At 55.4% G+C, this 57,671-nt stretch carries 42 protein-coding genes, 1 tRNA gene, 3 rRNA genes and 6 pseudogenes (2 of these 52 cut by a window edge); 30 read left to right on the top strand and 22 right to left on the bottom strand.

All coding sequences use genetic code 11. From position 1 onward, the window contains the following. Positions 1-917, bottom strand: partial view of a DUF3068 domain-containing protein gene (locus CIP100161_RS10940; RefSeq protein WP_155874321.1) — the 5' portion only. Its footprint begins 178 nt before the window's first position; the window shows 917 of its 1,095 coding nt (coding positions 1-917); its start codon is at positions 915-917; the stop codon falls past the left edge of the window. 12 nt (positions 918-929) lie between these two features. On the opposite strand from CIP100161_RS10940, the pseudogene CIP100161_RS10935 reads away from it, so the two are divergent. The 4 genes and pseudogenes from CIP100161_RS10935 (at position 930) to CIP100161_RS10920 (ending at position 4,187) form a co-directional block, all read left to right on the top strand. Further along, positions 930-1,989, top strand: a pseudogene (locus tag CIP100161_RS10935) (acyltransferase family protein). A 450-nt stretch (positions 1,990-2,439) separates the two neighbouring features. Next, positions 2,440-3,099: a hypothetical protein gene (locus tag CIP100161_RS10930; protein ID WP_155874320.1), complete on the top strand. Its 660-nt coding sequence runs from the start codon at positions 2,440-2,442 to the stop codon at positions 3,097-3,099. Beyond that, positions 3,096-3,293 carry a hypothetical protein gene (locus tag CIP100161_RS10925; protein WP_155874319.1) on the top strand — a complete coding sequence of 66 codons (198 nt, stop codon included), beginning with the start codon at positions 3,096-3,098 and terminating at the stop codon, positions 3,291-3,293. The genes CIP100161_RS10930 and CIP100161_RS10925 overlap by 4 nt, the downstream gene beginning before the upstream one ends. 249 nt (positions 3,294-3,542) lie before the next feature. Continuing rightward, entirely contained in the window at positions 3,543-4,187 is a 645-nt protein-coding gene (locus tag CIP100161_RS10920; RefSeq protein ID WP_155874318.1) for a COG1361 family protein, read from the top strand. On the opposite strand, the gene CIP100161_RS10915 is transcribed toward CIP100161_RS10920, so the two are convergent. Both CIP100161_RS10915 and CIP100161_RS10910 read right to left on the bottom strand, forming a co-directional pair. Next, on the bottom strand, positions 4,153-7,218 hold the full coding sequence (locus CIP100161_RS10915; protein ID WP_155874317.1) for a DUF3367 domain-containing protein: 3,066 nt from the start codon (positions 7,216-7,218) through the stop codon (positions 4,153-4,155). The two genes, CIP100161_RS10920 and CIP100161_RS10915, sit on opposite strands and share 35 nt — an antisense overlap. Beyond that, the gene (locus CIP100161_RS10910; RefSeq protein ID WP_155874316.1) at positions 7,219-7,407 is read right to left on the bottom strand and encodes a DUF2613 domain-containing protein; all 189 of its coding nucleotides are present in this window, start codon (positions 7,405-7,407) and stop codon (positions 7,219-7,221) included. A gap of 34 nt (positions 7,408-7,441) precedes the next feature. Between CIP100161_RS10910 and CIP100161_RS10905 the strand changes: the two genes are divergently transcribed. Genes CIP100161_RS10905 through CIP100161_RS10890 form a run of 4 tightly spaced genes read left to right on the top strand, consistent with a single transcriptional unit; the run spans position 7,442 to position 12,578 of the window. Then, entirely contained in the window at positions 7,442-8,596 is a 1,155-nt protein-coding gene (locus CIP100161_RS10905; protein ID WP_155874315.1) for a glycoside hydrolase family 3 N-terminal domain-containing protein, read from the top strand. Positions 8,597-8,601: 5 nt separating this feature from the next. Further along, positions 8,602-10,284, top strand: coding sequence for a VanW family protein (locus tag CIP100161_RS10900; RefSeq protein WP_155874314.1), 1,683 nt, complete (start codon positions 8,602-8,604; stop codon positions 10,282-10,284). Between the two features lie 22 nt (positions 10,285-10,306). Then, a complete protein-coding gene (locus tag CIP100161_RS10895; protein WP_155874313.1) occupies positions 10,307-11,098 on the top strand; it encodes a YwiC-like family protein in 792 nt (263 codons plus the stop codon). Position 11,099: 1 nt separating this feature from the next. Then, on the top strand, positions 11,100-12,578 hold the full coding sequence (locus CIP100161_RS10890; RefSeq protein WP_155874312.1) for a DUF5129 domain-containing protein: 1,479 nt from the start codon (positions 11,100-11,102) through the stop codon (positions 12,576-12,578). A gap of 114 nt (positions 12,579-12,692) precedes the next feature. On the opposite strand, the pseudogene CIP100161_RS10885 reads toward CIP100161_RS10890, so the two are convergent. The 5 genes and pseudogenes from CIP100161_RS10885 to CIP100161_RS10865 all read right to left on the bottom strand — a co-directional run. Then, positions 12,693-13,002: pseudogene (locus tag CIP100161_RS10885) on the bottom strand (multidrug effflux MFS transporter); the annotation flags it as partial. A gap of 10 nt (positions 13,003-13,012) precedes the next feature. Beyond that, the gene (gene metE / locus CIP100161_RS10880) at positions 13,013-15,277 is read right to left on the bottom strand and encodes a 5-methyltetrahydropteroyltriglutamate--homocysteine S-methyltransferase (protein WP_155874311.1); all 2,265 of its coding nucleotides are present in this window, start codon (positions 15,275-15,277) and stop codon (positions 13,013-13,015) included. Between the two features lie 301 nt (positions 15,278-15,578). Then, on the bottom strand, positions 15,579-16,481 hold the full coding sequence (locus CIP100161_RS10875; RefSeq protein ID WP_232053153.1) for a PrsW family intramembrane metalloprotease: 903 nt from the start codon (positions 16,479-16,481) through the stop codon (positions 15,579-15,581). Beyond that, the gene (locus tag CIP100161_RS10870; protein ID WP_155874310.1) at positions 16,478-17,002 is read right to left on the bottom strand and encodes a hypothetical protein; all 525 of its coding nucleotides are present in this window, start codon (positions 17,000-17,002) and stop codon (positions 16,478-16,480) included. The genes CIP100161_RS10875 and CIP100161_RS10870 overlap by 4 nt, the downstream gene beginning before the upstream one ends. Positions 17,003-17,143: 141 nt before the next feature. Beyond that, positions 17,144-18,209: pseudogene (locus CIP100161_RS10865) on the bottom strand (MFS transporter). 93 nt (positions 18,210-18,302) lie between these two features. Here CIP100161_RS10865 and CIP100161_RS10860 point away from each other — a divergent pair. After that, positions 18,303-18,572, top strand: a complete 270-nt coding sequence (locus CIP100161_RS10860; protein WP_155874309.1) for a hypothetical protein — start codon at positions 18,303-18,305, stop codon at positions 18,570-18,572. A gap of 52 nt (positions 18,573-18,624) precedes the next feature. Here CIP100161_RS10860 and CIP100161_RS10855 read toward each other — a convergent pair whose 3' ends face one another. Together CIP100161_RS10855 and CIP100161_RS12615 are read right to left on the bottom strand one after the other, a co-directional pair. Then, on the bottom strand, positions 18,625-18,963 hold the full coding sequence (locus CIP100161_RS10855; RefSeq protein WP_155874308.1) for a hypothetical protein: 339 nt from the start codon (positions 18,961-18,963) through the stop codon (positions 18,625-18,627). Between the two features lie 440 nt (positions 18,964-19,403). Next, positions 19,404-19,709 (bottom strand): annotated as a pseudogene (locus tag CIP100161_RS12615) (ABC transporter permease subunit); the annotation flags it as partial. A gap of 126 nt (positions 19,710-19,835) precedes the next feature. On the opposite strand from CIP100161_RS12615, the gene CIP100161_RS11930 reads away from it, so the two are divergent. Further along, positions 19,836-19,976, top strand: a complete 141-nt coding sequence (locus CIP100161_RS11930) for a hypothetical protein (RefSeq protein ID WP_174775766.1) — start codon at positions 19,836-19,838, stop codon at positions 19,974-19,976. A 1,032-nt stretch (positions 19,977-21,008) separates the two neighbouring features. On the opposite strand, the gene CIP100161_RS10840 is transcribed toward CIP100161_RS11930, so the two are convergent. Continuing rightward, on the bottom strand, positions 21,009-21,413 hold the full coding sequence (locus tag CIP100161_RS10840; protein WP_155874307.1) for an ATP-binding cassette domain-containing protein: 405 nt from the start codon (positions 21,411-21,413) through the stop codon (positions 21,009-21,011). A 294-nt stretch (positions 21,414-21,707) separates the two neighbouring features. Between CIP100161_RS10840 and CIP100161_RS10835 the strand changes: the two genes are divergently transcribed. Then, positions 21,708-22,157, top strand: coding sequence for a helix-turn-helix domain-containing protein (locus tag CIP100161_RS10835; RefSeq protein ID WP_155874306.1), 450 nt, complete (start codon positions 21,708-21,710; stop codon positions 22,155-22,157). Continuing rightward, complete coding sequence (locus CIP100161_RS10830) at positions 22,154-22,708, top strand: PIN domain-containing protein (protein ID WP_155874305.1); 555 nt, start codon at positions 22,154-22,156, stop codon at positions 22,706-22,708. The genes CIP100161_RS10835 and CIP100161_RS10830 overlap by 4 nt, the downstream gene beginning before the upstream one ends. 342 nt (positions 22,709-23,050) lie before the next feature. On the opposite strand, the gene CIP100161_RS10825 is transcribed toward CIP100161_RS10830, so the two are convergent. Then, positions 23,051-23,121, bottom strand: a tRNA-Gly gene (locus CIP100161_RS10825). 59 nt (positions 23,122-23,180) lie between these two features. On the opposite strand from CIP100161_RS10825, the gene dcd reads away from it, so the two are divergent. The 4 genes from dcd to CIP100161_RS10805 are packed head-to-tail and all read left to right on the top strand — an operon-like array spanning position 23,181 to position 26,239. Beyond that, the gene (gene dcd / locus CIP100161_RS10820) at positions 23,181-23,744 is read left to right on the top strand and encodes a dCTP deaminase (RefSeq protein WP_004567256.1); all 564 of its coding nucleotides are present in this window, start codon (positions 23,181-23,183) and stop codon (positions 23,742-23,744) included. 4 nt (positions 23,745-23,748) lie between these two features. Beyond that, on the top strand, positions 23,749-24,954 hold the full coding sequence (locus tag CIP100161_RS10815; RefSeq protein ID WP_155874304.1) for a UDP-glucose dehydrogenase family protein: 1,206 nt from the start codon (positions 23,749-23,751) through the stop codon (positions 24,952-24,954). Between the two features lie 24 nt (positions 24,955-24,978). Beyond that, on the top strand, positions 24,979-25,599 hold the full coding sequence (locus CIP100161_RS10810) for a DUF998 domain-containing protein (RefSeq protein WP_155874303.1): 621 nt from the start codon (positions 24,979-24,981) through the stop codon (positions 25,597-25,599). Next, positions 25,562-26,239 carry an alpha/beta fold hydrolase gene (locus CIP100161_RS10805; protein ID WP_155874302.1) on the top strand — a complete coding sequence of 226 codons (678 nt, stop codon included), beginning with the start codon at positions 25,562-25,564 and terminating at the stop codon, positions 26,237-26,239. Before CIP100161_RS10810 ends, CIP100161_RS10805 begins: the two co-directional genes overlap by 38 nt. 121 nt (positions 26,240-26,360) lie before the next feature. On the opposite strand, the gene lysX is transcribed toward CIP100161_RS10805, so the two are convergent. The 3 genes from lysX to CIP100161_RS10790 are packed head-to-tail and all read right to left on the bottom strand — an operon-like array spanning position 26,361 to position 32,119. Next, the gene (gene lysX / locus CIP100161_RS10800) at positions 26,361-29,510 is read right to left on the bottom strand and encodes a bifunctional lysylphosphatidylglycerol synthetase/lysine--tRNA ligase LysX (RefSeq protein WP_155874301.1); all 3,150 of its coding nucleotides are present in this window, start codon (positions 29,508-29,510) and stop codon (positions 26,361-26,363) included. A gap of 25 nt (positions 29,511-29,535) precedes the next feature. Continuing rightward, the gene (locus tag CIP100161_RS10795; protein WP_155874300.1) at positions 29,536-30,825 is read right to left on the bottom strand and encodes a YibE/F family protein; all 1,290 of its coding nucleotides are present in this window, start codon (positions 30,823-30,825) and stop codon (positions 29,536-29,538) included. A 22-nt stretch (positions 30,826-30,847) separates the two neighbouring features. Next, the gene (locus tag CIP100161_RS10790) at positions 30,848-32,119 is read right to left on the bottom strand and encodes a pyridoxal phosphate-dependent aminotransferase (RefSeq protein WP_155874299.1); all 1,272 of its coding nucleotides are present in this window, start codon (positions 32,117-32,119) and stop codon (positions 30,848-30,850) included. Positions 32,120-32,350: 231 nt separating this feature from the next. On the opposite strand from CIP100161_RS10790, the gene CIP100161_RS10785 reads away from it, so the two are divergent. Continuing rightward, the gene (locus CIP100161_RS10785) at positions 32,351-33,442 is read left to right on the top strand and encodes a 2,3-butanediol dehydrogenase (protein WP_155874298.1); all 1,092 of its coding nucleotides are present in this window, start codon (positions 32,351-32,353) and stop codon (positions 33,440-33,442) included. A gap of 95 nt (positions 33,443-33,537) precedes the next feature. Here CIP100161_RS10785 and CIP100161_RS10780 read toward each other — a convergent pair whose 3' ends face one another. The 3 genes from CIP100161_RS10780 to CIP100161_RS10770 all read right to left on the bottom strand — a co-directional run bounded on the left by CIP100161_RS10780 (position 33,538) and on the right by CIP100161_RS10770 (position 37,291). Next, positions 33,538-34,188, bottom strand: a complete 651-nt coding sequence (locus tag CIP100161_RS10780; RefSeq protein WP_155874296.1) for a DUF1707 SHOCT-like domain-containing protein — start codon at positions 34,186-34,188, stop codon at positions 33,538-33,540. A gap of 90 nt (positions 34,189-34,278) precedes the next feature. Next, positions 34,279-36,729, bottom strand: coding sequence for a (Fe-S)-binding protein (locus CIP100161_RS10775; RefSeq protein ID WP_155874294.1), 2,451 nt, complete (start codon positions 36,727-36,729; stop codon positions 34,279-34,281). Positions 36,730-36,802: 73 nt separating this feature from the next. Continuing rightward, entirely contained in the window at positions 36,803-37,291 is a 489-nt protein-coding gene (locus tag CIP100161_RS10770) for a ferredoxin--NADP reductase domain-containing protein (RefSeq protein ID WP_155874292.1), read from the bottom strand. A gap of 201 nt (positions 37,292-37,492) precedes the next feature. On the opposite strand from CIP100161_RS10770, the pseudogene CIP100161_RS12455 reads away from it, so the two are divergent. After that, a pseudogene (locus CIP100161_RS12455) lies at positions 37,493-37,639 on the top strand (phosphorylase family protein); the annotation flags it as partial. A 123-nt stretch (positions 37,640-37,762) separates the two neighbouring features. On the opposite strand, the gene CIP100161_RS10760 reads toward CIP100161_RS12455, so the two are convergent. Beyond that, positions 37,763-41,470, bottom strand: a complete 3,708-nt coding sequence (locus CIP100161_RS10760; RefSeq protein ID WP_155874290.1) for a phosphoribosylformylglycinamidine synthase — start codon at positions 41,468-41,470, stop codon at positions 37,763-37,765. Positions 41,471-42,177: 707 nt separating this feature from the next. Between CIP100161_RS10760 and CIP100161_RS10755 the strand changes: the two genes are divergently transcribed. The 3 genes from CIP100161_RS10755 to rrf all read left to right on the top strand — a co-directional run bounded on the left by CIP100161_RS10755 (position 42,178) and on the right by rrf (position 47,390). After that, positions 42,178-43,700: ribosomal RNA gene (locus CIP100161_RS10755) — 16S ribosomal RNA — on the top strand. A 358-nt stretch (positions 43,701-44,058) separates the two neighbouring features. Further along, positions 44,059-47,133 (top strand): 23S ribosomal RNA (locus CIP100161_RS10750). Positions 47,134-47,273: 140 nt separating this feature from the next. Next, positions 47,274-47,390: ribosomal RNA gene (rrf, locus tag CIP100161_RS10745) — 5S ribosomal RNA — on the top strand. Together the 16S, 23S and 5S rRNA genes form the textbook arrangement of a ribosomal RNA operon. Before the next feature lie 716 nt (positions 47,391-48,106). On the opposite strand, the gene CIP100161_RS11920 is transcribed toward rrf, so the two are convergent. Further along, on the bottom strand, positions 48,107-48,259 hold the full coding sequence (locus tag CIP100161_RS11920; RefSeq protein WP_174775765.1) for a hypothetical protein: 153 nt from the start codon (positions 48,257-48,259) through the stop codon (positions 48,107-48,109). A gap of 582 nt (positions 48,260-48,841) precedes the next feature. Between CIP100161_RS11920 and CIP100161_RS10735 the strand changes: the two genes are divergently transcribed. Beyond that, positions 48,842-50,062 carry a serine/threonine protein kinase gene (locus tag CIP100161_RS10735; protein WP_155874288.1) on the top strand — a complete coding sequence of 407 codons (1,221 nt, stop codon included), beginning with the start codon at positions 48,842-48,844 and terminating at the stop codon, positions 50,060-50,062. Between the two features lie 4 nt (positions 50,063-50,066). On the opposite strand, the pseudogene CIP100161_RS10730 reads toward CIP100161_RS10735, so the two are convergent. Together CIP100161_RS10730 and CIP100161_RS12610 are read right to left on the bottom strand one after the other, a co-directional pair. Further along, a pseudogene (locus tag CIP100161_RS10730) lies at positions 50,067-50,441 on the bottom strand (ferredoxin/ferredoxin-NADP reductase); the annotation flags it as partial. A 3-nt stretch (positions 50,442-50,444) separates the two neighbouring features. Further along, positions 50,445-50,630, bottom strand: a complete 186-nt coding sequence (locus CIP100161_RS12610) for an NAD(P)-binding protein (protein WP_408609467.1) — start codon at positions 50,628-50,630, stop codon at positions 50,445-50,447. Between the two features lie 287 nt (positions 50,631-50,917). Between CIP100161_RS12610 and CIP100161_RS10725 the strand changes: the two genes are divergently transcribed. The 8 genes in view from CIP100161_RS10725 to CIP100161_RS10690 are tightly spaced (at most 53 nt apart) and all read left to right on the top strand, a layout consistent with a single transcriptional unit that may run on beyond the window. Then, positions 50,918-52,603 (top strand): nitrite/sulfite reductase, encoded by a 1,686-nt coding sequence (locus CIP100161_RS10725; RefSeq protein ID WP_155874286.1) that lies wholly within the window; start codon positions 50,918-50,920, stop codon positions 52,601-52,603. Further along, on the top strand, positions 52,600-52,845 hold the full coding sequence (locus CIP100161_RS10720) for a hypothetical protein (RefSeq protein WP_155874284.1): 246 nt from the start codon (positions 52,600-52,602) through the stop codon (positions 52,843-52,845). Before CIP100161_RS10725 ends, CIP100161_RS10720 begins: the two co-directional genes overlap by 4 nt. Continuing rightward, on the top strand, positions 52,845-53,606 hold the full coding sequence (locus tag CIP100161_RS10715; protein WP_155874282.1) for a phosphoadenylyl-sulfate reductase: 762 nt from the start codon (positions 52,845-52,847) through the stop codon (positions 53,604-53,606). The genes CIP100161_RS10720 and CIP100161_RS10715 overlap by 1 nt, the downstream gene beginning before the upstream one ends. 22 nt (positions 53,607-53,628) lie before the next feature. Further along, positions 53,629-54,525, top strand: a complete 897-nt coding sequence (gene cysD / locus CIP100161_RS10710; RefSeq protein WP_155874280.1) for a sulfate adenylyltransferase subunit CysD — start codon at positions 53,629-53,631, stop codon at positions 54,523-54,525. Further along, the gene (locus tag CIP100161_RS10705) at positions 54,525-55,724 is read left to right on the top strand and encodes a sulfate adenylyltransferase subunit 1 (protein ID WP_155874278.1); all 1,200 of its coding nucleotides are present in this window, start codon (positions 54,525-54,527) and stop codon (positions 55,722-55,724) included. Before cysD ends, CIP100161_RS10705 begins: the two co-directional genes overlap by 1 nt. 13 nt (positions 55,725-55,737) lie before the next feature. Then, positions 55,738-56,388 carry a sirohydrochlorin chelatase gene (locus CIP100161_RS10700; protein WP_155874276.1) on the top strand — a complete coding sequence of 217 codons (651 nt, stop codon included), beginning with the start codon at positions 55,738-55,740 and terminating at the stop codon, positions 56,386-56,388. Next, positions 56,367-57,260, top strand: coding sequence for a sulfite exporter TauE/SafE family protein (locus tag CIP100161_RS10695; protein WP_166443173.1), 894 nt, complete (start codon positions 56,367-56,369; stop codon positions 57,258-57,260). The genes CIP100161_RS10700 and CIP100161_RS10695 overlap by 22 nt, the downstream gene beginning before the upstream one ends. Positions 57,261-57,313: 53 nt before the next feature. Then, positions 57,314-57,671: the 5' portion of an inorganic phosphate transporter gene (locus CIP100161_RS10690; RefSeq protein ID WP_155874274.1), read on the top strand. 1,244 nt of this gene lie beyond the right edge of the window; only the first 358 of its 1,602 coding nucleotides appear in the window; the start codon lies at positions 57,314-57,316; its stop codon lies beyond the right edge, outside the window.

Genomic DNA, 57,671 nt, shown 5'->3' with positions numbered 1-57,671 from the left:
GTGCGCAAGATCGTACGTTCCTTGGCCAGCTCATCGTCATGACCGGAAGCTGCAATGCGATCCGCCTCGCGCTGCGAACCCGCATAGAACATAAAAACATCTTCTTCTTGGTTAACCACCACACCACTTTTTGGCTCCACCCACAGCGTGCGCGTCGTCGCATAATACGGTGTGAGCAGGGCCGAGCCTTGAGGATCAGTCACTTGCATTGAGGCCAACTGCTTTTGCTGATCAGGGCTAAGATCCGAGGCTTGGGCCTGTGTGGAATACTCATCGGAGATGTCATCCGGTTGCGTATAAGAACGCGTGGCGGCCTTGACCAAGTTGATCGCAGGGACGGTCTGTGTGAACACATACTCGCCATTGTCTTGCTGCACATAGTCCAATGGCCAAGTCTTTTGTGCGATCGGGTCAAAGAACTGATACGAACGCCGCTCCGTGTGGAAGGGGAAGAAGTATTGCAAACCATCGCGGGCGAAATCGCCGGTATCAAAGTTGAGGTTTAACGCCTCGGACTTCACCTTCATGTGGCTTGTGGAGTCGATAACAGGATAGGTGGAGTGCCTGATCAGGCGGAGGGAATCGTCGATAGTAATGATGGCGTCGTTGGTGTCTGTGCGCCGCAACGCCTCGTCGACACGCAAATCTACCTCATCGCGAACATCCGTCTTATTCGTTGTTACCTCACGACGCAGCTGGGTGGTCGTCTCCACATGCGGGCACGATAGTGGCGACGCCCCCGCGCACGCAGGATCCACCATCACTGTCGCCGCCGGCTGGGTAGTAATAGAACGCGCAATATCCACCGGAATCGGCTTGAGCAGTGCTATCACCAACGCCGGAACGACTGCTGCCGCGATAAACAACACGGCAGCAGTAACAAACGCAATGCCAGAGGGGCTGAGGCGAGGTTTCATCTTCACCCTTGTGTGCTCAACTTTCGACTAGGATCCGTGGGAGTGTCTCAATCGTACCTAACCTCGCGACCGCCACGGTTCCTGCCCCAGCTAGAGGGGCTACGCGCCGTGGCGGCACTCGGCGTGTTAGCTACCCATGCGGCATTTCAATCAGGCCTCGACCAACGCACACCGGCTGGCGCAATACTGGCCCGATTCGACTTCTTCGTCGCCGTATTCTTCGCCCTCTCCGCATTCCTCCTCGCTCGTGGCAACCATAAGCACTACTATCGACGCCGTGCCCAACGCATCCTGCCCGCCTACTGGGCATGCTGTGCCATCGTCTTTACCCTGCTCCCCAACGCATTCGGTACCCCTTGGTACACCATTCTGGCCACCTTCGCACTCACCCAGATCTACCTGCCCCACGCGCTTGCCGGCGGGCTGACTCACCTTTGGTCGCTCAGCGTCGAAGTAGCCTTCTACCTGCTCTTACCCCTGCTCATTCGCATACCACAACGCTATAAAATCCCCAGCTATCTTGGTCTTGCACTAGTAGGTTTTGGGTGGGCTGCCATCCCCTGGCCTACCGATGTGTGGGGAGGAATCAACTTCCAACTCTGGCCCATGTCCTACCTCCCGTGGTTTGTTGTCGGACTGTGCGCTGCGGAACTGGAACAACGCAGATGGATCATCCGTCACGGCTGGCTCTGGTGGCTTGCCGCGCTAGCAGTAGCGTGGCTGGCAGGGCTACAATGGTACGGCCCCCTCGGGTTGATCCACCCCACGCCGGCGGAATTTATCAGAAAAATCGCAGCTGGCACTGTGTTCGCAGCGCTGATTATCGCCCCCTGTATCTGGGGCGCGCCCCGATCTTTGCCCAATCGGCTACTTATCACGCCCCCCCATGCTGAACCTTGGCCGCTGGAGCTATTCCCTGTTTCTCTGGCACTTGCCAGTATTAACCGTGCTTTTTGAATTAACTAAACTTGAAATATTCTCCAGTAACACGGGTGTGGTCTTTGTGCTTTGTGCTGGAGCAAGCATTGCGGTGGCATGGGTGAGCTACGAACTTTTGGAAAACAAAGGCTAATTTATGTGATCTCGGTGAATATCACAGGGACCCAATTACTTATTTTGCGTGAAAAATCATAATTTTTGCTCTGAGAATAATAATTACGATTATGTTACGCCTTGAGTGCCTGCAAGGGCATTGATTGTCATTGATTTTTAGTGACGTTGCCTGTGGTGTTAAGAGGTTTTGTTGAAGTACTTTAAGTTCTTCATTGACAATTCTGTAAACTTTTTCAAAGTGCACACTGGTGTTCTGAGCTGCACAGTTTTGTGAATAACGGTAATGATTTCTCCCTATATGAAACCCGTTGGTGGTTGTGGAACTTTAAAAGAATTTTAGATTTCCACAACCGAAGTATGTTAGTGTTTAGCCTACACTTACCTTTACATCAGCTTTAGGGCTAGACGTCAACTCTACTTAAGGCACGATCATCGAGCGCCTCATCTTTGTTGAAAGGACCCCTTTTATATGAACGCGCACAAGTACTCACGCGTTGCTATCGTCCTCGGTTGTGTTATCGCTACTGCGACCGCTGGGTTTGCTGTTCCTGTGCAAGCCGTTGAGAAAAAGGATCTTGTGGTCGACGCTAATTCAAAGAAAAATTACCAAGTGAGCTATCCCCATTTAGTGAGACTTGCTAGGGGTGAAGGGCGACTAGTCGTCAATGGGGGAGGGCCAGTTCCTGAGGGATATTCCGCTAAAATCAGCACTGAAAGATATCCTGTTTCAACTCAAGATGATGGTAAAGGCGTCACGGTAAAGGTAAATCCGCAGACGGGCTATTTGGACATAAAAGTGTCTTCCTCTGCTGTTTTGGGTAGGCACGACTTTGATATTGATGTTTACAATGGTCCGTATGTCGTCTCTACGTTGGGACAAAAAATTACCGTTGAGGTAATGAGCGCAGATGGTTCTGGCAAAGAACTTGCTCATTCAAATCAGTCTCAAAACAAAGCGGAATCTAAAAAACACGAGTCTACTAGCCGTCCAAATGGTTCTGATTCTGAAAAAGGGTCACGGTCTGTAGTGTCTAAGGGGACCGAGGGTGTTAAAGATCAAGTTAAAACGGAAGATCATGCCAAAGTAGAGGCTCCTGCTCAGAAAGTTGAGCCTGAGAAAAAGACGTGACTGAGGTACCAGCATCTGCTGAGCAAGCCAACGTTTCTACTCCTGAAGTTACTAAAGTGACTAAGACAGAAAACAAGAAGAACCTTCCTTCTTGGCTTCTTCCAGTAGTCGGTGTTGTCGCTGGTCTTATCGCTCTTGTAGCTGGCTTCTTTGCCGGTGGCCCTCTCCGTGCGTTGTTGGGCTTGAGTCGCTAATTTCTGCCACCAAGGTTTCATGTTGAGACATCGCCCTGATTGCTAGCATTCTAATTCGGTGCGATGTGGTCACTCAGGCAGGGCTAAGGCCTTTTATCAACAACGGATCAGCGCTAATGAGTCGACTTAGATGACGCAAGCGTTTGATTTGTTTACTAAAACAATTGGGGAGTCCTTCAGTGGGGTGAAGGCTCTACTCTCTCATTTAAGAACAGCGTTCTTAATTCATTTATCGATAGGACCCTTTAGATGAACGTTCGAAAAAGTTCGCGCACGCTCCTAGCCATAAGTTGTGCCGTTGCTACTGCAGTAACTAGTTTTTCAGTACCAGCTCAAGCAGCTCCATCTCCATCGGTTGAGAAGACTAGTGCAGTAAGCCAAGGGTATAAACCAGTCTATGAGACGGATAAAATGGTCAAAGCTGGTAGCACAGTCACTGTGTTAAATACTGCGCAGCCGATTCCTCGAAGCAGCACCATATGGATAACCCCAGAGGGGCATCAAGTAGTCATTCATAATGACAACCAAGGTGTTATAGCGACCGTTGATCCTTTTACCGGAAATGTGACAGTAGAAGCCAAATCTAATGCAACCCCTGGGCAGCATCACTTTGATTTATCGCTCTACACTAGTGGTTTTCTAAAATCAGGGAGTAGTGCCAAACTTACGGTCACGGTAGTTAATTCTAAAGACGAAAAAGAGCCGATGCAGCAAGATCAATCGGCGGATCAGTCTTTGGGGCAGCAGCAGGAAGAAAATGCAGATCCAGGCAATACTGCGCAAAAGGGCCTGCCTTCCTGGGTATTACCGGTTGTTGGTGTAGTCGTTGGTCTCATTACAGTAGTTGCGGGTTTTCTTCTTAGTGGTCCGCTTCGTGCGATCTTGGGCCGTTAACAAATAACGCCCCAAGTGCTGCTGAGATGATAAAAGCAGCCCATTGTGTTGCGGTTGTGTAGTGATCGCTGGGCCATGGGGCGCGCGCCATCCACATAGCCGCAATAACACTGCATACGGCGATAATTTCAACAGAACGAATATAGTTAAGTCTGCATAAAAATGCAGTTGTTGCAGCTATGAGTAGTCCTAACCAGCCGCAGCTGGTAAGTACGGCCGCCGAACCTAAAGTTGGAATCAGTAGAAACGGTGGCAATGGTAAATTGGGTGAGTTTGTGTCAACCTTTTCTAATTGTTCCAGGTGCTTATTTTGCGTAAAGCAAGAAGATATGCACCACCCAATTGTGGCTATCGCAATAATAAATCCTACTAATAAACCTAAGCGATAAGGCTGTTCGCCAGCAAAGCTCAGTTGAATGTCATCGATGTTTATCTCCGATAACTGATCGGGGATGATAAAGCCTTGACTACCTGCGTTGATAGTAACTGGTTCCAATTCCAATCCACCGATGAAGGCTCGCATCCCATCATTGGCTGCTTGGGTTGTTGCCAAGATCCTTGACTTGCCACTATTTACCTGTTCCGCATGGGCTGCTTCGAGCCGTACCCAGTCGGCACGAGTAGTAATTTCATGGTCTCCCGCAGATAACTGTACTGTGTGCCCACACGGGTATTTAGCTGCATCGATAATGATGTCGCGTTCGCAGTGAGAAGAAGAAACCACAGCATTAATGCTGCGCCGAGTTGAAAACCGACGTTGAAGTAGACCAGTATCTATCATCACTTTTTGAAAAATAAAAGTATGCGCATTTATTCCTGCTGGGGGGACAGTAGGGATCCGAGTGATGGGGGCGTCGATAAGCTGCGCAGAAGCAATGCCTACTAAAGGAGCTACCTGAATACGTACACGATCCGTCGCTCCGCCTGGTACATGGATTGTCTCTGGAACTCCAGGACGAATGTAACGCTCAATATAAGCACCATTGCTGGAAATACGTACATTTTCGGCCCGGCCGGTGGTGCGTAAAACTAATATGGGGTTGGCAGATTCCGCCTGCAACTCAAGCCACGGATGGTGATCTCCTGGAGCTGCAAACCATGCGGTATCAGGGTCGTTGTCAACGGCTGCGGTGATGGATCTTGTGGGGTCTGCCCCACCAAAAGCGGTAGCGTCTGCGGCCGATGACGAGGCCACTACGTGCCCACCGCGTTCTACTATGCGCGTGGGGCGAGCAGTCGATGGGTAATCGCGCACGGGGTTACCTACGTCATTGCCCTCAGCTTCGGTAGCAAGCGGCGCCGAGATCGCACGACGGGCGGCACCATAATTACGGGCGGCCAACATCGGGGTGTCAGTGACGATCTCTGCGTCGGAGTCGCTGAGGATAAAATCACCGGGGCCAAGCAGGCTTAATGCCTCACCACCACCGGCAACACGGGTGAGTTTGTTTGTGAGATACCCGTGGGCCTGGCGGTCAAGGATGGCTACGTCGACACGCTCTTTCCCCGAACCAAACGTGTGCACCTCTAGGTCGGGAAACTCCGAACGCATCATGGTTAAGGTCGCGTCCCCACTGTGTGGTGCCACGAGATCGTGACGGATGACCACGATGCCTACGCCGATTCTTCGTAACTGATCACCGAGATGATCCACGGCACCTTTATCAACAGCACTCAACACACCATCAAGTCCGCGGATGGCCTCCGGCGGTACCAGCGGCACCGCGTCGCGCGCCACCCACGGCACCTGCAACAACGGCTGCAAGGGTTCATCGCGCGTCCATCCCCAAGTTTGGCGCGCAAAATTTGCCGCAGGCAGCACCAGCGTGCGGGTATGAGCACCTTCGCGATTAATTAGCTCCGCTGCCTGCTTCCAATACTGCGGCACTTCACGGTAGGCCCCTTGGGGGAGCAACTGCCCCGACCATGCAGGAGCCACCGAACCAAGTACTACCAACCCAGCAAGAACTGCAGCCGGAATACGTTTGAGCTGTAGGGAATGAAGCGTGTAGGCCAAGCCAATAACCAGTGGTAAACGCACGAGGGGATCGAACTTGTGGATGTTGCGCAGGGCCGCGCCGGGGCCGTCGAGAAGCCCTGTGCAAAGGTGCGCGCCGCCCATGATGAGCACGCCGGTGAAAAACAGGAGCGTCCACCATCGTGGCGCGCGAAGTAGCCCGATCATGCCGAGGCCGGCGACCGCCAGCGTGCACACGATGAGGACCGGATTGGCCACGAGCTCGTGGCCGGCGGTGCGTTCTATGTCGACGAAGGGAGTCCAACTGGTTGTACCACGCAGGATTTCAGGCATGCTCAGCCAATGTGTGGTGACCGCCGCGCTTTCGATGTAGTCGGTAAACGGCGGCGCATAGCGTCCCAGCACCAGCAGCGGGATGATCCACCACAGGCTTACTGCTATCGCCCCGCCAATCCATAGCAGCAGGTGTCGCCAGCGTCGGTGGCAAAGAAGGTAGAGGCCAGCGGGTACGCAGGCAGCTAGGGTGGCGGTGGCATTCACGGCTCCTAAAAATGCTACGGCGCTTATCGACGCCGCCACGTGGCAGCGCTTTAAGTTCTGACGCATAAGCGGCCAGAGTATCCACGGGACGAGGGCTACCACCCAGGCTTCCGAGGAAATCGTTGTAAGCGTGGTGAGGATACGAGGCGACAGTGTGTAGGCGCCGGCGGCAAGCATTATGACTACGGCGGAGGCCTGGGGGAGGAGACGACGTAACAGTATCAGGGTGCCGGAATATCCCACCCCAAGCACGATGGTCCACCACAGGCGCTGCGCTACCCAATCCGGTAGCGGATCCGTGATGAGGAAGAAAAGCCCGTGGGGAAATAAATACCCATAGGCTTGGTTTTGTACTTGGCCCAAGGGGAACGTGTCGCTCCAGGCGTGGAGTGCGCCGCCAAGAAACTGGCGGGGATTAGCCACAAGATCGTGTTTGGTGTCGGCTGCGATAAGTCCCCACGGTTGTAGGAAGCTGAAGAGGGCGGCCAGCATCCAGCCTAGGAGGTGTGGCATTTAGTTGCGGGACCCGTATTCTGGGTCGCCTAGAAGAGCATCGTCAGAGCTGACATGTGTTCCTTGTGGTGAGGAGTCCAACATGGACGCGCCGATTACGGCAACAACGCCGAGTGCGATCCCTAAAACAGCGCTGGCAACTGCCGGTCCAAGGGTGCGTCGGTTCAAGGAATCGGAATCAAAGGCCATGCGCACTACTCTAGCGTGGTTTACTAGATAGGTAATGGATAACCTACGCCGCGTTTTCACACCCGCCTCGCTGATTCTTGGCACCGTTGTTGCCGCCAGCATGCTGAGCTCTTGCTCGCAGGACTCCTCGCAACAGGCTGCGCCAAGCTCTACTACCTCAACTACTACTGCGTCGCAGTCTGAGCAGCCCTCGTCGGCAACGTCGTCAACGCCGCAGGCTGTTGCCTTAGACCCAGTGCAGCTGCGCAAGGATGCCGCCAGCTTGATGATGGTGGGCGTGGGCAATTTCGACGATGCCCTCTTTGCTATCCAACAAGGTGCCGGCGGAATTTTTATCGGTTCGGGAACGGACCCCCAGATCTTGACCACCCCAGGTCGCGATATTGCGGAGCTGCATCGAATAGCGGGGCGTCCGCTGTCTGTGGCCATCGACTTTGAAGGTGGCCGCGTGCTACGTCACCGCGGGATCCTGGGCGATTTCCCATCCCCGCAGGTGATGGCGCAAACCATGACCCCAGAGCAGGTGCGCGGAATGGCCTATGACATGGGTCGTTCCTTGTTCGCACATGGTATTAATGTGAACTTTGCGCCGGTGGTCGATATTGAAGCCGGTCTTGAAGTGGTTGGGGATCGCGCATTTAGCCCCGATCCGCTTATCGACGCCACCTACGCCACCGCATTCGCCCAAGGAATGTCTGATGCCGGGGTGCGTCCCGTACTCAAGCACTTCCCAGGGCATGGGCGTGCTAGCGGCGACTCGCACACCGCACAGGTACACACCCCACCATTGGCTGAGCTAGAAAAGCTCGATCTGATCCCGTATGGCAAGGTGCCAGTCGCTGGTGCAGGCGTGATGGTAGGACACATGATTGTTCCGGGGTTGGGTGCTCCAGAAACTCCGTCGACGATCAATCCAGCTGCGTACCAGTTGTTGCGTTCCGGCTCGTATCCTGGTGGTCAACCTTTTAGTGGCGTGATTTACACCGATGATTTGACCATGGGTGCGGTTACCTCATTAATGCCCACTGTGCAGGCGGTACCAGCAGCTCTAGCAGCGGGTGCTGATCAGGCACTGTGGGTAAGTACTGCGGGCTTGGTCGAAGCCATTGATGCCACTGTTACTGCGGTATCAGAGGGGCGTTATCCGGTTGAACAGTTTAAGGCTTCAGTTGCGCGAGTCGCAGGCTAGGGCCTGTGTGCACTAAATTGGGTCAGGTGAGTTCTAAGAAAGTAGCCAAGTTTAGTGCGGGTGTGATCCTAGGGCTGGGAGTTCTCGGCGGTATCGCATACGGCGCTGACTACGTGACGTCGCAAGGCGAAGTGCCTCGTGGCACAACTGTGGGTGGCATCGCGATTGGTGGAATGACCAGAGAAGATGCCATCTCCACCCTGCAAAAGCAACTGAAATTGACCGATCAGGTCACCGTCACTGCTGGCGAGCGCACAGCTACTTTCTCCCCAGAGGCTGCAGGACTGAGCGTGGATTGGAACGAGACAATCCGCGCTGCCGGTAAGCAATCCGCCAACCCCTTTACCCGTCTGAGCAGCTTCTTTACTACTCATGAGGTAGAGATTGTCTCCGAGCGCGATGATTCTAAGCTCATCCCTGAGCTAGAGCGCGTACAAAAAGAGCTCAGCCCAGCACCCGCCGATGCCGCTATTCGTCTTACCGACGGAAAAGTGGAAGTCATTCCAGCTGTTAACGGCCAAGAGCTGGATAAAAAAGAGCTAGATAAGGCTGTTGTCTCCTCGTGGCTACACCCTGAGGGAGTAAGCGTTGACCCGAAGGTGACTAAGCCACGTATCGGTGAGTCCGCTGTTGAAGAGGCACGCCCTGCGGCAGAAGCCGCGGTGAGCAGTCCCATCGTGGCGCATGGCCGCGACAAAATCGATGGTGTTATTGAGCCCACGCGCATGGGCGAGGTAGTCACCTTTGAACCCGATGGTAAGAAGTTCCGCGTCGCCGTGAACACCGATGCCGCACGTGCGATTCTCAATGAGACGCTCAATGTGACCGAGGTACAGCGGAGAAACGCCGACATCCAATTCTTAGGTTCGGCCAAGACCGTGATCCCGCACAAGGATGGTGTGCGAATCGAATGGGACAAGACGCTGGAGCACTTTGATAAGCGTGTGACCGGTAAAGACGGCCGCACCTTTGATGTGGCGTACACCGATGAGCCAGCAACCTTTACCACCGAGCAGGCAGAGTCTGCGACCTTTGACCAAGTAGTCGGCGAATTTACCACTGGAGGGTATTCTCAGGCATCCGGCATTAACATCGCACGCGTTGCCCAAATGGTCAACGGTGCCATCGTGGCCCCAGGCGATACGTTCTCCCTGAACGGTTACACGGGTCCGCGTGGAACCGCGCAGGGTTTTGTGGAGTCCGGCATTATTCTCAACGGACACTCGGACAAGGCCGTTGGCGGTGGCATTAGCCAGTTCGCTACCACTTTGTATAACGCCGCCTACTTCGCTGGTATGGAGGATGTTGCCCATACCGCGCACAGCTATTACATCTCGCGTTATCCTGCGGGACGTGAGGCAACCGTGTTTGAGGGTGCTATTGATCTGCAGTTTAAAAACACCTCACCGTATCCTGTTCGCATTGTCACCTCTGCCGGTGGCGGCTCGGTAACGGTGCAGCTCACTGGTGTGAAAACGGTGAATGTGGAGTCGATTAATGGTGGTCGTTGGAACTACACGCCACCGCGTCCGATCACGCTCTCTGGGCCGGATTGTGCCGCGTCTTCGGGTGCTCAGGGCTTTACCACCAGCGATACTCGTATTATTCGTTCGCTTTCTGGTTCGGAGATCTCTCGTGAGACAAAGACCACGGTGTATGACCCGTCACCTATCGTGACCTGTTCCTAAGGCGAGCGTAGGGTTAGGGGTCATGCCACATTCGACGTCGACACGCTTGGTCATCCCTAATCAACATGGCGCTTGGGCCATGCTTATTACCCCAGCGGCCCTTGGCTGCATTAAAGCATGGGGGCATATCTCGGTGGCCGTGCTGGTGCCGGTCGTTGTGGCTTGGTTCAGCGGTTACTGCGCGTTCTTTGCGTTCGGTATGTGGGTAAAGGCGCGTCGAAACGCTCATCGACGCGCCTATTACACCCGTTCCCTGCTGGTCTACGGTGGTATTTCTGTGGTGATGTGCGCGGTGGCGTTAAGCGTCGACCCCTCGCTAATCCGCTGGGCACTCTACTTCGCACCCTTGGTGGGTGTTGCTGTGTACGAGACGTATAACAAGCGCCCGCGTTCCGTTCTGTCGGGGGCGGCGACCACGGTGGCGTCGGCACTGCTTTACGCGGTGCTTATCGGCGGATTAAATATCGCCACTGGTTTTCTGATGCTGTATTTCACCGGCACCATCATGGTGGTCAAGTCGTTGATTCGGGAACGCTCCAACACAAGGTTTTGGTATGCATCCTTGTGGTATCACGTTCTGGCTATCGTCGCCATGGGGGTGGTGATATACGCCAATACAACCGGACATCTAGGCGGTGAAACCCTCGGTGGTGTTTTTATCTGGTTATCGCTTGTGACTTTGCTGGTTGCACTGGTACGCGCGTGGGCGTTGCCCTTTGTGCAGCGTCGTGGGCTGCGAGTGTGGAAGGCAAAAGATATTGGTGTGCTGGAAATGATGGTGCTTGTGCTCGCCTGCGCAGCTATCCTTGGCTAGCATGACCGATCAATCCGCGATTAAGCCGAGTGTTGGCACCATTGTGACTTCTACTGCGCTAGCAACATTGCTCGCTGGTGGTGTGGCAGCAGGTGCTGTGGCTATGACGATTCCTAACCCACAGCGTGAAAATTACATTGTGAGCAATCAAGAGCAGTATCTCCCTTCGCATAGTGTTGCTGTGGAGATCCATGATCGCGATGGTGTGCTCAACGCCGAGGACCAGCGGCGGTTGTTGAGCAATACCGACAACATTGAGGTCGCCCAGGTAGTTAAGCAGGTGCACTACATTGTGTTTCGTACCAATGATGAGAACGTGAATGACACAGTGGAAAATTATCTGCGCGATCAGCGTCCAGATTTGATCGGCAAGGATTATTTCACTGATGGGGTGCTCATTGTTGGCGTGGGCCTTGATCCTCGCCAGGCGTTTATTTTTGCTGGTAATGATGTTGCGGATGCTTTTGATCTGCGTGAAAGTGCGCATCTGGAGCAGTCTTTGGATGCGATCAAACCGGGTGTGAGAGACGGCAATATTCCTGCGGGCTTGAGCAATGGTTTGCGCACCGCGGTTGATGTTCATGCTCTCGAAGAGCAGCAGTACAATTCTGCCGTCGATGAGCGGATGACGGCGCTGGTAGGCGGTGGTCTTGGGGCTGCCAGCGGCGGGTTTGGTATCGCGGGCATTGTGGGTATTATGCGCCGGCGAAAGTCGCGGATTGTGGCGCAGGCTCGTGACAACATGGATGTGGTGTCGCGGGAGTACGGCGAGTTGGCGCAGCGTCTCGACGCCATCGATATTCGTGCGCATTCGCTGAGCTCCCCGCTTGTCGACGCCACCCTGCGCAACCAGTGGGCTGATGTGCGTGATCGTTTCCTGCGTATTCACGACAGCGTGGATACCTTGGGCAACTTGGCGACCGATTCGGACTATTACTCTAAGTCGCATGAGATCTCGACGGCACGGGAAACCGCCGAGCAGATCAGCTATGCCGAGAGCAACATCGATACCCTTTTCCGCCTAGAAAACGGGGATGCGGTGATCAGAGTCCGCGAAGCCGACGCGTTGTATAAGGACATGTTGGAAGCCCTTGGGGAAATTAAGATCTCGGCGTTAAGCCGCGAGGTGGAACGGCTGAAAGACGAACTGCTTGCGTTGAAAGCAACACCGGAGTCCCCGCAGTTCCTTGACCGCTACGCTACAATCCTGACGTCCTACCAGACGGTATTGGAGCAGGTGCGCAAGCAGCAGTTCTCTGATGTTAAGGAGTCCACAGCCACTACGTTGGCGGCACCAGCTATCTACGAGTCCGGCTACCGCCCAGGCTATGGCATGAACAACTTTGTGCCATTTTGGATCATGTCTACCTGGCACACCGACAACATTGCAGCCCAAGAGGCTGCAAGCGCAAGCTCCTCGAGCGCTAACACCTCGTTTAGCTCTGGGTTTAGTGGAGCAGGTGGATCGTCGAGCTTCTAAGCAGAGCGCAGCGCTAGTACCAAGCCCACGACGGTGATCACCACGGTGACCGACATCATAGTGGCGGCTGCGAGCGGTGGTGCGATTCCCCATGATGGTCACTCCTGTTGCCGCAAGGAGAGATGCGACGTTGCTCAAGACCATGAGGATGGAGAATACTTTGGCTAATTCCGGACCAACCCATGGCCGCGCGGGAAAGATAGAGCACCCATGCGTGGGGTGCGAGGGCGCTTAACAAGGTTGCTATCGCAAGCACGATCGTGCCGATGAAAAAAATAGCCGGCGCCGGCCACGGGCGTCGGTAATCGGCCAGCTGTGCGTCGAACTGGCTGATGCCGAACTCGTGGCGTAACGCGGGCAACCCCGGTAGGTACATGTTGATGCTGAGCGGTTCAGTGGCGTTGACCAGCGCCAACGTGCCCAGCTATTATCAACTAGACCAGTTGGGCGCGGGCCTTAATGGCAGCGGAAACCAATACCTGCAGGCTGGCTAGGGTTTCCGGCCACCCACGAGTTTTCAAACCACAGTCGGGGTTGACCCATAACAGGTGAGGATCTACGGAGGTTAGCGCGCTGGCCAGCAGTTCGTCGACTTCCTGCTGGGCGGGCACGCGTGGGGAATGGATATCCCACACACCTGGGCCGACACCCAACTCGTAGCCCTCCTCCTTCAGCGCTGCGAGCACCTGCATTCCGTTGCGGGCAGCTTCAATAGAGGTGACATCTGCGTCGAGGTCTGCAACCGTGTCGATGAGCTCGTTGAACTCCGAGTAACACATGTGGGTATGGATCTGTACCTCCGGCGCAACCCCAGAGGTGGCCAGACGGAATGCCCCAACCGCCCACTTGAGGTAGGCCGGCTGTTGCTCGACGCGCAAGGGGAGGAGCTCGCGGATGGCAGGCTCGTCTACTTGGATGATCTGTGCGCCTGCGGCGACGAGGTCGGCGATTTCTGCTCGCAGTGCGAGGGCCACTTGGTCGGCGGTGGTGCCCAGCGGTTGGTCGTCGCGGACGAAGGACCACGCGAGCATGGTGATAGGGCCAGTGAGCATGCCTTTGACGTGCTTGTCGGTTAATCCGGCGGCGGTGGTGTACCAGTCGACGGTCATCGGTGCTGGTCGGGACACATCACCGAAGATGATCGGTGGGCGCACACAGCGGGAACCATATGATTGCACCCAGCCGTTGTGGGTGGCGGCGTAGCCTGCGAGCTGCTCGGAGAAGTACTGGACCATGTCGTTGCGCTCTGGTTCGCCGTGGACGAGGACGTCGAGGCCGAGCTCTTCTTGCTTGGCGATCACCAGCTTGACCTCATCGACCATGGCGTCGTGGTACTGCTGGGCGGAGATATCTCCGCGGCGCAGCTGGGCGCGTGCTTGGCGAATCTGCGGGGTTTGCGGGAACGATCCGATGGTTGTGGTGGGAAGCGGCGGTAGGTTTAGTGTTTCTGCCTGCACTTTCTTGCGGAGGTCAGCTGCTTCGCGGTGGCGGTCGGCTTCGGTGACCTCACGCAGTGCTTGTTGCACGTGTGGGTTGTGGATCAGTGGCGAGGCGGCGCGGTCAGCGGCGGCAGCGCGGGAAGCCGCAAAGTCCGCGAGGTCGGCTTCGGTGGATTCGCCGCGCAGCGCACGGGCGAGCACACCAACCTCATGGATTTTTTCCCAGCCAAAGGCGAGCCAATCGGAGATGGCGAGGTCTTCGCCGGCGATGGTGTAGGGGACGTGCAGCAGGGAGCAGCTGGTGCTTACCGCAACGGGGCCGCGCTCGCTCAGCTTTTGGAGGGTGCCGAGCGCTTGGTCGAGGTTGGTACGCCACACGTTGCGGCCGTCGACAATGCCGGCAACGAGGGTTTCTTCGCCGGTCCATGCAGGTAGTGCCCCAGGAGAGGTAACGAGATCAACGCCGAATCCGGCAAGTCCAATGCCGCTGAGCGTTTCGACGCACACCGTAGCGTCCCCGAAGTACGTGGTGACGATTAGGGGGACGCCGTGGCTGACTAATTCTTGGTACACCGCGCGTACTCGGGGCAGTAGGCCAGGATCGACATTGGTGACGAGCGCCGGTTCATCGAACTGCACGCAGGCGATACCGCGCTGCTTGAGGGCGTCGAGAAGCACCGCGTATTGCTGCGCCACAGCCTCTAAGTGATCAAGCGCCTGGGAGCCATCCGAGGTACGCGACAACGCGAGGTAAGTAAAAGGGCCGACAAATACGGGCCGGCTTTGAGGGGTTGCGGCGAGGTCGTTAAGAAGATCGGTGGCGTTGAGCCTAAACGTGGTGTTCGCAGCTAGTTCCGGAACAATGTAGTGGTAGTTGGTATCAAACCACTTGGTCATTGCCGAGGCCGGCTGGGAAGCGGTACCACGGGCGGTAGCAAAAGCCGTGTCGCTGTGGCGCGGTAGCGGGCCCTCATGGTCGGGGATATCGCTAAAACGCTGAGGTAGCACACCCAACAGCGCTGAGGTGTCAAGCACCGCGTCATAAAAACTACGGCCTACCGTGGGCGCTTGGTCGAGGCCTTCGCTGAGGATCCGCTCTGTGATGTCCGCGTTGAGAGTGTAGGCGGTATCGGATAATTTTTGAGCATCATCAGCGCTGCCCGTTTTCCAATAAGCCTCAAGGGTCTTTTTCAATTCGCGGTTCGGGCCAATGCGTGGCACGCCGGTGACGGTGGAATGGAAGATCGGTGAATTCGTCATAGTGTGGAGCCTTTCGTACATCGAATGCGCGCCGGGATAGGGAGTTATGAGCGCGCATAAAACATCGCATTGCTGCGTGTTTTGCGGCTACCTCGCCTCGTCCGGGGCTCCAGGAGGGGGTGTGCCTTGGCCACAAATCAACACTAGACAGCTTGGTATGTCAATCCTGAAACGATGGGGTAGGCGGGATTGCAATAAGGGACTGACGTTAATGAAAATACTGCCCGAGCAGCGCTTTTGCTGTACTCGGGCAGTAGTGAAAAAAGATGTAGTTAAGTGTGAATAAAATTAGGATCCGGTTTTAGGCTTCTGTTACCTTCGGCGGCTGAGCATAGACAACCGTGCGCTTCTCGTGGCGCATTAACCACACGTAGAAAATCACGAACGCAGTAAGCGAGATCGCCAACTTAGCAGCAGTGGTCGCAACTGCAGGCAAGCCAAACGTCAATGGGGAATTCCACAGACCATGGGTCAAATAGGCGAGCGCACACAAACCGATCGCACGAACAATCGCACGGCCCCGACGAGGTGGAGCGCCGTTTGCGGAATGGAACGTCACGCCAAGAAGATATGCCAAACCAGCCGCTACAACACCGGTATATGTCCAGTGCGAAATAAGGCCAAACAGGCCACGCACCAGCGACAACGCCACGCCACCGGAAAGATCACTATTGACGTCCACATAGGCGGAGGTAATGGCATACCAAATATCCTCCGTCACTTGGAAACCCAAACCAGTAAAAGCGCCGATGAAAAACGCTTGGGTCGGGCGCACAATTCGCTCACGGAACAATAAGATCACGGCCAAAGCGAGAACACCTTTGATCCACTCTTCCACCAGCGGACCATAGACCGCATCGCCCCAAGCGCGGTACGTCTCCGGGTCGCTGACGCGAATGATCTCAAAGTCGAACTTATCGTTGGAATAAATCGCAATCAAGGGGCCGATGAGTCCACCGGCCACAACAGCCCAAGCCCACATGGTCTTCGTGCCGGCCATTCTGTGCAGCTTCGTGCGATCCAATGCCACAATCACGCAGAGAAACAGCAGGCCAAAACCCAAAGAAATGCCTGTCGACGCCGCCGCCGCCACGGGGATCTCCACAGCCGTGTGAAGAAGTCGCATAAGCAAGACCACTGCCGCCGTTACGCTCAACACCGCGAGCGTCCAAGCCAGTGCAGAGTTTTTCACCGTCGATATCATGACTCCACCTTTGCCGAAGAAAGAAGCTGGGCAGGATCAACGGAGACGTCGATACGCCCTCTCTCGGATGCAGAAACTACCGTAAGGATCACATCAGAAGCGCCCACAACCGCACACGGTGCCACTTCCCTCAGGTGCACAGTGCAGGCCTTACCTGACAATGAACCATCGCCTGAGGTAATGTCCTTACCGCTCCACGACGTTTCCCCCACAGTGCGGTTCAAAATAACACGGCCGCGCTCAATCGCAGCGTCTGGATTCTCCACGCCGGAAGACAATTTCAAATACACATGGTGATCATCGCGAACCAACTCAATGCTGGAATCGCTATTAGCAACAACGCGCTCGAAGCCCTCGGGGGCAGTCAACGTTACCGACGTAGTACCAGAGCTCAGCGTTACCTCGCCTTGATCCAACATCTCCGTATCGTGGCGATCGCCAAGCTGGCCTGCAACAGCAGGCACAATCCACATCACAGTAAGCAAGGCCACAACAGCTGCAGCCTTGCTTATGTCTTTCACTTTCACAGCGTCCCTTTGTTTGAGATAGCCCCTGCCACCCACGGGTGGCTAGTTAGGTTAACCGAAATACTTAACGTTTAGACAATAACGCATATCCGTTTCAATTCCACTGGGTGCAAGCTGTGGGAAAGCTGTTAAATTTTAGCGGCGCATGGCTACTATGATCGAGGCAAAAGACACCAGCAGCGCAGCCGACACCACGGCACCAGCAGCCAGCACGTTTCCACCCGAGGCATGCAGAATCCAGGTAAGTACAAAAGGCGTGAAACCGGCGATAAGAGCACCGTTGGTCTCCCGTGCCAGTGCAATACCGCTAAAACGCGCACGCGCTTGGAACAATCCGGCAAGGAAAGCGCCCTGGCTTCCGGAAGTCAACGAGACCACAGCACCGTAGCCAAAAGCAACAGTGAGTGCGGCGATAACCGCGTTGCCTGTTTGCAAACCCAGCAGGAAGGGCACTGCATAAAATGCACCGATTAATGAGCCGGTGGCAAGCACGCGGTCGGCACCGAAGCGGTCCGAGGCAAGCCCGCCCAGCGGGGTAGCCACAACACCGACCAAGGTGCCAGCAGAGACTGCGAGCAGCGCATCAAACTTGGCCATGCCCACAACATTGGAGGTCATAAAGGAGCTAGCAAACACGGCCATCGCATAGTTCAGTGCGTTGTGGCCGGTGATGGACAAAAATCCCAACGCCACCCAACAAGGCCTCATCGCCTACTGACGACGCCCCCATGAACGCCGCAGTAGCCAGCACAATGCCAGCTGGGGGCATTGCTAAAACCAACGAGGTGAAAAGTCCACGCTTAGCGGCAGGAGCGAACTCGGCAACTACTGTCATCGCACCGGCAAGTTCTGCGCCGGCACCCAAGCCCTGAATCAGGCGGAAGAATACGAGAAGTACCGGAGCCGCAACGCCAATAGTGGCCTCAGTGGGGAGCAAACCAATGCCGACAGTGGCAACGCCCATCATCAAAACACTCAAGATCATTGCAGGTCGGCGCCCAAAACGGTCACCAATGTGTCCGATGGCCACACCGCCTAGTGGGCGGGCGACAAATCCAACTGCAAACGTGGCAAAAGCAGCAAGTTGTCCACCAGCTGCGGATGACTCGAAAAAGAGCGGGGCAATCACGACGGCGGCAGCGGCACCATAGAGAGCGTAGTCGTACCACTCAATGATGGTTCCCAACAAGGCCGCCAACAGCGCACGACGGCCCTATGGGGTCAAAGTATCGTGGTAGTTTTACATACTTATAACTTATAAATATATGCAAAAGGCATTACATAAAATGTCATTATGCTTACTCGGGAACTACAACTTCTGGTCAAACAATCCATCGCTCGCACCCGAGACTCCAGCTGCACTTTTGGTACCGCACTACTCACCCAATCCGATCCCATCACCGTTGTCGCACGCATCCATGGACCCACCGCAAATGTGATCCCGCCAAGTGGACACGACCGCGAGGAAATCTATCAGAACGAGCGCTATGCGAATCGAGTGCCGAGGTGGGTTCGTCGGCAAGCAAAAGCTCTGGGGAACGTAACAACGACACGGCAACTCTAGCTCATCAAGCCTCGATGCCACAGGGGTACCGTCGAAAACAATGCTGCCGCGACTATGTGGAAGTAATCCCAACACGCACCGAATCACCGACGTTTTGCCAGCGATCAAGAATGCCGGCAACACCATCCAACCCAAAATCGGCAAGAAGGCTCAGCATCTGTGCATCCGATAGTGGTGCCCGCGAGCGCATGATCGATCGCACAGAATACCTAGGTGGTAGTGCCGCGCCGGGATCTTGATCCACGTAGGCGCAGCGTTTGCGCAGCTCACGAAGCCTGCGTGCTGGTAGCCGCAGTGGGTCGAGCCCGGCGGCAACATGCAGGGAGGCATGTGCCAGCAGGGTAGTGCTGCCTGCGGTAATGGTGGCGTTTGTGATGGTGAGGTTGATCATCGGCGGGCTCCAGTGTGCTGCTCTAGGAGCAATGCGGAGCAGGCCGCGGTGGCGGTTAGAAATACGACGGTGACAAAGCGGATGCCGATGTCTGCGATGATGGAGCGGGTGCTGGCGCGTAACGCGGGGCTTATCGACGTCACCAACGCCAGCGCTAGCCCGATCGCAGTGGCGATCAGCGCCGCTATGGCTGGGGGAATAACGAGTCCGATGTTGTCGTTGAGCATTCGTGCTAGTAGATCTCTGTCGAGGCGGTCGGTTCCTAAGGGGTGCAGTGAGGATGGCGGGTCGAAAGAACGCGTCATCGTTTCGTTGGGGTCTGGTGTTCCTAACATCGTGGCTACGGCGGGGCCAGCGATGGCCGCGATCAGGACAGATACCCATATCAGCCACAGCAGTGTGGTGCTAATGCTGCGTAGGGATGGTCGGCGAAGCGAGATCATGCGCCATGCCACGGCAGCTGAATAATGTCCGGCGAGATGCGCTGCGCGGACGTGGGGCAGCGCGGCGGCGTCGACAATCGCTGCGCGAACGAGGCGTTGCAGCCACGCGCCACCGACAAGTGCGATGGCAAGCGCTGGGACGATAAGAGAATCGGGGCGATCGAGTGGCGTACCCCCTGGCGGCACAAGAGAGACTGCTGGTGCCCAGTTGAGCACCCCTGCACATAGCACCAACAACACTGTGGTGACGGCGAAATCAGGGGTGGTCAATGTGGTTTGTGCGCCGGTAGAAAGTACGCGGTCGAATCCAACACCCTAATAAGGTTGACATGTCACCGTGAGCAATTTTTGTGCAATAACTTTTGTATGTGTAGCGTTTCCGCAGGTCGGAGATATAAGAAATGGCCTACGTGTACAAAAATTGCTCACGTGGCTCTCCGAGAACACGAACTCGAATCCGAGAACGCAAAAACCCAAGGACGCGAATTTCTTCCCAAAATACCGCCCTTGGGTTTTCGCGTTCTTGAGTTCGAAGATGTAGCAGTGGCCAGCCCCAAGAACACCGGTTAAAAATGAGCCGATGACGGGAATCGAATCTTCTCATAAATTCGTGACAGTCATGAGTGAAAAGCATAATAAGGGCAGCGAGATATTGAAACCAACAGAATAGTACTTAATCGTTTGTAAAGAAATTAATCCAAATCCTGTCACGATATATTTATTGCCGACAACTTTTCGGGGTAACGATCGAACGAATATCCCGTAGGATTGCCCATGGGGAACAAAAGAGTTTGCATAGATAGTATCGGAATTCCAGTGTAAAGGGTGAACGCCGGAGCAAATATTAGCCCTAAAAGAATAGCGATAAATAATTCTAAATATTTGTTACGTTGATGATAGTCAACAAATCGAAAGCATCGAATAATTCCTGCTTCAGCAATAGTCTGACTAATGAGAAGCAATATGGAAGCCGCTATAGGTGACTGGTATGAAACTAATGTACTCCATAAAATACTCAGAATCGAAAAAACTACTAGATAATTTCTTCTCAGTAGCCGCTTGGTAGGAAGTGGAAGTATGCGTAGCACGAATTTGGTACGTGGCCACGAAAGGTTAGCTTGGGCGGTTGCGTGTGAAACAAGCTCGCTGTCTCGGATGAAGAGGGGTGCGAACGCTGCAGTTTGTTTTCGTTCAGGTTCAATTAATTTCGACAGCCTCCATGGTTGAAATTCTATAAAGAACCGAATTACTATCGATATTAGAGTGGCAAGTGCAGCTATTTTTGTTGGAGCTAGTAGTGCTGTAAAACAACCGAAACATATGATTTGAATCAACGATTCAAAGGTAAGGACAAGACAGCATTTAAGGGATTCAGTTTTGTATAACTTGATCTCATGTGTTGTTGCTTGTAAAGGAATATACCTCTCAAGAGTAAATGGCGATAGAAGCACGGTAATTATTAATAACGGAAAATAAAGTCCATTTGCCATTCGGCCTTCTAAGGCGGGCATTAGATTGGAACTGTATTTAACTAAGGAGCTCCAATAATCGTCACAGCGATCCCCGTGTGAAAAGCTGTAGAGAAACGTGTAATGAGCTGAACTATCGCGTAAAATTAAGCCAAGAAATATTAAGATGACGTTCTGGCTCGTCGAATAGCATAAATTCAGCTGGTGATTGCAATTGGCCACATAAAAACGCTCGTTGCTTCTGCCCGTTGGACAGCCAAGAAGGGGGGGGATGGTCGTAGATCTCGTCGAGTTTCCAAGGGGCAAAAGCATTAAATGATTCTGGATTTTTTGGCATTCCCATCAAATGTAAATGCTCACGGATGGAGAGATCTGGAAGAAAAGTGGGTGAATCTATTAGTCGTATTCTGGTTGAGTTCTTTAGAGTCCCAGGAGGTTGCTTTCCTAAAGTCACGTAATCGCTGATTGGCTCAATTTCCCCAGCTAGGGTTTTAAAGCAAAGTAGGCTTTCCGGAACCGTTTGGCCCTGAAATTCCATACAGCGTTCCTTTGGAGAAAGTATGCTCTAAAAAACTAGTTTGGTCCTATATCCAAACCCGCCGTTGATTGTGAGGCGATCGTTATCATTCATGGATATCGCCCTTGGGTAGCTATCTAATCTGACTAGATTTTAACTGCATGGTGAGATGTAGAGCGTCGGGATGTCCGAGATACAGATATGGGTTGTTATATATAGAGGCTTGGCTCGCATGTGTTTGCCTGTGGAGGTTTTCGCTCAGTTTTGACCTAGCATCCCGTTTCGTTTATTTCGTTTATCTGTTATTGTGAAACCATGTCTAAGCGAACGTTCAACTCACCTGTCGAATCTGCATCTGCTGCAAGGGAAGCATTGCAGCGGCTTAATACTGTCTTGAGTAAAGTGCCCGAGAAGGAAAATATTGAGGTTGCTGTAGAAGGAAATGATGATGTGATTCTTTTGCCTCGTGATGTTGCGATTGTGCTCCGTGAGGTCTTAGCTAACTCATCGGCAGGTAGATCTGTTGGGGTTATCCCTATGCATGCCGAGCTCACTACCCAACAAGCCGCGGACTTACTTAATGTTTCCCGTCCGCATATCGTCAAGTTGATGGACGAGGGAGTTTTGCCTGGGCATAAGGTAGGCACACATCGCCGTATATATGCCGCCGATGTGCACCGCTATCAGCATGAACGGGACATTGAACGACGTCAGGCAGCTGATGATCTTGCCTTGATTACGGATGAGTTGGGTTTATACGAATGACCGGATTTACCGTGATCTACGATGCGAATGTACTTTATCCCAGCATTTTGCGTGATGTTCTTATTCGCCTCGCTGGGACTGGTATTTATCATGCTCGTTGGACGGAGGAGATCCTTGACGAGGTATTTCGTAATCTTCGGGCACATCGTCCGGATATTGACCCGAAAAAATTAGATCGGACGCGCTATTTAATGTGTAAGGCAGTGGATGACTGTCTTGTCACTGATTACGAAGGGCTCATTCCACAATTGTCGCTTCCAGACAAAGATGATCGTCATGTTTTAGCTGCAGCGATTAGGACGGGGGCTCAAGTGATTGTTACGGAAAACAAGAAGGATTTTCCTGCCGTTGTTTTAGATAAATACGGAATTGAGGCGCAAAGCTCCGACGAGTTTCTTTGCAACCAGATAGATTTATTTGGACCTAGCGTTCATCAAACAATCACGTATACGGCTGCTGCTTTCAGAATGCCTCCAAGAACAATTGATGATGTACTTGACGCATTAGCGAAATCAGGTGCGCCAGTTGCTGCTAGTCTACTTCGTCGTTAGAGGGGGCCTTCGTTGGTTCATGTTTGAATGACCGGCCTATGACTCGAAAACTTTACTGAATGTGAAGTCGCAAAGCACAGAGAAATCCGTCTGCGCTGGGCACCGTGAGCAATTTTTGTGCAATAACTTTTGTATGTGTAGCGTTTCCGCAGGTCGGAGATATAAGAAATGGCCTACGTGTACAAAAATTGCTCACGTGGCTCTCCGAGAACACGAACTCGAATCCGAGAACGCAAAAACCCAAGGACGCGAATTTCTTCCCAAAATGCCGCCCTTGGGTTTTCGCGTTCTTGAGTTCGAAGATGTAGCAGTGGCCAGCCCCAAGAACACCAGTTAAAAATGAGCCGATGACGGGAATCGAACCCGCGTATTCAGCTTGGGAAGCTGATGTTCTACCATTGAACTACATCGGCAGCGCTATTTTTCAGTAGCGTCACTATGATAGCACTTTCCATCGCGTACACTAAACGGCGTGTTGTATTCCGACAAAGACATTCGTGCCGCTATTGATGCTGGCGAGTTGGGCATTGAGCCTTTCGACGCCGACCTGATTCAGCCATCGTCGATTGACGTTCGTATGGATCGGCTTTTCCGCGTATTTAATAACTCTAAGTACACGCATATTGATCCGAAACAGCAGCAGGATGAGCTGACAAGTTTGGTTGAGGTTCCGGAAGGGGAGCCGTTTGTTCTTCACCCAGGTGAGTTTGTGCTGGGTTCTACGTTGGAGAAGTTCACTCTTCCTGCGCATATTGCTGGCCGTTTGGAAGGCAAGTCGTCGTTGGGCCGGTTGGGTTTGCTCACGCACTCCACTGCGGGCTTTATTGATCCAGGTTTTTCCGGTTACATCACGTTGGAACTTTCTAACGTTGCTAATTTGCCGATCACGTTGTGGCCAGGGATGAAGGTGGGGCAGTTGGCGTTGTTTAAGATGACGTCGCCGGCGCAGGCTCCTTATGGTTCGAATGCGCTGGGCTCGAAGTATCAGGGTCAGCGCGGGCCTACTCCGTCGAAGGCATATCTCAACTTCCGGTAGTCCCATGCGGATTGCGGTTTTCGGTGCGGGTTACCTAGGTATTACGCATGCTGTGTGTATGTCGCACCTTGGCCACGAGGTGGTGGCTGTTGATACTGACGCTGCGCGGGTGGAGGAGTTGTCCGCAGGCCGGTTGCCTATTTCTGAGCCTGGTCTGGCGGATCTTCTAGCGGCGAATTCGGTTGAGTGGACGGATGATCCGCAGCGTGCTCGCGATTGCGACCTCTATTTTGTGTGCGTGGGAACACCGAGCACCGATGGCCCCTCTGCCCAGGCGCGTCTGGATGTGAGCGCTGTTGTTGCGGCAGTAGGGACTATCGCTGCGCTTGCGCCGCACCCGGTGGTGGTGGGCAAGTCGACGGTGCCGGTGGGGACGTCGATACGCTTGTTGCAGCAGTTTCCGCACATCCGGTTGCTGTGGAATCCTGAGTTTTTGCGCGAAGGCCATGCGGTGGCGGATACGCTGCACCCTGATCGCATTGTGATCGGTGGCACGGATCCGCAGCCGCTTCTGCGTGCTTACGCGGGTATTAGCGCCCCCGTGATCACCACTGATCTGGCCACGGCGGAGTTAACAAAGTCTGCGGCTAATGCGTTTTTGGCTACCAAGCTGAGTTTCATTAATGCACTGTCGGAACTTGCCAGTGCCGCGGGTGCAGACATCGGCACAATCACCCATGCGATGGGACTTGATCCGCGCATCGGCTCTCAGTATTTGTCCGCAGGTTTGGGCTACGGTGGTGGCTGTTTGCCTAAGGATGTGCGTGGTTTGGCGGCTAGTGCCCGCGATTATCAGGCAACGCATCTTGCGGAGCTGTTGGGCATTATCGACGCCACCAATCTGCGGCAGCGCGAACGCACCGGTGAACTCGTGGCCAACCTGTGCCCGCCAGGCGCGCGGGTAGATGTATGGGGTGCCACGTTTAAAGAAGGCTCCGATGATGTGCGCGACTCCCCCGGGCTATCTGTGGCCGATGCGTTGAAAGCCGCGGGTTTTCGTGTGCGTTTGGTGGACCCCCTCGTGGGGCATTGGCCACCTGATCTGCAAGAACCTGACGCAATTGTGGTGGCAACGGCGTGGCCGGAGTTTAGCCGCGTGATCCCTGAAGCTCGCCCTGCGCCTAGATGTGGCGGTGTGGTGGTGGACGCGCGAGGTGTTGTAGACCGCTCGGCGTGGGTGGCTGCGGGGTGGACGTACAGGAATCTCTAACCTCGACGGTTTAAGGTACCACCTATGATGGTGAAGCTCGGACAATTCCTGCTGATGGTTGCGACGATTACGTATGCGTCGTTTGTGTGGGAGATCGCTTTGGGGTTCCCCTTGGACCCGCACCGGGCTTATTTGTCCGAATATGCTGCCGCGGATAGTCCACATCGGACCTTATTTGCGGCTACGGACCTGATCACGGCTGTGTTGGTGCTGGTGGCGTTGCTGTGCCTGTGGCGGTTGTGGCCGCGGTGGGAGGCGTCGTCACGCATTATTGCGGTTGCGTTGGCGGTGATGGGGCTAGCAACGTTTGGCGACGTTTTCTTCCCCATGCCTTGCGCCGAATCGCTGCCCACCTGCCCTGTTGACCACTTTGGTTCCTTCCATATCGTGACATCCACTGTGGTCGTCACCGCCCAAGTGCTGCTCGCCGTGGTGATGCTGCGCAGTCGCTCGTGGCTTGCCAAGGCTGGTGGCGCTGGGTTTTTACTGTCTACCGTGGTGCTGCTGGTGTGCACCGCTGCACATATTCCGGCTGGGTTCCCGCAGCGCGCCCAAGTGCTGTTCGCGTGCGTTGTAATTTTTGCTGCGTCGACTATTCTGCCCAAGTATGTGGATCATTCTGCCCGGTTGGGCATGCCCGCCTAGCGACTACGCGCGCATCGCCACCCCAACCGACCGCATTGTCGATGCCTGGGACTGCCCGCTGAGCGTTGGCGTAGATAAGCTCCGCGAATACCTAGGCGTTGCCGACGGCACCAGCGTCAACCTCTTCGGACACTCCTACGGCGGGCTCGTTGCCATCGAGTGGGCGGCGCGCTACCCCGAACAAGTACGCTCTATGGTGCTAGCTGACCCCTCGGAACCACACGAGATTTCGTCGTTTCCGCTGCCCAATGCCCTAGCCCATGCTGCCAGCTACCCAATTGGCGCACTTGCACCGTGGGCCCAGTGGGTACAACGTGCGGCGCGTAACGTTCCACAGCCGGATCATCTGCGGCGCCGTTTTGGGGGTGCGCGCACCATCCGTTTTCTTGCCGACGAATTCTTCGCGGTCGAACAGCATCAACGCGATGTGGCACGGTATTTGGCGGAACGCGGTCCGATCGCATTCCCGCCGACGATTCACCTTGTGGGGGCGGGCAAGGGGCTTAACCGTACCTTTTTGCGCCGCCAGCGCCGGCTCGGGCAGCGCTTGGGTGCTACCACCTACTACTTGTGGAATGCGGGGCACATGTTTCCGCAGCAGTCACCTGAGCTGGTGAGACCGTTTCTTACTAAAAAGTGAGCAATTTTTGTACACTTAGGCAATTTCTTATATCTCCGACCTGCGGAAACGCGACACATGCGAAAGTTATTGAACAAAAATTGCTCACTGGACTGCACTGGACTGGACTGCACCGTAGCGACTAGTTGGTGCTGTCTGGTTTAACAAAGGGGAACGCCAGCACCTCGCGGATGTTTTGACCGGTGAGGAACATGACGAGGCGGTCGATACCAATACCGAGGCCACCGGTAGGCGGCATACCAAATTCCAGTGCTTGCAGGAAGTTCTCGTCGAGCTCCATGGCTTCTGCGTCACCACCAGCGGCACGAAGCGACTGGTCGGTGAGGCGAGCGCGCTGCTCGATGGGGTCGGCAAGCTCGGTGTAGGCGGTTCCTAGCTCCATGCCACAGGCCACCAAGTCCCAGCGCTGCGCAATGCGCGGTTCGTCGGGGTCAGCCATGGTCAAAGGGGATGTCTCCACGGGGAAACCAGCGTAGAAGGTGGGGAACACCGTGGTGGGTTCTACTAGTTCGTCGTAAAGCTCGTTGACTAGGTCGCCGACGGTGGCCGCCTCGATGCCGTAACGCTGAGCGATGTGCGCGTAGTCTGCGAGTGATCCGGAAGGCGAAATTGTCTCACTCACCGCACGCGATACCGCCTCATACACAGGAACCACCGGCCACGAGCCCGAAAGGTCCAGAACCTCGCCAGAAGCAGTGGTTACCTGCGGGGAGCCGTGGACCGCGATCGCTGCCGAACGGATGATGTTCTCAGTCAGCTCCCGCATGGTGTCCCAGTTGCCGTATGCCTGGTAGGCCTCCAAGGAGGTGAACTCTGGGTTGTGGGTAGCATCCACGCCCTCGTTGCGGAAGTTTCTGCCCATCTCAAAGACCCGCTCAAAGCCACCTACGACCAAACGCTTGAGGTACAGCTCGGGGGCGATACGCAAGGTCAGAGCCTGATCATAAGCACGGATGTGAGTCCTAAAGGGGCGAGCATTGGCGCCGCCGTGGATCGTCTGCAAAATAGGGGTTTCTGCCTCAAGGTAGCCTTGCGACACCAGCACCGAGCGCACCGCAGTAATTGCCCGAGAACGCGCAGAGAAAATCGAGCGTGCCTGCGAATTCATGGTGAAATCAATGTGGCGGTACTTCGCACGAGTATGCGGGTTACGGGATGCCTGGCGGGGCATCGGGACCAGAGACTTTGCCGCCATCGTCCACGACTGCACAAGCAGCGACGGTGTGCCATTGCGCGACTGCCCCATCACACCGGTGGCAGAAATAATATCGCCACGGCTCACTAGGCGCTTAAAGGAGGCTAGTGCGTCGGGGGTGGTGGCGTCGATAAGCAACTGGGTACGACGTTCCCCCTCCACCACATCGGCGAACAACACCTTGCCGTGGTCGCGAATAAACCAAATACGGCCCGTCAAAGAATCCTCGCCGCGCGGAACAGCCGGCGGATACGCGCGCATGCCACTGTGCTCCAACGCATCGAGCTTGCACAACCGAGCCTTTTGCTGCGCAGTACGATGCGGCGGCACCACCTTTGGCATCAACGCTTCGGCCTCTACAGCGGCAATAGCCTCAGGGTCACCCAGCGGCTCCAACGATGGGTTGAAACCAGGTAAGAAACCCTCACCTGAAGCGAACGCAATCAGCACGCGTGGGGTGTGGAAGCCATGCTCAATACACAGATAACGCGCCTGCCACGAGGGCTCATACTTCACATTGGACTGGTACAACGACTGGATCTGCCACCACCGCGAGGAGGTAACTAGCAGCCTAAACAGCAGTCGCTCCCATGGGGACGCACCAACCGCCATGCCGCGGTCGAGAGACTCACGGAAGGTCACAAAGTTCAAGGAGAAACGACTAACACCAAGATTGGGGGCCTCGGCGGCAAGAGCAGCCACCATTAGCTCAGTCACACCACCGAGCGCCTTCGGGTTACGACGCATCACATCCAAGGAAAGCCCATTACGGCCCCACGGCACCAACGTGAGCACGCCCATCGGCTCACCTGCGGAATCATGGGCTGCAACCAGCACTGTGCGACGATCACGAGGATCACCCACACGGCCCGACGCCATGGTGAAACCACGCTCGTCGCCACGCCGCCACTGCTGCGCTACCTCCGCATAATGGGCGGCTTCCTCGGCCGTGAGCTGTTCCTGGCGCACCACCTTGACGGTATAGCCTGCCTTCCGGGGGCCAGCGAGCTCTTTACGAACCGCAGGCAGATCCTTCAAACGGAAATGTTCAGCATCAATGATCGCCTCGTCACCCAAAGGAATAACCCGCAGGCCCATCTCTGCATAAGCGCGTGCACCCTTCTCAGAGGCCGAAGCAACACCGAGAATCCAGCCATTCTTCCTTGCCTCGGTACGCCATGCGGACATCGCAGCCGGCCACGAAGCTGGATCACCAATCGGATCGCCCGCAGCCAAACACACCCCATCAATCACACGATAAGAAATCGCAGCAGCACCATTAGGCGACACCACAAGATTGCGATCATCACGCGTAGCAAAATATGCCAACGAATCCGAGGACGGCGGCGACAACAACAACTTACGCAACAACAGGTGATCCTCGGTGCTGGCGCGATAGAACCTACGCGACCGCATCATCACAGCCAGCGCAAGGAAAATAGCAGCCGAGGACAACACAGAACCCAGCACCTTGAGATAGTGCGGGGCATGAATGCCCGCAGCAAACGGCGGCTGGTTAGGACTTACACCAATGGCGGTGTACATCGCCCACACCGCCGACATGTCGACCGGTTTGTGATAGTAGACCACCAGCAATGACCAGATAATGCTAAACGACACCGCAATGCCGCCCACCAGCACTACAAGTGCCTTCACCCACGAACCTTCCACACGGGCAGGGAACTCATCGCGGGCACGCCAACCTGCCACCAAGAACAGCACCGAAGACGCAGTGGAGATAAATACCAGAAGCGAAAAGAAATCCAGTGTTTCTTCCGGATCAAAAACCGCGATAAGAAGGTACGCAATGCCAATCAACAGTGAGGGAACCTGGAAACCAAGGAGATAAAACACCAGTGCGCCACGGTTACCACGCAATAGGCCAGAGGTCAGCAACACCATCAAGATGGCGATGAACAACGAGGGATAACTCGGCAGGTTAAATACCGAGAACGCCGTAGCGATCGACTCGGTGAGATTCCAATTGACGTACTTGAGCACAAGGCCCACCACCATCCAGATGGTGGAGACCTGCGCCGTCCACAATAAGAGACGAGATTCCCAACGTTTATGCATGGAAACGATGTTATAAGCTCACCTGTTATTTTGGCGAGGAGCGCACAGTCCACGCAGCCACAATCGTGGTCAGCGGCACCGCCAGAGTTAACGCCATCGCGCCCAAACCAGAGCGCAATAGCTCAGTAGCCATCACATCGCTAGTAAGCGTTTGCGCCAGCGGACGATGAGCCACCGACAGCAGCAGCAACAGCGGCAGCGTGGCGCCGGTGTAGGACAACACCAGCGTGTATACCATCGACGCAATATGGTCACGGCCCACCTTCATCGCCGAGGTAAACCACTGCCAACGCGTCGCCGTCGGATTTTGCTCCGCCAGCTCATTGACTGTCGACGCCTGCGCGATCGTCACATCGTTGAGCACACCCAGTGCGCCGATAATGAACCCACACAACATCAGACCCGTCACGGATACCCCCGGCAGGTACAAAATAATCTGCAGGTTGTCCTCATTGCCCAATCCGCGCAGCTGATTATGCTCGATCGCCCAATAGGACAACCCCGCAGCAATCAGCAACGCCAGCAACGTTCCGCCCAGCGCCGAGGCAGACTTCCAATTCAGGCCATGGACCACAAACAACACGGGAATAAGAATGAGTGCACCGCTGACAATCGCCACCCCTGTCGGCGACGCCCCCACCAACAGTGCCGGCAGCGTAAACATCGCAACAACCGTCATGGTAAACGCCAAGCCCACCAACGAACGCAAACCACGCATCGCCGCCAACGCAACTATCGACGCCGCAATCAGCCCACCCCAGATCAGCAACGACGACGTTCGGTGATAATCACCAAAAGAATAATGCACAGAACCATCAGCAGTAGGCGCCTGCAACAACCGGATCCGCTGATCCTTTGCCAACACCGGCTCACCAGGCTGACCCGAATTCACGATCAACGTGCGCTTACCAGCATCATCGCCCTCATCAATTCGAACAATGAACCAATCGCACTGCTGATCCGCGCCGGGCGCTACCCGAGGAGAAGTATCAAATACCGTGCCAGACTCCATTGCCGAGCAGCTGCCTTTCGACTGCGCCATAATCTGGCCTTCCACCTGGGCTTGGCCCAAGCTAAAAGTCTGATAAAACTCTGGGCTAATCTGCGGTTCTTTATCACCGGGCCAGAGCCTGGCAAGACCCACAAGGGTAGCCACAATCCAGACCCCAATAAAAACGGTCAATGCCCAGCGCCACGGGCCTAGCGCCGGAATACCCCTGCGTGCAGAACCCGTGGCTTGGGGAGGCGTCGATACGCGCGGTGGTTGTGGCAGACGCTGCGACCGTGACTGCGGAGCTGAACTATGGCGACCCACTTAGAAAACCCTTCCCCTGTAATTACTGCTTGTAGCTGGCTAGGAAGTTACCCAACCGGTCCATAGCCTCCGACAACTGTGAAGCCCACGGCAACGTAACCACACGGAAATGATCCGGCTTATCCCAGTTAAAGCCCGTGCCCTGCACCATCAAAATCTTCTCCTGGCGCAACAAATCAAGCATCAGCTGGGCATCGTCCTTGATGTCGTAGTACTCCAAGTCGAGCTTTGGGAACGCATACAACGCACCCATGGGCTTCACGCAGCTCACACCAGGAATAGCGTTGAGTTTCTCCCACGTCACATTGCGCTGCTCCAGCAAACGGCCGCCCTGACTGGTGAGATCATAAATCGACTGGCGGCCACCCAACGCCACTTGGATTGCGTGCTGGCCTGGCACATTAGCGCACAGGCGAGTACCCGCCAGCAAGTCGAGGCCCTCAATAAAACCACGAGCATTATTCTTCGGGCCGGTGACGATCATCCAGCCGGCGCGATAACCCGCCACACGGTAAGCCTTAGACAAACCATTGAATGTGATACACAACAGATCAGGTGCAAGAGCTGCGATGTTGGTGTGGACGGCACCGTCGTAAAGAATGCGATCGTAGATCTCATCGGCCAAAATCAGCAGATCGTGCTCGCGGGCAACATCGACGATCTTCTGCAAGACCTCCTTGGAATACACCGCACCGGTGGGATTATTGGGGTTAATCACCACGATGGCCTTGGTGCGCTCGGTGATCTTAGCCTTGATATCCTCGATCGACGGGTTCCAACCGTCTTCCTCATCGCACAGATAGTGCACCGGCTTGCCGCCAGCAAGAGAGGTAGCGGCAGTCCACAGCGGATAATCCGGCATCGGGATAAGCACCTCGTCGCCGTTGTTCAGCAGCGCCTGGGTGGTCATAGTAATCAGCTCAGACACACCATTGCCGATGTAAACATCATCCACATCAAAAGCAGGAAAGCCTGGAATGACCTCGTAGCGGGTCACGATCGCACGACGGGCCGGGATGATGCCTTTCGACGTGGAATAGCCTTGCGACGTAGGCAAGGACGCAATCATGTCACGCATGATCACATCAGGGGCCTCAAACCCAAAGATCGCAGGGTTGCCCGTGTTGAGCTTGAGGATCCGGTGCCCGTCGAGCTCCATGGCTTCTGCTTCAGCTGTCACCGGCCCGCGGATTTCATACAGCACATTTTTCAACTTGTCGGACTGATCAAATATCCGTCGCGTGCGTTTGCGTGGGGTAGGGGCTGCTTGTGAAGTTTCTTTTTTGTTGTTCATCGCCCTAATGTTGCCACTTTTTTACCCCACCGGCATTAATTACCCCACCAACAGCTGCGACTAATTTTGAGTATTTAGCACTGAACACTGTTTCCCGCAGCCACCGCACACCCCGGTAGGGGTGAAAAACCACGTGGGAAATGACACTATCTCAGGGGCAAAAATCCCAATTTTTGGTGGTACTTTCGGGTATAAACCCGCATGCAACAGCCCGAGTGGAGGAGAACTGCTATGAAAGCAGCACGGTACTATGACCAAAAAGACATCCGAATTGAAGACATCTCCGAGCAGCCGCTGCTGCCAGGCACGGCCCGTATCAAAGTAGCGTGGTGTGGTATCTGCGGCACCGACCTACACGAGTTCCTCGAAGGCCCCCTGTTCGTCCCAGAACACCACCACCCGCACCCAGTCTCCGGCGAGGACTCGCCAGTGACCTTGGGGCATGAAATGTCCGGTGTGATCACGGAAGTCGCCGAGGACGTGACGGACCTAGCCGTCGGCGACCACGTAGTAGTTGAGCCCTACCTCATCCACGATGATGTGGACACCTCGGAAGCCAACCCCTTCTACCATCTTTCCCGTGACATGAACTTCATTGGTCTTGCTGGTGGCGGCGGAGGCCTGAGCGAAAACATCGTGGTCAAGAGGCGCTGGATCCACAAAATTTCCCCAGATCTGCCTCTCGACGAAGCTGCCCTCATCGAACCACTATCCGTGGGCTACCACGCAGTGGAACGTTCGGGGTTCGCCTCCGAAGAAGCAGCCAAAGGAAAGGTCGCGCTCGTCGGCGGCGCTGGACCTATCGGCTTGCTCACTGCCTCAGTGCTCAAGGCCTTCGGTGCCACCGTGGTGATGTCGGAGCTATCCCCGCTGCGTAGGAAGAAGGCACTCGATTCTGGTGTTGCCGACTACGCTCTCAACCCAGCAGAAGTTGATGTGGTTGAAGAAATTGGCAAGCTTACCGACGGCAAAGGTGCCGACGTCGCCTTCGAATGCACCTCCGTTCAAGTAGTGCTCGACACCCTCATGGATGCTGTTCGCCCAGGTGCTGTGATCGTTGTGGTGTCCATCTGGTCTAAGCGCTCCAACTTTGACATCCACAAGTTGGTGATGAAGGAGATCGACCTGCGCGGCACGATCGCCTACTCCCATGCGCACCCGAACACCATCAAGCTGGTGGAATCCGGAAAGATTAACCTCAAACCGTTTATCACCGGAAAGATTGCGCTTCAAGACATCGTGGATAAAGGTTTTGACACCCTCATTAACCACAATGAAACCGCAGTCAAGATCTTGGTATCCCCATCAGGTGAAGGCCTCTAGCAGCGACAACAAAAAGTACCGCCTCTCTGAACCATTGATCCCCGTTGTGTCATTTCAGAGAGACGGTACCTTTTATGCTGTTTGGCAAAAGTGCTTTAGCGACTCTTATCGCGGAAACGCTTGAGTGTGTCCGTCGCTAGATCCATGGCAATAGAGTTCAGTTCTGCCTGCTTGCGCTTGCGCTCCGCCTTAGCGATCGCGCGTTGCTGATTCTGCGAGGCTTGTAATGCGAGCAGTTGATTTTGGTGAGCTGCAGATATCTGACGCATGCGTTGTTTCTCTAATTGCCGGGTGCTAGGCGCATACCACTGCCGGGGCCCCACCTTTAATACGTAGAGCAAGATTGCGACGATAGGGATGAGGAAGATAAAAGTGGCTTGCTCGGTGCCTGAAATCGCCATGACACAAAAAATCGAGGTCAACCCCATGATTCCCGATCGAATGTTGCGGCCGCTGCGGTGTGCCTCGGTAACTTCCGCCGCGGAATAGACAGCCATCGTGCCGGTTGTCGACGGTGCTAGCGCGCTGTTGGCGGGGAGGTCGTCGAAAAGCTCGGATAGCTCCGACATCATGGTGGCATTTGTGACCACATCGAGTCGCTGCTCGTAGGTGGCTAAGTCGAGGCGACCCGCGGCGAAGTGCTCGCCAAGATCGTCCATTGCTTGTCGACGCTCCGCGTCGCCGATGCGATAGTCAGGCTGGTAGGGATCAAACATGAACTCCAAAATACCAGCCTGTAGCCCCACGTGGCATCAGGGAACACCCTGAAATAGTGGGGCAATGCCCTCATGTTATTGCTGCGGAGGCTGTGCCTGTGGCGGCTGCGCCATCGGGGGTTACGGCGCAGGCGGCACGGCTGCTGGCGGTACCGCAACGGGGGGTACTGGAGCCGGTGGTATTGCTGCTGGTGGAGTTGGTACCGGAGGTGTTGCTGCCGGTGGCGCGGCAACCGGGGGAGTTGCCACTGGTGGAACCGCTACCGGTGGTATTGCTGGTGGTACTGCTGCACCCGGAGCTGGAGTGCTAGGTGGCACCGGCGTTGCTGGGGCAGCAGGGACCGCAGGTATAGCGGGTGCTGCAGGTGTCATTGGAACCTCAGGTGCCACTGGTTTGGGCGAAGCTGGCTGAGTCTCGGGCGTTGTTTCACGCGCGGATCGGATGGGGAGATCGAGGAATGCGCGTTCGCGAGGTGCAGGCAAAGTACCGTCGGTGCTGATGGCGTTGCGAAGCATGGTGGCCACATCGCGGACGATGGGCGTATTTTCGGTAACGGCTTTGACACCGTTGGTCATCATGGTGTTGCAGAAGGGGCAGCCCACGGCGATTTCGGTTGCTCCGGTGGCAACGGCTTCCGCGGCACGGTTTTCATTAATACGGGTGCCGAGTTTTTCTTCCATGAACATGCGGGCACCACCGGCACCACAGCAGAAACCTTCGTTGCGGTTGCGGTCCATTTCCACGAGTTCCATTCCGGTAACACCAAGGAGTTCGCGTGGTGGGTCGAAGATCTTGTTGTGACGGCCGAGGAAGCATGGATCGTGGTAGGTGATTGGGGCACGATCTTCTGGTCGGCGCGGGACGGGGGTAAGGAGGCCTTCGCGGACTAGTCGGTTGAGTAGCTGGGTGTGGTGGAAGACGTCGTAGTGCCCGTCGAAGTCGGGGTATTCGTTGCGTAGGGTGTTAAAGCAGTGCGGGCAGGTGGTGATGATTTTGCGTTGGCCTTGGGGTACGCCGTCAAAAACATCGTCCAAGGTGGAGATATTTTCTGTGGCCAGCATTTGGAAGAGGAATTCGTTGCCCGCGCGACGAGCTGGGTCGCCTGTGCAGGTTTCGCCTTTGGAAAGCACTGCGAATTTCACTCCAGCGGTGTGCAGTAGCTCGACGACGGCGCGGGTGGTGCGGCGGCCATCGTCGTCAAAAGCGCCAGCACAACCAACCCAGAACAGGTATTCCGTGTCCTCAAAGTCTGTGATGTCTTCACCGAATACCGGTACTTCGATTCCGTCGCGGCGCGCTTCTTCGATCCAAGTGGCACGCTCTTGGGAGTTGCGTCCCCAAGGGTTGCCCTTGACCTCCAAGTTTTTAAACATTCCGCCTAGTTCAGAGGGGAAGCTCGACTCGGCGAGCACTTGGAAACGGCGCATGTTGGACACATGGTCGATGTGTTCGATGTCGACGGGGCACTGTTCAACGCAGGCACCACAGTTGGTGCACGACCACAGCACATCATCGCTGATCACGCCGTTGTTTCCGGCCAAGGCTAATACATCAACGGAGTCGTGGGAGGAATCAAAATACTCAATGGCTGCATCGCGAAGATCCGTGACCAGCATTTTGGGGCTCAGTGGTTTCTCTGTGTGCCATGCCGGACACTGCTCCTGGCAGCGACCGCATTCGGTGCAGGTGGAAACGTCGAGAAGCATTTTCCAAGGAGCGTCTTCGATAGTGCCTACGCCGAGCGTGGAATCATCGTCAGCCGTGTCTAATGTGAGCATCTCGCCGTCGGAATACAACGGCTGCAACTTGCCCAACGCCTGCGAACCATCAGGATTGCGGCGGAAGAAAATATTGAAAAATGCCAAAAAGCGGTGCCATGCAACACCCCACGACAAATTATGGGCCACAACCACCAACCAGATCATGCCGCTGAGTAGCTTCACCAGCGCAAACACGCTCACCAGTGTGGGGCTTGCCGGAAGCACCAACGCAATAAAACGGGTCACGCAATCAGCCCACACCGACGCATGGCCATAAGTTGCGATCTTGCCTGCCTTGACCAAGAGCATTCCCAAGCCCTCGACAAACACCACTGCCTCGACGAAATAAGCTGCCGTGGCGTTCGAACCATAAAACCGTGCAAGGCGATCGCGCATGCCCGTATTCAGGCGAACCGCGAACAAAAACAGCACGCCGAGGACGGTGCCGAGCGCCAAAATCTCCTCGACAAAGTGATACACCGACCAATGTGAGAGCAGCGGCCACCCGGAATCGGGGCGGAAGGTTTGGATGTAAGCCTCAAACCAGACAATAGAACCGAAGAGGAAACCGAGCATGACAAACCAGTGCGCAATCGCAACAGCGGGTTTGCGTCGGAGCTCGGTATGGAAAAATACCTCGACGAACGTTTGCCATGCGCGCCTGCCAAGTTGCTGCGTGCGGCCGGGGGAGGGCTGCCCCTGGGCCACGAACTTATACAGGTGCGCCGCCGCGCGGATGAAGTAGAACCACGCGGGCGCGGACAAGACGATCCCAAGGAAACCCAGCACTGTGGTGATGGTCAGTGGCATAGCGAGTGATCACGGTCCTTTGAGGAAGTCAGTACAACTGTCGTTTCTAACCTTAAAGGGTGGCCATGACATTTCAGAAGCACACGGGTGCGCCGTGGGCAGTTGCTAGGGCTTGTTGCCAGTCGGCGAGGCTGCGACCTGTGGGAAGGTGCAGGCTGTGGCGCCATTCGGTGTGGACGATTGATCGCTTCCGCAGGATGCTGGGCAGATCGACGGCGGGTTGCGGCAAGGCGGTGAGCGCGGCGGCTACTTGTGCTTGGATTGCCAGATCGGTCGTGGCAGGGGTGATCACAGCTGCGTAGCGGGAGCTGAGTTCGATGGGGCTAATGTCGGCGCCAACTGTGACACCACCGATGACTTTGGTGGTTGAGCCTGTAATTGATTGCAACGGGTGCGTGATGGTTGCTTGTGCGTAGGGGCTGATTCCTATTGGTGCCGGGGCGGGGTCGATGATGTCGATGTAGATGTTGCGATGGTTGTTGTGGCAGCGCATGAGCAGGTCAGCGGTGTATAGTCCGGCGGCGTTTGCGCCGATGACAGCGATGTGGAGTGGTGTAGCCATCGAGGTACCCTTTCTGCTCATATTTCGTTGACAGACTGAATTGTCTGTCAAATCTATACCGATAGGTACTGATCTGTCTAGTAATTTATTCGCACCTCATCCACCAAGGGGTGTCACAATAAGAAGAATGGACATAAGCAACGGCCTCCCCTCATCGTGATCGCCGCCGCCACCCGCGACCGCCTAGCTCAGCAGGCCTAACTATGCGATATGGAAGAGTATGCCGTTGTAAAAGTGGCGCGGGAATTCGGGATCCCCGTCACCTTAATTAAGCAGGTCAGTGATCATGCTGATGAATCCGCAGCTGCCAAGTGGCACGACGCTGCACGTAGCGGGGCGCCACACTAGGGGAATGCGTAGCCCAGATTGTGGGCCTGCGCTAGTAGAAAAATCGGTCCGGCGAGTTAGGTAGCACCACCACAATGGTGTCCAACTCGCCGGACCGATGAATATCGACGGCGCTAGCGCTGATTACTTACGGCAGTAGTTCACCGCGTTAGCAAAGATGTCTTGGACCTCCATGCCAGGGATGTTGCGCATGAGGCCATCGCGGAAGCGCTCAGGGTGACCCATCTTGCCAAGGATGCGACCATCTGGGGAAATGATGCCCTCGATGGCGTAGTTGGATCCGTTGGGGTTCGCAGGTGCTTCCATGGTGGGGGTGCCCTCGGCATCCACGTATTGGAACGCCACCTGACCTGAGCTAAAGAGTGCTTGAGCTTCCGTTTCGGATACCACGAAGCGGCCTTCGCCGTGGGAGACCGGCATGAGGTGCTGCTGGCCTAGGGTAAAGGTGCTCAGCCATGGGGATGCGACAGAGCTGACGCGAGTGGTGGCGATGCGTGAGACGTGTCGCAGTTGGCGGTTGTGAGCCAAGGTTGGAGATTCTGCGGTCATCTTGGCGGGGTCACCATACGGGAGGAACCCGCTCTTGACCAGAGCTTGGAAGCCGTTGCAGATTCCGAGGACGAGGCCGTCGCCGGCGACGAAGTCCTTGACTGCTGCGGCGACAGCATCGGAACGTAGGAAGGCCGCCATGAATTTTGCGGAGCCGTCTGGTTCGTCGCCGAGGGAGAAGCCACCGGAGAACGCCAGGATGTTGGCGGACTGCAGTTTGGTGATAAATGCTTCTGTGTCAGCAGCCAGCATCTCCGAGTTGAGGTTTCGGATGATGTGGAATTCGGTGGTGGCACCTGCCGCTTCGAAGGCCTCTGCCATGTCGTATTCGGAGTTAGTACCTGGGAATACTGGAAGCAACACGTGTACGGCCTTGTCACCGGCGGAGGCGTTGGCTTCTGCAGTATCCGAGTCTGCCTTGGAAAGAGCGGTTGCAAACTCTGGGAGAGCAGCTACGTCTGCGGTGGTCACGTTGAGTGGGTAGACCTCGCGGTAGTCGCGCTCTAGGGTGTCGAGTGCTTGGGCGATGGTGAAGGTTTCTTCGCCGAAGGTGATCTCGCCGGATGGGTTGGTGTGGCCGATGAGCTGGGCGTCGTCAAGCTCGACCGTGGTGCCGGTAGGTACCGCGAATACGAGGCCGCCGAGGGCTGCGTCGGTGGTGGCGGTGCCTTGGAATCCGAGCTCGTTGCCGAGCAGCATGTTCACGATGGTGGCACCGAGTCCGCCTGGGATGATGGGGGAAGCTGCTGCGATGGTGCCGGCGGCGGCAGCCTTATGGAAGGCGTCGAAGTTGGCGCGGAGTTGTTCGTAGTTGGCTTCGCCGGTTTCCAGTGGGGTGTGGGCGAGGTGATAGACGTCGAATTCGCCGTCTGGGATAGCGGCGCTGAGGGTGCGTCGTGCGTCCATGGTAGCGACGGCGAAGGTGACCAGTGTTGCAGGAACGTGCAGGTCATCGCCGTAGGTGCCGCTCATGGAATCTTTGCCGCCGATGGCTGCTACGTCGAAGGCATCTTGTGCTTCGAGGAGGCCCAAGAGTGCCTGGGTTACTTCGCCCCAGAGTTCTGGTTTTTGGTCGAGGCGTTGGAAGTATTCTTGGACGGACAGCCATGCGCCGCGGGCGTCGGCACCGGTGGCGACGAGTCGGCTGAGTGCTTCGACGACGGAGTAGGAGCCCATGAGGTACGGGGAGACGTCGGCAAGCTCGGGGCTGAATCCGTAGGTCATCACGGATGCGGTGTGGGATCCGCCGGGTACTGGGAAGGTTTGTACGGATGCGAGTTCGTCGGTCTTTTGGGTGCGGCCGCCGTATGGCATGAGTACGGTGGAGCGTCCCACGGTGGCGTCGAATTGTTCGACCATGCCTTCTTGGGAGCCGTGGCGGGTCAAGGATTCGAGGACGGTTGCCGGCTGAGCAGGCTTTTCGACGTCTCCTGCATCGCGCATTTCTACGCTCTGGGAGCGTGCTGCGCCGTTGGTTTCGAGGAATTCGCGGGAGAGGTCGAGAACTACGTCCTCGCCGAGGAACATGCGTAGGCGTCCGCTGTCGGTGACGGTGGCGAGTTCTACGGCCTCAATGTTTTCGGTTGCGGCTGCTTCAATGAAGGCGGCTGCGTCTTCTGGGCGCACGACTACTGCCATGCGTTCTTGGGATTCGGAGATGGCGATTTCGCGGGCGTTGAGGCCTGCGTATTTCAGTGGTACGCGATCGAGGTGGATGTCGATGCTGTCGGTGAGTTCGCCGACGGCGACGGACACGCCACCTGCGCCGAAGTCGTTACAGCGCACGATCATTTGGGCGATTTCTGGTCGGCGGAACAGGCGTTGGATCTTGCGCTCGTTGACGGGGTTGCCCTTTTGGACTTCTGCACCTGAGCGTGCGAGGGACTCTTCGTCGTGTGCCTTGGAGGAGCCGGTGGCTCCGCCGACGCCGTCGCGGCCGGTGCGGCCACCGAGGATGATCACGACGTCGCCTGGTTGTGGCTCTAGGCGCTTGACGTTTTCTTGTGGTGCGGCTGCCACTACGGCGCCGAGTTCCATGCGTTTGGCGACGTAACCTGGGTGAATCAGTTCGCGGACGCTGGTGGTTGCCAGACCGATCTGGTTGCCGTAGCTGGAGTAGCCGTGGGTTGCGCGGGCACTGATGTCTGCCTGCGGGAGTTTGCCGTCGATTGTTTCGGTGCGTGGGGTGTTGATGTCACCGGCGCCGGAGATGCGCATTGCTTGGTAAACCCAAGAGCGACCGGATAGTGGGTCGCGGATTGCGCCACCGAGGCAGGTGGATGCGCCACCAAATGGTTCGATTTCGGTGGGGTGGTTGTGGGTTTCGTTTTTGAACATCAGCAGCCAAGGCTTGTCGCCTTCTGGGGTGTCCACGTCAACGTATACGGAGCAGGCGTTGATTTCTTCGCTGACTTCTTGATCGGTCATGGTTCCGTTGCGACGCAGCTCACGGCCCATGATGGTGCCCAAGTCCATGAGTGTGCGTGGCTTATGGGTGCGACCGTTGGCCTCGCGGAGTTCGTCGTAACGCTTGAGTGCGCGGTCGAGCTGTGCACCGTAACGACTACTGGAGTTGATGATCTCCGTCAGTTCAGTATTAAAGGTGGTGTGGCGGCAGTGATCGGACCAGTAGGTGTCCAGTGCTGCGAGTTCCACCTCGGTGGGGGTGCGGCCTTCGGTGCGGAAGTATTCCTGGATAAGCTTCAGGTCTGCCAAGCTCATGGCCATGCCTTCGCTGGTGAGCAGGGCGCCGAGGCCGTTGTCGTCGAGTTCAAGGAAGTCTGGGTACTGCTTGAGTGGGGCGATGTCGCCCATGGATGGTGCTCGCAGTACATCGAGGTTCTTTTCTCCTGCTTCAACTGGGTTGATCAGGTAATCGCGGATGTTTGCGAAGGCTTCTTCTGAAACGTCACTCAAGATATAGACCTCGCCGGAGGTGACTCGGGCGTTGGTGTCAGGGTTGAGTAGGCGAAGTGCCTGTTCGGCTGCGTCGGCACGTTGGTCGTATTGGCCAGGTAGTGGTTCGACTGCGAGATGAGCTGGTGCTTGTTTGACGATGGTGTCGAGCTCAGCCGTGGTGAGCACGGTGTCGACCTTGGCGTCGCTGACTACGGAGTTAGTCAGGGCAGCGATGTCCGCTTCGGTCGCGTCGAAGACGTCGTAGACATTGATGATCTGGGCGTCAGTGAGTTCGACGCCCTCTAGATTGTTGAGGGAACGCAGTAGTGCGCGCTCCTCGTCGCGGAAGTCGGGTGAGCGGCGAATGGCAAGACGCGCGTCCATAACGATGGTGCACCTTTCAGTAGGGGTTCCTCGAATGCCTATATAGAACTACGCAAAGTCTAAGTCACGGCCGCGATAAACCCAGCGCCTGTTATAACCAGTCCGGTTTTCATGTGATTATTCGCTTATCGACGCTTCCTTCACAGTGTGGCACTATGGCTGGTGTTAAAAACCCGTTGTGACCTGCGGGGTTGTGTCAACAGGTTGTGGTGTGTACATTTATGTGAGTCGCCGCGACCGACACCGCCCCTCACGAGGTGAGAGTAGGCGGGAGGAAAACAAGCTGGTAGACAAAAATACAAGTAATTCTTCACTGGGCATCGTTGTTTTTATGGTGGTGTGTGGTGGTGTGATTGTGTTGTTTGAGAACTCAATAGTGTGCCAATGTACTTTTGATTCCCATCCTTGATTGATCGTGGGTGGGGGTTGGATTCTAAGAAAAAGATACATGCAATGATAACAGGCATGATGTGTCATACGGCCGGCAAGTGTGCCATGGCTTGTAAATAACATTTGTGGTTGTTGTGAATTGTTGTATTGGTGGTCATTGTTATTTTTTCCCCGTCAAGGGATGGTGACCATGTTTGATAGAGCAAATCATTATTTTTTTATTTTGCCAGTTGCAAACAATTGTTGTTTGTGGTGGTTTTTAGCCAGTTGGTTGGGCTTGTTCCAGCTTGAAGGTTGGTCTTTGACTGATTTTTTTTTTTATGGAGAGTTTGATCCTGGCTCAGGACGAACGCTGGCGGCGTGCTTAACACATGCAAGTCGAACGGAAAGGCCTCAGCTTGCTGGGGTACTCGAGTGGCGAACGGGTGAGTAACACGTGGGTGATCTGCCTCGTACTTCGGGATAAGCCTGGGAAACTGGGTCTAATACTGGATAGGGAATATGCTTTAGTGTGTGTGGTGGAAAGTTTTTTTTCGGTACGAGATGAGCCCGCGGCCTATCAGCTTGTTGGTGGGGTAATGGCCTACCAAGGCGTCGACGGGTAGCCGGCCTGAGAGGGTGGACGGCCACATTGGGACTGAGATACGGCTACCCAGACTCCTACGGGAGGCAGCAGTGGGGAATATTGCACAATGGGCGCAAGCCTGATGCAGCGACGCCGCGTGGGGATGACGGCCTTCGGGTTGTAAACCTCTTTCGCTAGGGACGAAGCTTTTGTGACGGTACCTAGATAAGAAGCACCGGCTAACTACGTGCCAGCAGCCGCGGTAATACGTAGGGTGCGAGCGTTGTCCGGAATTACTGGGCGTAAAGAGCTCGTAGGTGGTTTGTCGCGTCGTCTGTGAAATTCCGGGGCTTAACTTCGGGCGTGCAGGCGATACGGGCATAACTTGAGTGCTGTAGGGGAGACTGGAATTCCTGGTGTAGCGGTGGAATGCGCAGATATCAGGAGGAACACCGATGGCGAAGGCAGGTCTCTGGGCAGTAACTGACGCTGAGGAGCGAAAGCATGGGGAGCGAACAGGATTAGATACCCTGGTAGTCCATGCCGTAAACGGTGGGCGCTAGGTGTAGGGGTCTTCCACGACTTCTGTGCCGTAGCTAACGCATTAAGCGCCCCGCCTGGGGAGTACGGCCGCAAGGCTAAAACTCAAAGGAATTGACGACGACGCACAAGCGGCGGAGCATGTGGATTAATTCGATGCAACGCGAAGAACCTTACCTGGGCTTGACATATGCAGGATCGGCGTAGAGATACGTTTTCCCTTGTGGTCTGTATACAGGTGGTGCATGGTTGTCGTCAGCTCGTGTCGTGAGATGTTGGGTTAAGTCCCGCAACGAGCGCAACCCTTGTCTTATGTTGCCAGCACGTGATGGTGGGGACTCATGAGAGACTGCCGGGGTTAACTCGGAGGAAGGTGGGGATGACGTCAAATCATCATGCCCCTTATGTCCAGGGCTTCACACATGCTACAATGGTCGGTACAACGCGCTGCGAGCCTGTGAGGGTGAGCGAATCGCTGAAAGCCGGCCTCAGTTCGGATTGGGGTCTGCAACTCGACCCCATGAAGTCGGAGTCGCTAGTAATCGCAGATCAGCAACGCTGCGGTGAATACGTTCCCGGCCTTGTACACACCGCCCGTCACGTCATGAAAGTTGGTAACACCCGAAGCCAGTGGCCTAACCTTTGTGGGAGGAGCTGTCGAAGGTGGGATCGGCGATTGGGACGAAGTCGTAACAAGGTAGCCGTACCGGAAGGTGCGGCTGGATCACCTCCTTTCTAAGGAGTTTTATTGTTGGGTGACAGTTGTTACCTGTTTTGTTTTTTTATCCGGGTGGATGCGTGTGACCTGTGATGGTTTTTTTCTGCACTGTGTGGTGTGGGGTGTCATGGTTGTTGTGTGTGTTGTGTTGTTGTGTGTTTTTTTCTTAAGGTTTGTGTGTTGGTGCGCTGTTGGGTGTCTGGGACAACGTGGTTGTTCTGGTTGATCACTCGTGGTTTCGTGTGGTGTGGCTGGTTGTGTGCTGGTTTTGTGCTGTCATGGGGTCTTGTGGTTGGTGTGTTGTGTGAGAACTGTATAGTGGACGCGAGTAATCTTTATTCTTTAATTGTTCTTGGTGTTTTGTTTGTTATATTCGTGTTGTTTGTTAAGGGCACACGGTGGATGCCTTGGCATTATGAGCCGATGAAGGACGTGTAAGGCCGCGATAGGCCTCGGGGAGTTGCCAATAGAGCGTTGATCCGAGGGTGTCCGAATGGGGAAACCTGGCCATGGTTATGTGTGGTTACCCATCAGTGAATTCATAGCTGGTGTGGGGGGTGACGCGGGAAGTGAAACATCTCAGTACCCGTAGGAGAAGAAAATAATTAATGATTCTGCTAGTAGTGGCGAACGAACGTGGATGAGGCTAAACCGTATGCGTGTGATACCTGGCAGGGGTTGCGTGTGTGGTGTTGTGGGGCGTTGTTGGAGGAGGCTGCCGGCTCCTCGCTTGTGATATGTGTGTGTTAGCGGAAGTGGTTTGGAATGGCCTGCCGTAGTGGGTGAGAGTCCCGTACGTGAAAGTGCATGCATGCGAGTGGATGATGTTCCCGAGTAGCAGCGGGCTCGTGGAATCTGCTGTGAATCTGCCGGGATACCCGGTAAGCCTAAATACTTGTGATGACCGATAGCGGATTAGTACCGTGAGGGAATGGTGAAAAGTACCCCGGGAGGGGAGAAATAGTACCTGAAACCGTGTGCTTACAATCCGTCAGAGCCTTTTGTGGGGTGATGGCGTGCCTTTTGAAGAATGAGCCTGCGAGTCAGCGGCATGTCGCGAGGTTAACCCGTGTGGGGTAGTCGTAGCGAAAGCGAATCCTAATGAGGGTGTTGTTAGTGGCATGTCCTGGATACGAAGCGGGGTGATCTACCCATGGCCAGTGTGAAGCAGCTGTAAGAGGTTGTGGAGGCGCGAACCCACTTAGGTTGAAAACTGAGGGGATGAGCTGTGGGTAGGGGTGAAAGGCCAATCAAACTCCGTGATAGCTGGTTCTCCCCGAAATGCATTTAGGTGCAGCGTTGTGTGTTTCTTGCTGGAGGTAGAGCTACTGGTTGGTTGAGCGGGACTACAATCTTAGCAATGTCAGCCAAACTCCGAATGCCGGTAATGTTAAGCATGGCAGTGAGACTGCGGGGATAAGCTCCGTTGGTCGAGAGGGAAACAGCCCAGATCGCCGGTTAAGGCCTAAGGGTGTACTAAGTGGAAAAGGATGTGGGATCGCGAAGACAGCCAGGAGGTTGGCTTAGAAGCAGCCATCCTTGAAAGAGTGCGTAATAGCTCACTGGTCGAGTGGTTCTGCGCCGACAATGTAGTGGGGCTCAAGTACACCGCCGAAGCCGCGGCAGTCAGCATTTTTTTGTTGGTTGGGTAGGGGCGTCGTGCACTGCTGTGAAGCACCTGGGTGACTTGATGGTGTGGAGTGTGTGCGAGTGAGAATGCAGGCATGAGTAACGAATGAAAAGTGGAAAACTTTTCCGCCGGATGACTAAGGGTTCCTGGGTTAAGCTAATCTTCCCAGGGTGAGTCGGGATATAAAGGCGAGGCCGACAGGCGTAGTCGATGGATAACCAGTTGATATTCTGGTACCCGTGTATGTGCGCCCAGTGGTGAATCAATGGTACTAACCATCCGCTGATCTTCTGGTCATGCTTTTGTGTGGTTGGTGGTGATGTGCGTGGGATCTTCGTTGGTAGTAGCCAAGTGATGGGGTGACGCAGTGAGGTAGCTGAGCCACTTAGTGGATTGTGGTGTAAGCGTGTGGCTGAAGTGGCATAGGTAAATCCGTGTCGCATTGTGGGTGAGGCGTGATGCGTAGACCGTTTGGTTGATGTTGGTGATCCTGTACTGTCGAGAAAAGCCTCTAGCGAGTGCATATATGGCTGCGTACCCATAACCGACACAGGTGGTCAGGTAGAGAATACTAAGGCGATCGGGTGAACTGTGGTTAAGGAACTCGGCAAATTGCCCCCGTAACTTCGGGAGAAGGGGATTTGCTGGTGACCGACGTGGTTGAGCTGGTGGTGGTCGCAGAGAATAGAGGGAAGCGACTGTTTATTAAAAAAACACAGGTCCGTGCGAAAACGTGGAAGTTGATGTATACGGACTGACGCCTGCCCGGTGCTGGAAGGTTAAGAGGATCTGTTAGGACTTTTGTGGTTCGAAGCGGAGAATTTAAGCCCCAGTAAACGGCGGTGGTAACTATAACCATCCTAAGGTAGCGAAATTCCTTGTCGGGTAAGTTCCGACCTGCACGAATGGCGTAACGACTTCCCTGCTGTCTCAACCACAGGCTGGTGAAATTGCAGTACGAGTAAAGATGCTCGTTACGCGCGGCAGGACGAAAAGACCCCGGGGCCTTCACTATAGCTTGGTATTGGTGTTTGGTTCGGTTTGTGTAGGATAGGTGGGAGACTGTGAAGTGGTCACGCTAGTGGTTGTGGAGTCGAAAGTTGAAATACCACTCTGATCGGATTGGATACCTTAACCTTGGCTATGATCTGGGTTGGGGACAGTGCCTGGTGGGTAGTTTAACTGGGGCGGTTGCCTCCTAAAGTGTAACGGAGGCGCCCAAAGGTTCCCCAGCCTGGTTGGCAATCAGGTGGTGAGTGTAAGTGCACAAGGGAGCTTGACTGTGAGACTGGCAGGTCGAGCAGGGACGAAAGTCGGGACTAGTGATCCGGCACCTACTTGTGGAAGTGGTGTCGCTCAACGGATAAAAGGTACCCCGGGGATAACAGGCTGATCTTCCCCAAGAGTCCATATCGACGGGATGGTTTGGCACCTCGATGTCGGCTCGTCGCATCCTGGGGCTGGAGTAGGTCCCAAGGGTTGGGCTGTTCGCCCATTAAAGCGGCACGCGAGCTGGGTTTAGAACGTCGTGAGACAGTTCGGTCTCTATCCGCCGCGCGCGTTGAAACTTGAAGAAGGCTGTCCCTAGTACGAGAGGACCGGGACGGACGTACCTCTAGTGTGCCAGTTGTCACGCCAGTGGCAGGGCTGGTTGGCTACGTACGGGAGGGATAACCGCTGAAAGCATCTAAGCGGGAAGCCTGTTTTGAGATGAGGTTTCTTTTGAGGTTCCCTCTAGACTAGGGGGTTGATAGGCCAGATCTGGAAGCGTAGTAATGCGTTAAGGTGACTGGTACTAATATGACCGAGTAATAACATTGTGTGTAACGAGCAAAAAAAATATAGCATTATTGAGCGTGTCACCTGTTGGGTGATAGTGAAGGTGTAGAAGTGTTTCTCGCGTCTGCTGTGCAGTGTCTGGCATGACACGCCTTCTTCGTGTGGGTGGTTGGTTGTGTGTGTTGGTGGTTATTGTGTCGGGGGTACGCCCGGTCCCTTTCCGAACCCGGAAGCTAAGCCCGATTGCGCTGATGGTACTGCACCTGGGAGGGTGTGGGAGAGTAGGTCGCCGCCAACCTAAAACTTAAAAAATGATAGTTGATGGTGTAGCAAGAGAAGCAGTGTGTTTTGCTTGCTACACCATTTTTTTGTGCACCCACACGTGTGGGGGTGTGCGGTGTGCGGGTGGTGTGTTTGTGTGTGGGGTGTGTGGGGTGCGCCCCCCTTTTTTTTTATGCCCGCAGTAAGGGGTGGGTTGGTTTTTTCGTGTTCTCGTATTCGAGACTACGTAAACCCATGCTCGGGGCTGGGGTGTGGGTGGGGTGGTGGTGGGGTTTTCGTGATCACGGATTCGTGGTGGAGGTTCCAAACACACCACCAACCAGCCCCTGCTATCGGATCACTGCACCAGGTGCATAAGACGCACAAATACAGCCAGCTTTCCCGACTTCATAGATACGTAATATCCGACATCCACACCATGTTACGAACACCGGTATCAAATAACGATTTGACACGGTCAGAGATATTAAGAGTCGATGCCCTAGGGGTGGTAGTGGCCAGTCCCATGACCATGGCGAAATACGTTCAATACCGAGCCGTCACGTCGCTCCGGCCACTGTCTTCTCGATGATCTCAATATCTCAGTAACGCAAAACCTTAATCATCCTTGGAGCCCGATCCGTCTGTCTGGCATCTCTCAAGATGTCAATATCCGTCGGCCCAGCGCCGCATCTGGTATTCGACCTTCTCGTCAGCTCCTTCAGCCTTGTCAAGATATTCCTTTCTCCGAGCCTAGCCGTATCCAAAAACCTGCACTAGCACGACCATGCGCTCTAGGGGGATGTTTTGGTCGTTGCCCCAGCTGTGTGGCTTCTTCACTGCCATCATATGGATGTATGCGAAGCGTTTTACCTTCGATGCGAAGAAGGCTGTTTCTTTTGGCATGAACTCATTGGCAATTTTCAGCCCGGTAACCTTTTGCGAAGCCGCTCCAACTTGCCACTTTAGGTCATGACCCAGTTCTTCGTTTTGATTCGGTGCGTTCTTATTTGGCTTAGACCCACTTTGCCTAATAGTTCGGCATGGAAACCTAGCTCGCGGGCAACGTCAGTAATTGGATTGTCGGTGTCGATGACCAACTAGGCGGCCTGATGTCGGTACTCTGCGATGTACCCCTTCTTCGTCATGATGATGATCAACCTTTCTTATCAAGTGTCCATCATTCGAGTGTAACTACACCCCTAAGGGTGGGGTATGTGCTGTTGTTTCTCGTGTTCGTGAGTTCGAAATCCCGTCATGGAGGTTTTCGCGGTAGTGGTTTCGCGCTCTTGTTTTGTGGATACAACAACCCACTTCCCACCCAGCCCACCACCGGAAACTCCGGAAGATAGGACGTTTTAGCGTTGTTTAGCCCCGAATGTAGTTAATTTTCTAACAAATAAGTAGAAAAGGATGTAAACGTGGTACACATAAAATGATGCACGTCGCGTCCATCGTTTTTGTGCGCGATGTGGTTTTGTTCCCCTCATGAAAGATGTACACATGCCGAAATTTAAACTTGTATTCGTGTCCACAGCAACGGCGTTAGCTGTCGGTTTTTCCGGTACCGCCGTGGTGACAGCTGCCCCAACGCAGAACACAGACGTCTGCACCAATTCTCCCGAGTCTTTGAAAGCCATGCAGCGTTGGTCCGCAGCTACCAAGGCAGTTAAGCGTGCTGAAGGTGACAAGGTTGTGGCAGCTACTTATACAGAAATGTTGGCAGAAGCACAGCAGGATCTTCAAGGTAAAACCGCTGAGGCTGCAGAAAAGAAGGCTGAGCTTGATCGTGTACAAGGTGCTGTCGACGCTCGTCGAACTGATAAGGAAATCCGCGATGCTTTCCAAGAGCTGTTAGAACTTGCGGAAGCGGACCTTGCCTCGGCAGATAAGGCTGTGGCAACCGCGATGGAAAACCAGCGGCTGGCGCAGGAAAAGTTGGATCAGCGTCAGTCTCAGCAGAAACTGTTTGAAGTTGATGCTCAGATTGCAGAGCATTATGAACAGAAGCTGAAGGAACTGCAAGCTACCAAAGATGATGTGTGGAACGACTTCGAGCGCCAGGAAAAGCTCAAGCAAATTGCGCACGTGGAAAGCTCATTGGCACAGTATGAACACGACAAAGTTGTCTACGATGCTATGAAGGAGATCATCGCGGAGGCAGGGGCTAACGTCAAGGCTGCCGATGAGTCAGTCCTAGCGGCGAAGAAGGTTCGTGATGAGGCAGCTCAGAAGGTGGAGTTCCGGAAGGAGCAAAAAGAGCCATATGAGGTAGACGTTATGGTTCAGGAGGAGTTTGCCAAGAAGGTTGTCGCGGCAAAGAAAGATTATGACGCGGCTGTGGTAGCGAAGAGCGAGGCTGAGAAGCGGGTCGCACTTCGTGAGCAGCAGCTTAAGAATTACGTCAACATTGATGCAGAGCTTGCCCAGGCTCAAGAGGCGCTTCTCGACGCAGAATCTGGCAAGGTCTATGCAACTTTGAAGGAAGCCGACTGCTTGATTGCCAAGGCGCCGGAGGAGACTGCCACCAAGGCGCCGGAGGAGACTGCCACCAAGGCGCCGGAGGAGACTGCCACCAAGGCGCCGGAGGAGACTGCCACCAAGGCGCCGGAGAAGTTGAACATCTTTCTGGCGATCATCGCAGGACTGGGCTTGGCCGGACTGTTGGCATTTTTCATGCCTGCAATCGCTAAGTTTCTGGGGCGCTAATTAGCTAGAAATTAAGGGGCGCGAGCGCTGCGTGGTGGAGCATGTCGTTCCATTCGACGATTTTTTTGCGTTCGCGTCCTTCGGCTTGTCCTAGTTCACGTTCTGCTGCGTCAAGGGCGTGCCAGCCGTCCCAGGTGGTTATGGGGATGCCGCGTTGTTTTAACACGTCGAGGATGGCGTCGGGGTTGCGGTTTTCGGCTGGGGTGAGTTGTCCTGTTTCCCAGTCGTTGATGAGCATTTCGGTGGTTTCTTTGGCGTCGGATTTGGTGTTGCCGATTAGTCCTACGGGTCCGCGTTTGATCCATCCGGTGGTGTAGAGCCCTGGGATGATGGTGCCGTCTTGTGTGGTGACGTGTCCACCGTCGTTGTAGATAATGTGGGGCTAGGCCCTGATTCCTTTGTTGCGTGGGTGGTCTGGTGCTACGCCGTAGCGGATGAGCCCGAAGGGGGCGGGCATGCGTTCGTAGAGGTCGATGGTGGTGGTGGGGTTGTTTTTGGTGAGGAGGTCGGAGGCGTAGATGCCTGCGGGGCCGGAGCCGATGACGGCGACGCGCAAAGGTTCAGTCATAAAAATCCATTCTCTCGTAGGTCTATAAAAAACAGACTGATTAGTCTGTAAAGGTATCTATAACTAACGAATCATGCAATAATAAATTCACATTTATTCCGCGAACGCGCCACTATCTCTTTTATGTGAAGAGATATATTCATGCAGGTAAAACTTATATAACTCCATGTTAAAGGAGTTTCATGCAATTTATTGCACAGGTAATATTTTAAAAACTATTGCATAGACCGATTGGTATGCGTAGGTTGTTGTGAAACATTCAATAAGCAGACAGAACGGTTCACAGCATGACTACGGCTACGGTAGGAAACCAGACAAGGCGGCGAGTTCGTACGCCAAAACCCGAGGGGCAGTGGAAGGTAGACGGCCGTGATCCCCTCAATGCTGATGAGAAGATAAAGCAAGAAGATTCGGGACTGTCGGCGAAACAGCGAGTTATTGATATTTACTCGCGCGAGGGATTCTCCTCGATCCCGGCTGAGGATTTAGCCCCGCGGTTTAAGTGGTTGGGGTTATATACGCAGCGTCGTCAAGATCTTGGCGGCGAGCTAACCGGCCAATTAGATAACTCTGAGCTACAAGACCAGTACTTCATGATGCGGGTGCGCTTTGATGGTGGGCGCGTCACTCCGCAACAGCTGCGCGTGGTGGGGGAGATCTCGCGAGATTATGCCCGTAGTACCGCGGACTTTACGGATCGTCAAAATATTCAGTTGCACTGGATCCGCATCGAGGATGTGCCGACTATCTGGGAGAAGCTGGAGGCTCATGGGTTAAGCACCTTGATGGGCTGTGGGGATGTGCCACGTGTGATTCTTGGTTCGCCGGTTGCGGGTATCGCGGCGGAGGAGATTATTGATGGCACTCCTGCGATCGACAAGCTCGTTAACGAGCACCTCATGGATGAGGAGCTGCACAATTTGCCGCGCAAGTTTAAGTCGGCGATTAGCGGACATGCGCGTCAAGACGTTACCCACGAGATCCAAGATGTGGCGTTTATTGGCTCAGTTCATCCGGAGTATGGTCCTGGCTTTGAGGTGTTCGTGGGCGGTGGGTTGTCCACGAATCCGATGTTGGCCCAGTCGCTGGGCGCATGGGTTCCCCTCGAGCGCGTCCCGGAGGTGTGGGTGGGCGTCGCCAAGCTGTTTCGTGATTATGGTTTCCGGCGCCTGCGCAATAGGGCGCGGTTGAAGTTTTTGGTGGCGCAATGGGGTGTGAAGAAATTCCGTGATGTACTGGAATCGGAGTATCTTGACAAGCCGCTTATCGACGGCCCCCACACTCCAATTACCCAAGGATCTCGGGACCATATCGGTATTCATCCGCAAAAGGATGGGCGGTTTTACCTAGGTGTAAAACCCACCGTTGGGCATGCTACCGGCGAGCAACTGATTGCCATTGCGGATGCCGCTGAGCGCTTTGGGGTGACCAGGATCCGTACCACTCCTGCGAAAGAGCTGCTCTTTTTGGACGTGGAACGCCACGATCTTGCGGCGCTTTCTCAAGCATTAGACGAGGTAGGGCTGTATTCCGCCCCGAGTGAGTTTCGGCGGGGGATTGTGTCGTGCACGGGGCTGGAGTTTTGCAAGCTGGCCCATGTGACAACTAAATCGCGTGCAATTGAATTAGTCGATGATCTGGAAAACCGCCTTGGGGATCTCGACGTGCCCTTGACCATCAGTCTGAATGGTTGCCCGAACTCCTGCGCCAGAACCCAAGTGGCCGACATTGGTTTGAAAGGCCAAACCGTGGTGGATGATGACGGCAACCGCGTCGAAGGATTCCAAGTGCACCTCGGCGGGGCGCTGGGTCTCGACGCGCGGTGGGGTCGCAAACTCCGCGGCCACAAAGTGACCTCCGCGGAACTAGGTGACTACGTGGTGCGCGTTGTTAGCAAATACAAGCAGCAGCGTAACCACGGTGAACTCTTCGGTCAGTGGGTGCTGCGCGCCGACGAGGAGGATCTGCAATGAGCTTGAGAAGAAAACCTAACCCGAACCGCAACCATCCGCAGCACTGCCCGTACTGCGCTAGCACGGTCTTGTTCCCAGACATCGAAACGGAATTCGCGTGGGCCTGCGCCGATTGCCGGCGTGTGTTTTCCGTGATGTTCCATGGTCAAGATGATCCCGAACATCGTCCAGCGGCAGCGGTGTCTACCTCTGAAGCGCTGCGCCGATCCCTAAACCGCCACAAGAATAGGCAGCCTGCGTGATGAAAACCGACCTCCTTGCTCTGAATTACCGTAACCCCGAAATCAGCCCTGCGTTTGAAGCCAGTGAACTCGACGAGGAACGCAAAGAACGTAACAAGCAGCTTGTCGATTCCTGGGCCGACAAGCTCTACGATGCCGACGCGGCCACCATCCTGCAGTGGGCGGCCCGCTATGCCGGCAGGCTCGCGGTCACCTTGAGCATGGAAAACACTGTGTTGGCAGAACTTGCGGCACAGCATGTCCCCAACGCGGACTTTGTATTCCTTGATACCGAATATCACTTTGCCGAAACCCTTGAGGTGGCGCGTCAAGTAGAAAAGCGCTACCCCAACCGGTTAGTCACCGCGCGGGCGGTGTTGTCCAAGGAGGAACAAGATCGCATTTATGGCCCGCAGCTGTATCGCAGGGATGCGATGGCATGTTGCCGAATGCGCAAAGTCGAACCCCTTGCTGTCGCCTTGGGGGATTACGACGCTTGGGTGACGGGGCTGCGCCGTGCCGACGGGCCCACGAGGGTCGCTGCGCCGAGCATAAGCCTAGATCAGGCTGGCAGGCTCAAGATTTCCCCGCTGGTCACGTGGACTCTAGAAGATACCGAAGATTTTATTGCGCGCAATGATCTTATTGTGCATCCGCTGACCCGCCAGGGGTATCCGTCGATAGGCTGCGCCACCTGCACACTTCCCGTCGAACGCGGGTCAGGACCGCGCTCAGGACGCTGGGCCGGACAAACCAAAACTGAATGCGGATTGCACACCTAACCACAACAACTCAAGGACTCTCATGACTCTTTCTCCACACCTACGCGACCTAGAAAACGAGTCGATATATATTCTGCGCGAAGCCGCCGGTCAGTGTGACAACGTGGCATTGTTGTTCTCCGGTGGCAAAGACTCCGTCGTGGTCTTTGAACTGGCCAGACGTGCCTTCGCACCTGCACACATCCCTTTTGAACTGCTGCACATCGATACTGGCCACAATTTCCCCGAGGTTATTCACTTCCGTGACGATCTAGTCAAGCGCACCGGCGCACGCCTGCGGGTAGCACACGTGCAGGACTGGATTGATTCTGGCAGGCTCAGCGAGCGTGCCGACGGCACCCGCAACCCCCTACAAACCGTGCCCTTGGTAGAAACCATCGCCGAGCAAGGCTACGACGCTGTTCTCGGTGGGGCCCGCCGCGACGAAGAGCGCGCCCGCGCGAAAGAGCGCGTGTTCTCAGTGCGCGACTCCTTCGGCGGCTGGGATCCGCGTCGACAACGCCCTGAGCTGTGGAATCTCTACAACGCCGGCCACGGCCCTGGCGAGAACATTCGGGTATTTCCGATCTCTAACTGGACCGAGGCGGACATCTGGGAGTACATCGGCGCGCGCGAGATCGAGCTGCCACCGATCTACTTTGCTCATGAGCGTGAGGTATTCCAGCGCGACGGTATGTGGTTGACGCCAGGGCCGTGGGGTGGTCCGCAGGGATCCGAGGAGCTAGAGCGCAGGTGGGTGCGCTATCGGACGGTGGGGGATATGTCCTGCACGGGTGCGGTGGATTCGCATGCCACCACGGTGGATGAGGTGATCGCAGAGATCGCGGTATCCACCGTGACCGAGCGCGGGGCTACTCGTGCGGATGACAAATTAACGGAATCGGCAATGGAAGATCGCAAGAAGGAAGGCTATTTCTGATGACTACTGCACTCGCTGCTCGCGAAACCCTCCGCTTGTGCACCGCGGGGTCCGTCGACGATGGAAAATCCACGTTTGTGGGCAGGCTGCTCCATGACACCAAGTCCGTGCTGGCGGACCAGTTGGCGTCGGTAGCTAAAACGTCGGCGGATCGTGGTTTTGTTGGCCTTGATCTCTCCTTGCTTGTCGACGGCCTACGCGCCGAACGTGAACAGGGCATCACCATTGATGTGGCCTATCGCTACTTCGCTACTGATCGTCGTGCATTCATCTTGGCGGACACCCCAGGGCATGTGCAATACACCCGCAACACCGTCACCGGCGTATCCACGTCCCAGGTAGTCGTCGTGCTTATCGACGTCCGCCACGGGGTGGTCGAGCAAACACGTCGGCACCTCACCGTGGCAGGGCTGCTGGGAATTACAACAGTGATCGTTGCTGTGAACAAGGTAGACCTCGTGGACTACTCCGAGGACATATACCGAGGCATTGAAGCTGAGGTAACGGATACCGCCGTGGCAGCTGGAATTTCCGATGTCCACGTGGTGCCGATCTCTGCGCTGCTAGGCGATAACGTTGCTGTGCCTTCTGAAAACACACCGTGGTACGAGGGACCCACGGTCATCGAGCTCCTCGAAACCATCGACGTGTCCGACAATAAGGTACAGGACGCCAACCTGCGGTTTCCCATCCAATATGTGATCCGTGATCACGCTAGCGATTACCGCGGCTACGCTGGCCGCATCGCCACGGGAAACCTCACAGTAGGCGAGATCGTGCACACACCCTCTGGAATAGCCGCCCACGTCACCCAGATCGATACCCCCGATGGCCCAGTTGAGAGCGCACCGGCGGGTAGCTCGGTGACCCTTGTGCTCGACCGCGACATCGACCTCGTCCGCGGCGACCTGATTACTAACCACAACCACCCCGAATCCAAGCGCACATTCGAAGCGACGGTGGTGGGGCTCAGCGAGGCGGCAGTACGAGCCAACAGTGTTGTGAACATTCGCTACGGCACTGCCGTGGTACGCGGCCGCATTGACCACGATGTAACCCTGAACCAGATCGAACGCGTCCGCGTGGAACTAGCGCAGCCCCTGCCAGTAGAGCCTTACAACTTCCGCGGCGCAGTGGGATCTTTCCTCATTATCGACCCAGCTCACGGCGATACTCTTGCGGCTGGACTCGTGGAGTAGTCAGGAGATAACTATGACTGCCATCATCGTGTTATCTCATGGGTCGAGGCACCCGGGCGCCGAACACGTGATCCGTGAGCTGGCGCGAAAGGTGGCGTTTCTCACCGGCACCGAAACTGCAGCGGCGTTCCTCGACTTCCACCCCGACGACCTACGCACCGTGTGCGCGCGACTAGCCGCACGGCACGCCGACGCCATCGTGGTACCGCTGCTATTTACCTCCGCCTACCACGCGCGTATCGACGTCCCCCGCGTCATCAGTGCGATCACCTCCCTGAAACTCACCCTAGCCAACCCCCTGGGCACCGGTCGCGACATCGCAAAACTACTCGACAACCACATCAGCCGCCACGTTGCAGCGGTCGCGCCCATCGCCTTATACCCCGTGGGATCATCCGACTCTGCGGCCAACGCGGGCGTCGATACGCTTGCCTACCAACTCAGCGAACTATCTCGCCGCAAGGTCCGAGTTGTCTACGCCACCGGCAATGATCCCATCCACCCTAGCGAACACGTCTTACCACTCTTTGTCACCCACGGACTCCTCCTCGACAAAGCGCACAACGCCTGCCGCGGTCGCGTAGCACCACCACTTGGAATCGCCCTCGCACCCATCGTCGCCCAACGCGCACAGGAGGCAACATGCCCGCACTACTGCTCATAGCGCTCGCCGGAGCCATCGCCCAACTTGTCGACGGCGGCCTCGGCATGGGATTCGGCATCACCTCCACCACCATCATGCTCTGCGCAGGGCTAGGCCCCGCCCAAGCATCCGGCGTCGTCCACGTCGCCGAAGTCGGCACCACCCTGGCCTCCGGACTCAGCCACTGGAAATTCGGAAACGTGGACTGGAAAGTAGTCGCACTACTTGGCGCGCCGGGTGCCATCGCCGCATTTACCGGAGCCACGCTCCTTTCACGACTTTCCCTCGAATCGGCAGCCCCCGTTACCGCGACCATCTTGTGCCTCGTCGGCGCCAACCTCGTCTGGCGATTCTCCCGAGGACGCATCGCCCGCGAAATCCGCATCCGCGCCTACTCGCCATGGTTTCTCATCGGACTCGGCGCCGTCGGCGGGCTTGTCGACTCCACAGGGGGCGGCGGTTGGGGGCCAGTAACCACCTCCACCTTGCTCTCCATGGGCAGGCAATCCCCACGGCGTGTAGTAGGCACCGTGAACACCGCCGAATTCTTGGTGGCCATGGCGGCCTCTACCGGCTTCGTCATCGGACTGTGGCCACAGCTGCATGAACACATCTTCGCCGTTATAGCCCTGCTCATCGGCGGAGTTATTACCAGCCCAGTCGCTGCATGGCTGATCTCTCGGCTCAACCCCATCGCCCTCGGCGGGCTCGTAGGAACCACCATCGTGGCAGTCAACTTGCCGGGGCCGTGGTGGGGGGGCATTGCTCGCGATTGTGGTCGGTGTGGGATTAACCCTGCGGGGTTGGCTGCGGGCGCGAGTAGCACAACGGAATGTGTCTGTAGTCACAAAACGGGCGCAGGCGATCTCCGTGTAACTTTCTGTTCACCTTGATGAGAGAATATGACCAACAGGTTTTTGCTTGAATCAACAGAAAGTTGAGCACTATGACGGACAGCGCGATGCTTAGTGGCGCTCCCTTCGATCAGCGCTCCGACAAATGGTGGCACCTCACCTTTGGCGGAATGCTCGCAGTGGCGCTGATCTTCTTCATCACATGGTCCATGGGATACGTTGGCCCCGAGGCCAACAAAGCCATGCTGATCACCACGATCGCCTTCGGCGTATTCATGGCCTTCAACATCGGCGGCAACGATGTGGCCAACTCCTTTGGCACCTCCGTGGGCGCTGGCACCCTCACCATGAAACAAGCGCTGGTGATCGCCGCAATCTTCGAAGTATCCGGCGCTGTGCTCGCAGGTGGCGAAGTCACCGACACCGTGAAATCCGGAATCGTCGACCTCG

The organism is Corynebacterium rouxii (assembly GCF_902702935.1).
In the GTDB taxonomy this organism is placed as follows: domain Bacteria; phylum Actinomycetota; class Actinomycetes; order Mycobacteriales; family Mycobacteriaceae; genus Corynebacterium; species Corynebacterium rouxii.
Note: the sequence above shows the minus strand (reverse complement) of the source record. Positions and strands in the feature narration are given on the sequence as shown.

Coding starts and splice junctions, on each gene's coding strand:
- CIP100161_RS10930 (WP_155874320.1), top strand. CDS start 2,440: ATGAACGCGCACAAGTACTCACGCGTTGCTATCGTCCTCGGTTGTGTT.
- CIP100161_RS10920 (WP_155874318.1), top strand. CDS start 3,543: ATGAACGTTCGAAAAAGTTCGCGCACGCTCCTAGCCATAAGTTGTGCC.
- CIP100161_RS10915 (WP_155874317.1), bottom strand. CDS start 7,218: ATGCCACACCTCCTAGGCTGGATGCTGGCCGCCCTCTTCAGCTTCCTA.
- CIP100161_RS10910 (WP_155874316.1), bottom strand. CDS start 7,407: ATGGCCTTTGATTCCGATTCCTTGAACCGACGCACCCTTGGACCGGCA.
- CIP100161_RS10905 (WP_155874315.1), top strand. CDS start 7,442: ATGGATAACCTACGCCGCGTTTTCACACCCGCCTCGCTGATTCTTGGC.
- CIP100161_RS10895 (WP_155874313.1), top strand. CDS start 10,307: ATGCCACATTCGACGTCGACACGCTTGGTCATCCCTAATCAACATGGC.
- CIP100161_RS10890 (WP_155874312.1), top strand. CDS start 11,100: ATGACCGATCAATCCGCGATTAAGCCGAGTGTTGGCACCATTGTGACT.
- metE (WP_155874311.1), bottom strand. CDS start 15,277: ATGACGAATTCACCGATCTTCCATTCCACCGTCACCGGCGTGCCACGC.
- CIP100161_RS10875 (WP_232053153.1), bottom strand. CDS start 16,481: ATGATATCGACGGTGAAAAACTCTGCACTGGCTTGGACGCTCGCGGTG.
- CIP100161_RS10860 (WP_155874309.1), top strand. CDS start 18,303: ATGCTTACTCGGGAACTACAACTTCTGGTCAAACAATCCATCGCTCGC.
- CIP100161_RS10855 (WP_155874308.1), bottom strand. CDS start 18,963: ATGATCAACCTCACCATCACAAACGCCACCATTACCGCAGGCAGCACT.
- CIP100161_RS10840 (WP_155874307.1), bottom strand. CDS start 21,413: ATGGAATTTCAGGGCCAAACGGTTCCGGAAAGCCTACTTTGCTTTAAA.
- CIP100161_RS10835 (WP_155874306.1), top strand. CDS start 21,708: ATGTCTAAGCGAACGTTCAACTCACCTGTCGAATCTGCATCTGCTGCA.
- CIP100161_RS10830 (WP_155874305.1), top strand. CDS start 22,154: ATGACCGGATTTACCGTGATCTACGATGCGAATGTACTTTATCCCAGC.
- CIP100161_RS10815 (WP_155874304.1), top strand. CDS start 23,749: ATGCGGATTGCGGTTTTCGGTGCGGGTTACCTAGGTATTACGCATGCT.
- CIP100161_RS10810 (WP_155874303.1), top strand. CDS start 24,979: ATGATGGTGAAGCTCGGACAATTCCTGCTGATGGTTGCGACGATTACG.
- CIP100161_RS10805 (WP_155874302.1), top strand. CDS start 25,562: ATGTGGATCATTCTGCCCGGTTGGGCATGCCCGCCTAGCGACTACGCG.
- lysX (WP_155874301.1), bottom strand. CDS start 29,510: ATGCATAAACGTTGGGAATCTCGTCTCTTATTGTGGACGGCGCAGGTC.
- CIP100161_RS10790 (WP_155874299.1), bottom strand. CDS start 32,119: ATGAACAACAAAAAAGAAACTTCACAAGCAGCCCCTACCCCACGCAAA.
- CIP100161_RS10785 (WP_155874298.1), top strand. CDS start 32,351: ATGAAAGCAGCACGGTACTATGACCAAAAAGACATCCGAATTGAAGAC.
- CIP100161_RS10775 (WP_155874294.1), bottom strand. CDS start 36,729: ATGCCACTGACCATCACCACAGTGCTGGGTTTCCTTGGGATCGTCTTG.
- CIP100161_RS10770 (WP_155874292.1), bottom strand. CDS start 37,291: ATGGCTACACCACTCCACATCGCTGTCATCGGCGCAAACGCCGCCGGA.
- CIP100161_RS10760 (WP_155874290.1), bottom strand. CDS start 41,470: ATGGACGCGCGTCTTGCCATTCGCCGCTCACCCGACTTCCGCGACGAG.
- CIP100161_RS11920 (WP_174775765.1), bottom strand. CDS start 48,259: ATGCCAAAAGAAACAGCCTTCTTCGCATCGAAGGTAAAACGCTTCGCA.
- CIP100161_RS10735 (WP_155874288.1), top strand. CDS start 48,842: ATGAAAGATGTACACATGCCGAAATTTAAACTTGTATTCGTGTCCACA.
- CIP100161_RS12610 (WP_408609467.1), bottom strand. CDS start 50,630: ATGACTGAACCTTTGCGCGTCGCCGTCATCGGCTCCGGCCCCGCAGGC.
- CIP100161_RS10725 (WP_155874286.1), top strand. CDS start 50,918: ATGACTACGGCTACGGTAGGAAACCAGACAAGGCGGCGAGTTCGTACG.
- CIP100161_RS10720 (WP_155874284.1), top strand. CDS start 52,600: ATGAGCTTGAGAAGAAAACCTAACCCGAACCGCAACCATCCGCAGCAC.
- CIP100161_RS10715 (WP_155874282.1), top strand. CDS start 52,845: ATGAAAACCGACCTCCTTGCTCTGAATTACCGTAACCCCGAAATCAGC.
- cysD (WP_155874280.1), top strand. CDS start 53,629: ATGACTCTTTCTCCACACCTACGCGACCTAGAAAACGAGTCGATATAT.
- CIP100161_RS10705 (WP_155874278.1), top strand. CDS start 54,525: ATGACTACTGCACTCGCTGCTCGCGAAACCCTCCGCTTGTGCACCGCG.
- CIP100161_RS10700 (WP_155874276.1), top strand. CDS start 55,738: ATGACTGCCATCATCGTGTTATCTCATGGGTCGAGGCACCCGGGCGCC.
- CIP100161_RS10695 (WP_166443173.1), top strand. CDS start 56,367: ATGCCCGCACTACTGCTCATAGCGCTCGCCGGAGCCATCGCCCAACTT.